The sequence below is a fragment of the Pseudomonas sp. PA-7-1E genome (genome assembly GCF_021605325.1).
In the GTDB taxonomy this organism is placed as follows: Bacteria; Pseudomonadota; Gammaproteobacteria; order Pseudomonadales; family Pseudomonadaceae; genus Aquipseudomonas; species Aquipseudomonas fluorescens_BV.
The window spans coordinates 1-57,671 of record NZ_WKFA01000004.1; the positions used below are offsets into that span (position 1 = coordinate 1).

Consider the following 57,671-nt stretch of genomic DNA (forward strand, 5'->3'; position numbering starts at 1 on the left):
TGCCCAGGTGGTGAAATTGGTAGACACGCCAGCTTCAGGTGCTGGTGATCGCAAGGTCGTGGAAGTTCGAGTCTTCTCCTGGGCACCAAATTCAGATCAAACCCGCGAAAGCGGGTTTTTTCGTTTCAGGCCTCTGATTTTTAACGGAAAAATTGATTTATATTTTTCGAATCAGGGGTTTACAGATCAAAAGCCCCGCCGTATAGTTCGCCCCATCAACAGCGGCAACGTTGTTAGATAATGCCCAGGTGGTGAAATTGGTAGACACGCCAGCTTCAGGTGCTGGTGATCGCAAGGTCGTGGAAGTTCGAGTCTTCTCCTGGGCACCAAATTCAGATCAAACCCGCGAAAGCGGGTTTTTTCGTTTCCGGGGTTTGAAAACTTCCCCAGTGATTTTCCCCTCATCCGCACTTGAGAAGATTTATCGTTTATCCTTGCAATGATTTGTTGCACATAAGCGAGGAACACTTCGGATGATGATCCGTGACAATCGACTCAAGACATCCCTTCTGCGCGGCCTGACCCTCACCCTACTCAGCCTGACCCTGCTCTCGCCCGCCGCCCATTCTGCCGACAAGGTCTCCCTGACCTTATACAACGGCCAACACAAAGAAGTCGGCGATGAACTCGCCAAGGCCTTCGAAGCCAAGACCGGCATCCACGTCAACGTGCGCAAAGGTAGCAGCAACCAGCTGGCCAGCCAGGTCGTCGAAGAAGGTGAGCGCTCCCCTGCAGACGTCATCTACACCGAAGAATCACCGCCCCTGAACAAACTCGGCGAGCAAGGCCTGTTGGCAAAAATTGATGCCAGCACCCTGGACGTGCTGCCCAAGGATTACGTTGGCCGCAACGGCGACTGGATGGGCGTGACTGCACGCACCCGTGTCGTGGCGTTCAACCCAAAACTGATTGCTGAAAAGGACCTGCCCAAATCCGTCCTGGATTTCGCCGGCCCCGAGTGGCAAGGCAAGGTCGGCTTCGTGCCCACCAGCGGCGCCTTCCAGGAACAAGCGGTGGCAATCATCAAGCTGCACGGTCGCGAAGCTGCCGAAGAGTGGCTGACCGGCTTGCGCGCCTTCGGCAAGGTGTACAGCAACAATATGGTCGCCCTCAAGGCCGTGGAAAAAGGCGAAGTAGCCACCGTGCTGGTGAATAACTACTACTGGTTTGCTCTGAAAAAGGAAAAAACCAATCTGGATTCCCAACTGCACTACTTCACCGATGGTGATGCTGGCGGCCTGATCACCGTATCTTCCGCTGCCGCACTCAAATCCAGCAAACATCCCAAAGAAGCTCAGCAACTGCTGGCATTCATGGCCAGTGAAGAAGGCCAGCGCGTGATCACCAACACCTCGGCCGAATACCCGCTGCGCAAGGGCATGGAATCGAACCGCGGCCTCAAGCCATTCAGCGAACTGCAGCCACCAAAGGTCACCCCCGCAGACCTGGGTAACGCCGAAGAAGCCCTGGAACTGGAACGTGACGTTGGCCTGAACTGATGAACCCATCGCTTTCCGTCGCGGGGTTCACCCCCCGTCGCAAACGCCCGTCGATCTGGCTGCTGCTACCTGTGCTGTTGCTGGTTGGCCTGAGCCTGTTGCCGCTCGCCTACGTCGGGCTCAAAGCCTGGCAGGCGGGCTGGACGGAGGCGGTGCATCTACTGTGGCGGCCTTATGTGTTCGGACTGCTGCGCAACACCCTGGCGCTGATGGTCGGCGTGACCCTGACCTGCGGCGTGATCGGCCTGTCCCTGGCCTGGCTGCTGGAACGCAGCAACCTGCCAGGGCGGCGCATCTGGGGTGTGATCCTGTGCCTGCCGTTTGCGGTGCCGGCGTTCGTCAGCAGTTTTACCTGGGTGTCGCTGAGCGCCCAGTTCGAGGGGCTTGGCGGCGCGATCCTGGTGATGAGCCTGTCCAAATACCCGCTGGTATTTCTGCCGGTGGCGGCAACGCTACGCAATCTTGACCCCTCCCTGGAAGAATCGGCCCGCACGCTGGGGCTCAACCGCTGGGGCGTGTTCTTTCGCATCACCTTGCCGCTGCTGTGGCCATCGCTGCTGGCCGGCTCACTATTGATCGCACTGCACATGCTGGTGGAATTCGGCGCGCTGTCGATCATTGGCCTGCAGACCTTCACCACCGCGATCTACCAGCAGTTCGAACTGGAATTCAGCAATGCCAATGCGGCAATGCTCTCGGCAGTGCTGCTGGCGATGTGCCTGACCCTGCTATGGCTGGAACTGCGCGTACGCGGAAAAGGCCGGCACGTGCGCATCGGCCAGGGCGCGGCGCGGCACGCCGAGCAGGTTCGACTGGGCAAGTGGACGCCATTGGGCCAGGTGTATTGCCTGGCGCTAGCGATCATCGGCAGCGGCATCCCACTGGGAATGCTCGGGTATTGGTTGGCAGTCGGTTCGTCGGCAGCGTTTCCGATGGCCGAGATCGGTGAGGCGCTGCTGTCTTCCCTGGCGCTCTCGCTGGGCGGCGCCGCACTGTGCCTGGTACTGGCAGTACCGGTTGGTTTGCTGGTGGTGCGCTACAAAGGCCAACTGGCGCTATGGGCCGAACGCTTGCCGTACTTACTGCATGCCCTGCCCGGCCTGGTGATTGCGTTGACCCTGGTGTATTTCGCCCTGCATTACGTGCCAGCGCTGTACCAGACCTCGGCATTGCTGCTGATTGCTTATGCGCTGCTGTTTTTGCCATTGGCGCAGGCGCCGATTCGTACAGCGCTGAACAAGGCGGCGCCACAGTTGGAAGAGGCTGCGCGCACGTTAGGCGCATCGTCCTTCAGTGCGTTTTGCCGGGTGACGCTGCCAATTATCTTTCCGGCGCTGGGGGCGGCGTTTGCCTTGGTGTTCCTGGATGCGATGAAGGAATTGACGGCGACATTGCTGTTGAGCCCGACCGGGCTGAATACCTTGGCGACGGCCGTCTGGGCGCATACCTCGAATGTGGAATTTGCGGCGGCGGCGCCGTATGCGGCGTTGTTGATTCTGGTGTCGGGGTTGCCGGTGTATCTACTTACGACGCGGATGTATTTGAGCCGCTGAAACAGCTATCGCAGGCAAGCCAGCTCCCACAGTTGACCGCGCTCCAACTTTGGAATGCAGTTGAATGTGGGAGCTGGCTTGCCTGCGATGAGGCCCGTCCAGACAACCTCACGCCCTGAACTGCCCCAAGCTCGCCTTCAACTGCGCCGCCAACCCATCCAGCACCTTCCCACTGGCCGTCGTCTCCACCACCGCTTGCGCCGCACGCTCGGCCTGGGCATGGATCACCTCCACGCGCCCACGCACCGCATGCGCGCCCAGGGCTTGATGCTCGGCCGCGCGCGTCGCCAGGCCTATCGCCGCATGCACCTGCTCCACAGAAGCCTGCACCGTCTGCTGCAAGCGCACGCTGTCGCGCAGCACCAGCAAGCCCTCATTGGCCTGGCGCCCCGCCTTGCCGATGGTTTCCACCGCCTCACGCGCGCCCTGCTGCAATGCCACGATATGCGCCTGGATATCGCCGGTGGAGCTTTGAGTCTTGCTCGCCAGCGCACGCACTTCATCGGCCACCACCGCAAAGCCGCGCCCAGTCTCGCCAGCCCGTGCCGCCTCGATGGCCGCGTTGAGAGCGAGCAGGTTGGTTTGCTCGGCGATGCCGTGAATCACGGTGAGCACGACCTCGATTTGCTCGCTTTGCTGCGCCAGCCGTTCGATCACCTGGGAACCGGCCTGCACCTGCCCCGCCAACGCCTCGATCAAGCTACCGACTTCAGCCGAGGTTCGTGAGTTTTCATCCGTGGCCTGGCGAATATCCACCACCTGCTGCAAGGCCGCCTGCATAGCGTGGCTTTCGGCCTGGGCCTCGTCGGCCATTTGCGACAAAGCGCGCAAACTCTCGGCCACTTCATCACGCTGCAAGCCCGCCGCCGCATCGGCGCCAGCATTGCGCAATGTCATGGCACCGATTTCCACACCGGTACGCTGGGCCACGTCGCCCGCCTCGCGCACGATGGGCTGCAACTTATCCACAAAGCGATTGACCGCCGAGGCCATATCGCCGATTTCATCCTTGCTATTGATCTGCACGCGCTTGGTGAGGTCGCCCTCGCCGGCCGCCAGATCATCCATCGCGGCAATCAGCAACTTCAGGCGATTGACCACGCGTCGCCCCAGCACAATGGCGATCAACAGCAATACCCCAAGCCCCACCAGTGCCAGGCCCATGCCGATACGCCAACGCAGGGTGCCCGCCGCGTCTTGCACGGCGGCGGCGGTGTTGGCCGTCATTTGCGTGGCAGTGGCTTGTGCCGATTGCAGCCGGGCGCCCATGGCGTTGGCGCTGTCAGCGGCGGCTCCCTTGAGGCTATCACCCACCAGTTGATCACCGCTGGCGATCAGCGCGGCAAAGCGCTTATCCAAGGCTTGCAGGTCGGCCTCAACCGCAGCGGTCGACACGCCCATGCGCACCTTGCCGATTTCCACACCGTTGGGGCTGATGGAGGCTTCAACGTAGTACACGGAAGGGTCAGTCTTGGCCGCGTCCAGTACCTTATCCAGAGCACGCTCACCCGCGCCTTTTGCCAGCAACGCCTGGTTGATCGGGTTCTCACGGTTCAGATAACGCGTCAGGTGCTCGCCTGCGGCGTCGTCATACACCACGAACAGCACATTGGGGTTGCGCTGGGCCCGGCGGGCAAACTCTGAAAGGGTCGGCACGTCACTGTCCCACATGGCACGGGGCGCGACCGAGGCCAGCAGTTGCGCCATGTCATTGGCGGAGTCCTGCAGGTCTTTTTCCAGCGTCGCACGCAACTGCTTTTGCTCTTCCTGCAAGCGCGTGGAAAGCCCAGTTGTCAGTCGCTGGCGCGTGCTGGCGGACAGGCTGTCCAGGCTGGACGTGACTTCCTTGCCAGCTTGGGCCAGTTCGCCAGACAACTTCTGGCTATCAATGCCCAGGCGATTGCCCAAATCGGCTTCCAGCGCCGTCACCGTGCTCCGCGTCAGCGCGACGGCCACCAGCACTTGCACCAAAAGAGCGATACCAAGGGTAACGAACACCGGCCGCAACAGACGGCTTTGTAACAACGAGAGAACGGCAGACACTGGAAATCCCTCCACCACGGGTGCCACTAATTTGATAGCACCTCGAAAGAGGGAAACACAGCAAGGGTCGTGCCGCTTGCCAGGCAGAAACGACAAAGGGCTCCCGAAGGAGCCCTTTGCTTTTCACATCAACAGCTTATTACGCGAACGGGTGACGCAGAACGATGGTCTCGTTGCGGTCCGGGCCCGTCGAAATAATGTCGATCGGTGCACCGATCAGCTCTTCCACACGCTTGATGTAGGCGCGGGCGTTGGCTGGCAGCTCTTCCAGGGTCTTGGCGCCCACGGTCGATTCGGTCCAGCCTGGCACTTCTTCGTACACAGGCTGCAGGCCCACGTAGCTGTCAGCGTCAGTCGGGGCAACATCGTTGCCTTGGGCGTCTTTGTAGCCGACGCAGATGTTGATGGCTTCCAGACCGTCGAGTACGTCCAGCTTGGTCAGGCAGATGCCCGAGATGCTGTTCACATCGATAGCGCGACGCAGGATAACGGCATCGAACCAGCCGCAACGACGAGCACGGCCAGTGGTGGCGCCGAATTCGTGGCCTTGCTTGGCCAGGTGCGCGCCGACGTCGTCGAACAGCTCAGTCGGGAACGGGCCCGAACCTACACGGGTGGTGTAAGCCTTGGTGATGCCCAGGATGTAGTCCAGGAACATCGGGCCAACGCCCGAGCCGGTGGCAACGCCGCCAGCAGTAGTGTTGGAGCTGGTCACGTACGGGTAGGTACCGTGGTCGATGTCCAGCAACGAACCCTGGGCACCTTCGAACATGATGTCCTTGCCAGCGCGACGCAGGTCGTGCAGCTCGGCCGTCACGTCCAGCATCAGCGGCTTGAGCAGCTCAGCGTATTCCTTGCACTCGGCCAGGGTCTTTTCAAACTCGATGGCTGGCTCTTTGTAGTAACCGACCAGCATGAAGTTGTGGTAATCCACAAGTTCACGCAGCTTGTCTTCAAAGCGCGGCATGTTGAGCAGGTCGCCCACACGCAGGCCACGACGTGCAACCTTGTCTTCGTAGGCCGGGCCGATGCCGCGACCGGTGGTGCCGATCTTCAGCTCGCCACGCGCCTTTTCACGGGCCTGGTCCAGCGCAACGTGGAAGGACAGGATCAGCGGGCAGGACGGGCTGATACGCAGGCGCTCGCGCACCGGTACGCCTTTTTCTTCCAGCTTGGTGATCTCGCGCAGCAGGGCGTCAGGCGCAACCACCACGCCGTTGCCGATCAGGCACTGCACGCCTTCGCGCAGAACACCCGACGGGATCAGGTGCAAGACGGTTTTTTCGCCATCGATGACCAGGGTGTGGCCAGCGTTGTGGCCACCTTGGTAGCGCACTACGGCGGCAGCATGTTCGGTCAGCAGATCAACGATCTTGCCTTTGCCCTCATCACCCCATTGGGTGCCCAGGACTACGACATTCTTACCCATAACACTTGTCCTCATTCGCGCAAACTTGGTGCCGGCGATGGCCGGCAGGAAAACTCAAGAAGCCAGTGGCGATACTTGCCAAAGCCCGTTCTGCTGAATCAATTGCCGGTCGCAGTCCGCTTCACGGGCGGCGGCCAATGGCTGCCCAGGCAAGGCCTGGACTACACGCTGACCCTCACGGCGTAACTGGCAAACCTGCTGCCAGAGCGCTGCGTCCGTACTGTCGGGCATCCAGATGCCACCAGACGGCAGCTCGACCTCAGCACGCCCCAGGGTCACCAGGGTTTTCAAATCGGTGGAAAAACCAGTGGCCGGACGCGCACGACCGAAGTCGGCGCCGATATCGTCATAGCGACCACCTTGGGCGATGGCCTGGCCAACACCCGGGACGAATACCGCGAACACCACACCGGTGTGGTAGTGGTAGCCGCGCAATTCACCCAGATCAAAATACAGCGGCAGCTCCGGGAACCGTGCCGACAGGCGCTCGGCAATTGCCAGCACATCGTCCAGTGCTGCCAATACCGGTGCCGGCGCATTGGCCAGGCGCTCACGCGCAGCCACCAGCACTTCACGGCCGCCGCACAGGTCTACCAGCGCCCGCAGCATGCCAGCCAGCTCAGCAGGCACACCCTCGGTGAGAGCGATCACTTCATCGATCGCCTTGCGCTGCAGGGCATCGAACAACTGTTGCTCCACTTCACCGGACAACCCGGCAGCACGCGCCAGGCCACGGTAGATACCGACGTGGCCCAGGTCCATGTGCACGTCCGGCACATCCGCCAGTTGCAGCATGGCCAGCATCAGGCTGATCACTTCCACATCGCTGCTCGGGCTGGCGTCGCCGTACAACTCGGCGCCCAACTGGATCGGGCTACGGGAAGACGACAACGCGCGCGGCTGGGCATGCAGTACGCTGCCGGCGTAGCACAGACGGCTCGGGCCTTCACGACGCAGGGTGTGCGCATCGATGCGCGCCACTTGTGGCGTGATGTCGGCACGGAACCCCATTTGCCGGCCCGATTGCGGGTCGATGACCTTGAAGGTGCGCAGATCCAGGTCCTGGCCCGCGCCGGTCAGCAGGGATTCCAGGTACTCGATATGGGGAGTCACGACAAACTCGTAACCCCAGCTCTGGAACAGATCCAACACCTGGCGACGCGCTACTTCAATGCGCGCAGCTTCTGGTGGCAGTACTTCTTCGATGCCATCTGGCAGCAGCCAGCGGTCTACCGTTGCCATTACGCCATTCCCCTTTGATCCGGGCGGCCAGCCCTCGGCCGAGCCTTGAGTGAAGCAGAAAATACCCGCCCCTTGCATAAACCACGCGCAAGAGCGACGTGACGAACGGCCTGCAAACGGCCTCGTCGGGCACTTTCCTCGAAAAACCTGTCACGCCTGCCGAATCAAACATGCAGACGCAAAAAAGCCGGGAATTTCCCGGCTGCCGCATCATACACCCGTTTTCTGAAAGGATCACCCCGCCAGGCATTTTAGCCGCCCGACGGAGTGCGCCTTACAGAATCACGGGCTGGTTACTTGGACTTTTCCAGGTAGCGGAAGAAGTCGCTGCTTGGGTCCAACACCAGTACGTCGGTTTTGTTCGCGAAGCTTTCACGGTAAGCGCGCAGGCTACGGTAGAACGCGTAGAACTCCTGGTCCTGGCCGTAGGCCTTGGCGTAGATCGCCGCGGCTTGAGCATCGCCGTCACCACGAGCCTCTTCAGACTCACGATAAGCTTCTGCCAGCAGTACACGACGCTGACGGTCGGCATCGGCACGGATACCTTCAGCCAACTCGTTACCCTTGGCGCGGTGCTCACGCGCTTCACGCTCACGCTCGGTGCTCATACGCTCGAACACGCTGCGGTTCACTTCCTTGGGCAGGTCAATGGCCTTGACGCGAACGTCGACCACTTCAATACCCAGCTCTTTTTCCGCCATGGTGTTCAGCGAACGGGTGATGTCAGCCATCAGCGCATCACGTTCACCGGATACCACCTCGTGCAGGGTGCGCTTACCAAACTGGTCACGCAGGCCCGATTCCAGACGACGGGACAAACGCTCGTCGGCAATCTGCTTGAGGCCGGAAGTCGCGGTGTAGAAGCGCTCGGCATCCTTGACGCGCCACTTGGCGTAGGCGTCAACCATCACGGCTTTCTTTTCCAGGGTCAGGAAGCGCTGTGTCGGTGCATCCAGGGTCATCAGGCGGGCGTCGAACTTGCGCACCTGGTTGACGTAGGGGACTTTCACATGCAGGCCCGGCTGGACATCCGCCTGGACCACGCGACCGAATTGCAGCAGCACCGCACGCTCGGTCTGAGCGACGATGTAGAAGCAGTTCCAGGCAGCGATGACCACGACGACGCCCACAATCAGGGCGGTCAGCGATTTATTGCTCATCAACGGCTCTCCCTGGTACGTGTTTGCTGTTGCAGCAAGTCAGCGGCCGCACGGGCGCTCGCTTCGTTGGCAGCGGCATTCGAACCGGTGGACGGTGCACTGGCGCCGCTACGACCACCTTCGATCATCTTGTCCAGCGGCAGGTACAGCAGGTTGTTCTGCCCACCTTTGCTGCCGGTCACGAGAACCTTGCTGGTGTTGCTGAAGACTTCCTGCATGGTGTCCAGGTACAGACGCTCGCGGGTCACTTCAGGAGCCTTGCGGTACTCGGCGACCAGCTTGGTGAAACGATCTGCCTCACCCTTGGCGCGGGAGACCACCTCATCGCGGTAACCGTTGGCATCTTCAAGGATGCGCTGGGCCTGACCACGGGCTTCCGGCACAACGCCGTTGGCATAGGTTTCAGCCTGGTTGCGCGAACGCTGCTCGTCTTCACGTGCACGGATCACGTCGTCAAAGGCTTCCTGCACTTCACGCGGTGCCGCTGCGCTCTGTACGTTCACCTGGGTAACGGTGATACCGGTGCGGTAAGTGTCGAGGAAGCGTTGCAGACGCTCCTTGATTTCGCTGGCCATCAACTCACGACCTTCGGTGAGCACCTGGTCCATGGCGGTGGAACCCACCACGTGGCGCAGGGCACTTTCGGTTGCGTGTTGCAGGCTGATTTCCGGCTGATCAACGTTCAGCACGAAGTCTTGCAGGTTGCTGATCTTGTACTGCACGGTCAGCGGCACTTCGACGATGTTCTCGTCTTCGGTCAGCATCTGGCCCTGCTTGGTGTACGCACGCTCACGCGTCACGTTCTCCATGTACTTCTTGTCGATCGGCGGGAAATAGATGTTCAGGCCTGGCCCGACAGTCTCGTAGTACTTGCCGAAGCGCAGCACCACGGCTTGCTCCTGCTCGTCCACCACGTAGACCGCGCTGTACAGCCATACGGCAGCGAGCACGACAAGACCCAGGCCCAGCAGGCCATAGCCACCGCCCTTGCTTGTGCGACCGCCGTCGTCACCACCACGTTTTTTTCCACCACCGAACAACCCATTCAGGCTTTCCTGCAGCTTTCGGAAGGCCTCGTCGAGATCCGGTGGCCCCTTGCGGTCGCCATTATTGCGGCGCTTACCACCCCAAGGATCCTGATTATTCGAGTTGCCACCCGGCTCATTCCAAGCCATAGCGCTCTCCATCTGATAAAGCAAAGACGCACCCACGGCGCGCCGACCAATGCTACAGAATGCCTGCTACTGCGGCACAACCGCTTTCTCAGGCTTTTATTGCAAAGTGTGTTGTTCGATGAACTCTGCCGGTACAACACCCTCTCGGCTGACCAGCCGATTGAGTTCCGAGCGTGGCAATCGAACGGCCAGCAAGCTGACACCTTCTTCGTCGTGTTCTTCTTTCTGTACCGCGCCCAACTCGAAAAACTGTGCACGCAGTCGAGCAAAACGCTGCGGCAAGCGCAAGGTGCCGACGAACAAATCGCTGCCGAGCAATTCGGCAATGGCTTGTTCCAGCAACTCCAAGCCACTGCCATCTCGCGCCGACAACCAGACCCGCTGGGGCTTGCCGTTCTCGTCGCGCTGAATCTGTGGCTCAACGCCTTCAAGCAAATCGAGTTTGTTATAGACCTCGAGGATCGGCAAGTCCTGGGCACCAATCTCGCCCAGCACCACCATGACCTGTTCAATCTGCAACATGCGATCCGGTTCGGCCGCATCGATCACGTGCAACAGCAGGTCGGAATTGCTCGACTCTTCGAGCGTAGACCGAAATGCCTCGACGAGCTTGTGGGGCAGGTGACGAATGAAACCCACAGTATCGGCCAGCACAATCGGCCCCAGGTCGTCGATGTCCAGACGCCGCAGGGTCGGGTCGAGGGTGGCGAACAGTTGGTCGGCCGCGTACACATCCGACTTGGTCACGTTATTGAACAACGTGGACTTGCCGGCGTTGGTGTACCCCACCAGGGACACGGTCGGGATATCCGCACGGGAACGGCCACGTCGCGACTGTTCACGCTGGCTGCGCACTTTTTCCAGGCGGCCCTTGATCTGGCGCAGGCGAACCCGCAGCAGACGCCGGTCGGTTTCCAGCTGGGTTTCACCCGGGCCACGCATGCCGATACCGCCACCCTGACGCTCAAGGTGAGTCCAGCCGCGAACCAGGCGCGTGCTCATGTGGTCAAGCTGGGCCAGTTCAACCTGGAGCTTACCTTCATGGGTGCGGGCGCGTTGGGCGAAAATATCGAGAATCAGACCGGTACGGTCGATCACGCGACACTCGAAAACACGTTCGAGGTTACGTTCCTGACTGGGCGTGAGGGTGTGATTGAAGATCACCAGATCGGCTTCTTCGGCATGAACCAGGTCGCGCAGTTCCTCGACCTTGCCGCTGCCAATCAGGTATTTGGCGGTTGGCCGATGACGCGGCACGTTAAAAAACGCAACGGTCTCGGCGCCGGCCGAATTTGCCAACTCCTGAAACTCCTGCGGATCTTCGCGCGCCTCAGGGTCCTGTCCATCCAAGTGAACGAGGATTACTCGCTCACCACCACCGTGGCGCTCAAAGAACAAAGGAGACTCCTATCAGGCGTTACCTGGCTCAGCGTCACCCTGTTCATCACCTGCTGCGCTAGGCAGACGGATTGGACGAACTGGAACGACTGTCGAGATAGCGTGCTTGTAAACCATCTGGCTGACGGTGTTTTTCAGCAGGATAACGAATTGGTCGAACGACTCGATCGTACCTTGCAGCTTGATGCCGTTGACCAGATAGATGGAAACCCCAACTTTCTCTTTACGTAAAGTATTCAAGTAAGGGTCTTGTAGCGAATGCCCTTTTGACATGTGCCGCACTCCTTTAAGGATCAATAATAAAAAATCGGAAAATAGATAGCTTATGGCCGTCACACCCCCAAGGATAGACGGCAATTGCAAGGACTCAGCTCAATATGGAGACCGTTCCCAAGTATTTCAAGGCGCGTGACAGATTGTCGCTGTCCAGGCTGTCCAACCAGTGCAAATCGCTCCAGCTGCGCAGCCAGGTGAACTGGCGCTTCGCCAATTGGCGCGTGGCAATGATGCCGCGCTCCTGCATTTCGGCGGACGTCAGCTTGCCATCCAGATGATCCCAGACTTGGCGGTAGCCTACAGCACGTATCGAAGGCAGCCCTGCATGCAGGTCGCCTCTTGAACGCAATGCTACGACCTCGTCCACAAACCCCTGTTCCAACATTATTGTGAATCTTTGTGCAATTCGTTCATGCAACACCTGGCGGTTTGCCGGAGCGATGGCCAGATTCGCCACAGTATAGGGCAATTGTGACTGTCCAGATGCGCCTGCATCAGTACTTTGCGCAGTTTGTTTCAGGCGATGTTCAGTCATGGTCTGGCCACTGACGCGCCAGACTTCCAGGGCGCGTGTGAGCCGCTGGGGGTCATTGGGGTGAATACGTTCCGCAGACACCGGGTCTACCGCCGCCAACTGGTCGTGAAGGGCCTGCCAGCCAAGGCGCGCAGCCTCATCTTCAAGTTCGGCGCGCACCTGGGCATCGGCAGGCGGCATATCGGCCAAGCCTTCCTGCAACGCCTTGTAATAGAGCATGGTGCCGCCCACCAGCAGCGGGATATTGCCGCGCGCGGTGATCTCGGCCATGGCCGCCAGGGCGTCGGTGCGAAAGTCCGCCGCCGAATAGCTCTGCGCGGGGTCGATGATGTCGATCAACTTGTGCGGATATTGGGCCAACAGCGCCTTCGACGGCTTGGCCGTACCGATATCCATGTCCCGGTAAACCAGGGCAGAGTCGACGCTGATCAACTCACAGGGCAGCACCTTGGTCAGCTCGATGGCCAGGTCGGTCTTGCCGGCGGCCGTGGGGCCCATCAGGAAAATGGCGGGGGGCAAGGCACTCATCAGCGGCCGCGCAAGAACAGTTTGTCCAAATCATCCAGGCCCATCTGGGTCCAGGTCGGTCGGCCATGGTTGCATTGGCCGCTGCGCTCGGTGTTTTCCATGTCGCGCAGCAGGCCGTTCATTTCCGGCAGGGCCAGGCGGCGGTTGGCGCGGATGGCGCCGTGGCAGGCCATGGTGCCGAGCAATTCGTTGATATGCGCCTGGATACGGTCACTGGTGCCGTACTCCATCAGGTCTGCCAGTACGTCGGCCACCAGGCGGTTGGCCTCGGCCTGCTTGAGCAGCGCGGGAATCTGGCGGATCGCCAGGGTTTCCGGGCCCAGGCGTTGCAGTTCGAAGCCCAGCTTCTGGAACACACTGTGATGTTCTTCTGCGCAGTCGGCTTCACGCTGGCTCACCGCCAGGGATTCGGGCACCAGCAGCGGCTGGCCGCTGAGGCCTTCGCTGGCCATGGCGATCTTCAGGCGCTCGTACATGATCCGTTCATGGGCAGCGTGCATGTCCACCAGCACCAGGCCATGGGCGTTTTCGGCGAGGATATAAATGCCTTTGAGCTGCGCCAGGGCATAGCCCAGCGGCGGAATATCACCGCCGCCTTCGGGCAACGCCACAGCAGCACCCGGCTCGGCACCCGGCAACGGCGCGAAAAACTCACGGTACGCCGCCTGGGCTTCGGCCACCGGCGCCGTCGATTGCGGGCGCGGTGTGTATTGGTACTGATAACCCGCACCGGCACCCGAATTCGGCGCCGTGTAGGCTGGCTGCGCCTGCGGCGATTGCAGCAGGTTGGCCGCCAGGCTCATTTCACCTTGCGGCCCGAACTCACCGGCCTCGGGACCGCTCGGGCGCACCACCGCGGTGACGATCGGCGCCGACAATTGATCATCCGGGCGCACATCACCCAGGGCACGGTGCAGCGTGCCATACAGGAAGTCATGCACCATGCGCCCGTCACGGAAGCGCACCTCATGCTTGGTCGGGTGCACATTGACGTCGACCACCGAAGGGTCAACCTCAAAGAACAGTACAAAGGTCGGGTGTCGCCCGTTGAACAGCACATCGCGATAAGCCTGGCGTACCGCATGGGCCACCAGTTTGTCGCGGACCGCCCGGCCGTTCACAAAAAAATACTGTAAGTCGGCCTGGCTGCGGGAGAACGTCGGCAACCCGACCCAGCCCCACAACCTCAAGCCATTGCGCTCGATCTCAATCGGCAGCGCCTGTTCCAGGAACCCGCTGCCACACACCGCTGCCACCCGCCGAGCACGCGCGGCGTCGTCGTTGGCTTCGTGCAGGCTGAGGATGGTCTTGCCATTGTGGCGCAGGTGAAAGGCCACATCGAAACGCGCCAAGGCCAGGCGCTTGATGACTTCTTGCAGGTGATCGAATTCGGTTTTTTCGGCCTTGAGGAACTTGCGCCGCGCCGGGGTATTGAAGAACAGGTCGCGCACTTCCACCGAGGTGCCCACCGGATGCGCCGCAGGCTGGACCCGAGGCGCCATGTCGCGGCCTTCGGTTTCCACCTGCCAGGCCTGCTCGGCGCTGCGGGTGCGGGAGGTCAGGGTCAGGCGGGCCACGGAGCTGATGGAGGCCAGGGCCTCACCACGAAAGCCCAGGCTCATGACCCGCTCCAGGTCTTCCAGGTCGCGGATCTTGCTGGTGGCGTGACGGGCCAGGGCCAGGGGCAGGTCATCCGAAGAGATGCCACTGCCATCGTCACGTACCCGCAGCAGCTTGACGCCGCCCTGCTCCACATCGACATCAATGCGTTTGGCGCCGGAGTCGATGCTGTTTTCCAGCAACTCCTTGATTACCGACGCCGGGCGCTCAACCACCTCACCCGCAGCGATCTGGTTGGCAAGGCGCGGGCTGAGCAATTCAATGCGCGAGCCGCTGTTCAAGGTGGATTCGCTCATCACTGCGCCGCCAATGAGGTGCCGGGGATGGTCAACACCTGGCCGATCTTCAACTCGTCGGTTTTCAGGTTATTGGCGCTGCGCAAGGCTGCAGGCGTGACCTGGAAACGGACCGCCAGCATGGCAACGGTATCACCGGGTTGCACACGATGGTCACGCGGGCCCTGGGCGATTTTGCCGGAGTCACGCAGCCAGGCGATGTAGGTGCCCGGCGGCGGGTTCTGCTGGAAGAACTGGCGCACGCCGGCGCTGATCGAGCGCGCCAGCGCTTGCTGGTGGCTGGCGCTGGCCAGTTTCGACGCTTCGTTGGCGTTGGAGATAAACCCGGTTTCCACCAGGATCGACGGGATATCCGGCGATTTCAACACCATGAACCCGGCTTGTTCTACGCGCTGCTTGTGCAGCGAGGTCACGCGGCCGATATTGCTCAGGACTTTCTGGCCCACGTTGAGGCTGGAGGTCAGCGAGGCGGTCATCGACAGGTCGAGCAGTACGCCTGCGAGCATCTTGTCCTTGTCATCAAGGGACACGTTGCCGGCCCCGCCGATCAAGTCGGAACGGTTTTCACTGTCGGCCAGCCAGCGCGCAGTCTCGGAGGTAGCGCCGCGATCCGACAGGGCAAATACCGAGGCGCCAAAGGCAGCGGTTGAAGGCGCGGCGTCGGCGTGAATGGACACGAACAGGTCAGCGCCCTTCTTACGGGCAATTTCGGTACGGCCACGCAACGGAATGAAGTAGTCACCGGTACGGGTCAGCTCGGCGCGGTAGCCTTTCATGCCATTGACCTGGCGTTGCAGCTCACGAGCGATGGCCAGTACCACGTCCTTCTCGTGCTGGCCCCGTGAGCCGGAAGCCCCCGGGTCTTCGCCACCGTGGCCGGCGTCGATCACCACGATAATGTCGCGCTTGCCTGCCGGTGCAGGCGGCGGCGGTGGCAGCTTGACCTGGGGTTGCGAAGGGTTGACCGGCACCGCAGGCACCGTCGCCACGCTTGGCGTTGGCGCAGGCGGCGGTGCGGCGTCGGCGGGGTTGTCGAACAGGTCGACCACCAGGCGGTTGCCGTACTGGGCGTTGGGGGCCAGGGAGAAGCTTTTGGGGGTCACGGCCTTTTTCAGGTCAATGACCACACGCAGGTCGGTCGGCGTACGCTGGGCAGAGCGCATGGCGGTGATGGGCGTGTTGGCGGTGGAGACTTTCAGCGGCGCGGCCAGGCTGGCACCGTTGATATCGATCACCAGGCGATCAGGCGCCGTCAAGGTAAAGACGCTGTGCTGGACCGGGCCAGACAGGTCGAACACCAGTCGCGTGTTATCCGGCGCTCGCCACAGGCGAACACTTTTCACCTGTGAAGCAGCCAGAGCATTGACAGTCATTGCCGCAAGCAACACCCCCACGACAGCAACCAACGCGCGAAAGCGCATACCTAACCCCACCAATTATTTGAATTCCAATGCCAGAGCAGCACACCACGACTCAGCGCGTGGGCTCTGGGGCAACAACTTCAGCTGACGTCCGTGCTCATGCGGCGTAATGGTAATGGTCAGGTCCGGCTTTGGCAAAAAGCCTGTGCCTTTATTTGGCCACTCGATCAGGCACAGCGCATCATCGTCGAAGTAATCACGGATGCCCATGAACTCCAACTCTTCCGGATCGACCAGGCGATAGAGGTCGAAGTGGAAAGCACGCACGTCGCCGATCTCGTAGGGCTCGACCAACGTGAAGGTCGGGCTTTTTACCGCGCCGGTATGGCCAAGGCCGCGAATAATCCCTCGGGACAGTGTGGTTTTGCCTGCGCCCAAATCACCCTCGAGAAAGATCAACCCGGCCCCTTGCGTGACCTGTGAAATACGCTGGCCCAACGCGACCATGGCCTCTTCATCTGCCAGGAAAAGAATTACTTCAGGCACGGCGACTGCTCCTCCAGCAATTGACGAATGGCGGGGATCAGGTCGCTGGCAGCCAAGCCGCGACCAAAACTGCCCTGGAGGTATCCGGCGGTCGCGTGCAACCACACGGCCAGGCAGCTCGCTTCGTACGCGAGCATCCCCTGAGCCAATAGTGCCCCGACCAGGCCGGCCAAGACATCACCGAGCCCCGCCGCCGCCATTGCCGGGTGGCCTTGATCACAACGGGCAAGCCGTCCATCCGGGCTGGCAATCAAACTGCCAGCACCCTTGAGGATAGCCACTGCATTGAATTTCTGACTCAACGCGCGCGCCACCTTAAGGCGATCTGCCTGAACCTCGGCTGTCGATAGCCCCAACAAACGCGCAGCTTCGCCCGGATGCGGGGTAATCACACAGTTGGCCGGCAGCTCGACGCTGCCAGTGGCCAGTTGATTGAGCGCGTCGGCATCCCACACCTGCGGCAGGCTGGCATTGGCCGCGACCGACAACAGGCTCTTGCCCCAGGCGGCATCGCCCAGGCCTGGGCCAATGACGATCACCGAGATTTTTTCCAGCAGGCCCATCAACTGGTTGGCCGAGCTCACGCCGACGGCCATGACCTCCGGCAGCCGAGCCAGAGCGGCCGGCACGTGTTCCGGCCGCGTCGCCAGCGAGACCATGCCGGCGCCGCTGCGCAGGGCACTTTCGCTGCTCAGCAACGCTGCGCCGCCAAAGCCACGGTCACCACCGATGACCAACAGGTGGCCGAACTGGCCCTTATGGGCGTCCGGGGAACGCGCAGCCAGTTGCGGCAAATGGCCGGGCAACAACAGCTGAACGTCGGTAATTGGGTGTTTTGTCTGAGGCATGCGTCTTCAAGCTCCGATGTCTGGCAGAATTATACGCATCTAACCTGTGGTTTCCCGTGTCTCATGCCTGCTATTACCTCCGATCTGCCCGCCCTAGCCCAATCGATCAAAGACTGGGGTCGCGAGCTGGGCTTTCAACAAGTGGGCATCAGCGGCCTCGACCTGGCTGAGCATGAACAGCACCTGCAACGCTGGCTCGACGCGGGTTACCACGGCGAGATGGAGTACATGGGCGCCCACGGCAGCAAACGCTCCCACCCGGACGAGCTGGTGCCCGGCACCTTGCGCGTGGTTTCACTGCGCATGGACTACCTGCCTGGCGACACCCAGATGGCGCAATTGCTGGCCCAACCAGAAAAAGCCTACATCTCGCGCTACGCCCTGGGCCGCGATTACCACAAGCTGATCCGCAAGCGCGTGCAGCAACTGGCCGACCGCATCCAGGCGCAGATCGGGCCGTTCGGCTTTCGCGCCTTCGTCGACAGCGCGCCCGTCCTGGAAAAAGCCATTGCCGAGCAAGCGGGCCTGGGCTGGATCGGTAAAAACACCCTGGTTCTCAACCGCAAGGCCGGCAGTTATTTCTTCCTGAGCGAACTGTTTGTCGATCTACCGTTGCCGGTAGACCCACCCCACACCACCGAGCACTGCGGCCGCTGCACGGCGTGTCTGGACATCTGCCCCACCAACGCCTTCGTCGGCCCTTACGTGCTGGACGCGCGACGCTGCATTTCGTACCTGACCATCGAACTCAAGAGCGCTATCCCCGAAGACCTGCGCCCACTGATTGGTAACCGGGTATTTGGCTGCGATGACTGTCAGATCGTTTGCCCGTGGAATCGTTTCGCTCGACCTACCGCCGAAAGCGATTTCAAGCCACGGCACAATCTGGATAACGCTGAACTGGCCGAATTGTTTATGTGGGACGAGGATAAATTCCTCAGCAGCACCGAGGGCTCACCCCTGCGCCGCGCCGGTTACGAGCGCTGGTTACGCAACCTGGCGGTGGGCCTGGGTAATGCGCCGTCGAGCATTCCGGTACTGGAAGCCTTGAAGGCGCGGCGGGACTACCCGTCGGAGTTGGTACGCGAACACGTGGAATGGGCGCTGGAGCAACACGCTGCGCGCTAGTGCACATCGTCGTTGTAGACGAACTTGGGCATCTCCCAGTGAAACCGGATCGCCAGCAGGCGTAACAGGAAGCCACTGAACAGCGTCAGCAGAATCGCTTGCTCGCTGGGCAGCTTCAGGTACAGGCACAGCAAGTAGAACCAGGCAGCCAGGAACGACACGCTGGCATACAGCTCGCGGCGGAAGATCAGCGGGATGTCGTTACAGAAGATATCCCGCAGGATGCCGCCGAATACCCCGGTGATGACCCCGCTGACCGACGCCACCAACATGCCGTGGCCCATTTCCAGGGCGGTCATGCAGCCGATCAGGGTGAAGGCCACCAACCCCACCGCATCCAGCGCCAGGAACAGCGAGCGCAGGTGGCGCATCAGCGGTGCGATAAAGATCGTCACCAGCGCCGCGACAGAGGTCAGCACCAAGTATTCCGGGTGTTTGACCCAGGTCAGCGGGTAGTGGCCGAGCAACACATCGCGCACCGAACCGCCGCCCAGGGCTGTCACGCAAGCGATCAGCACCACGCCAAACCAGTCCATGCCACGCCGACCCGCGGACAGGGCGCCAGTCATGGCTTCGGCGGTGATGGCGACGAGGTAGAGCATCAGCAACATGATGGCGATCCTGACAGAGAGGCCGGCAGTCTAATCATTTGCCGAGGGCACCAAAAGGGGGCGCTTGGCGATAAACCGCGTCGCCTGTATCGCAGGCAAGCCAGCTCCCACACTTTGAATTTGCGAATGCAGTCAAATGTGGGAGCTGGCTTGCCTGCGATGGCGCACTCACTGGCGCCGCAGAATCAAGCCTTGATGAAATGCTTGCGGTAATGCTGCAACTCGGCAATCGACTCACGAATATCGTCCAGCGCCAGGTGCGTGCTGCCTTTATGGAAGCTGTCTTTGACTTCCGGCGCCCAACGCGCAGCCAGTTCCTTCAAGGTCGACACGTCCAGGTTGCGGTAGTGGAAGTAACTTTCCAGCCCCTTCATGTGCGTATAAAGGAAGCGACGATCCTGGCAGATGCTATTGCCGCAGATTGGCGACTTGCCCTTGGGCACCCATTTTTCCAGGAAGGCGATAGTTTCGGCCTCGGCTTCGGCCATGCTGATGCGGCTGTCGCGCACGCGCTGGGTCAGCCCGGAGTTACCGTGGGTGCGGGTGTTCCACTCGTCCATGGTGGCGAGTACGGCGTCGCTGTGGTGGATGGCGATCACCGGGCCTTCGGCCAAGGTGTTGAGGTTGCTGTCGGTGACAATGGTCGCCATCTCGATGATGACGTCGGTGTCGGGGTTCAGACCGGTCATTTCCAGATCGATCCAAATCAGGTTCTGTGGGTTTTGCATGGCTTGATTCTCTTGGCACCTTGGCGTAGCCGGGCAGTTTAGCAGGCGGGGGCGTGCTAGACTCGCGGCCGTTTTACCCAACTTTTGCATTATCGACACGGAACACCAATGGCCAAACGCCAGCTCAACCGTCGCCAAAACTGGCGCATCGAAAAGATTCAAGGTGAACGCGCCGCCCGCGCCGCCAAACGTGAATCCTCAGCCGTGGAAGCGCTCGAGGGCGGCGACCTGGGCCCCGAACAAACGGGCCTGGTGATCGCGCACTTTGGTGTGCAGGTCGAAGTCGAGGCGCTCGAAGGCGAACTCGCAGGCCAGGTGTTCCGTTGCCACCTGCGCGCCAACCTGCCCGCGCTGGTCACCGGCGACAAGGTGGTGTGGCGTGCCGGCAACCAGGGCATCGGCGTCATCGTCGCCCAGTTGCCGCGCAGCACCGAACTGCGCCGCCCCGACAGCCGTGGGCAGCTCAAGCCGGTGGCGGCCAACGTCGACATGATCGTGATCGTGTTCGCGCCACTGCCCGAGCCCCATGCCAACCTGATCGACCGTTACCTGGTCGCGGCTGAGCATGCTGGCATCCGCCCGTTGCTGCTGCTGAACAAATTCGACCTGATCGACGAGCAGAACGCCCCGGCGCTCAACGCATTGCTGGCGGTCTACCGCACCCTGGGCTACCCGGTGCTGGAAGTGTCGGCTCACCACGGCAACGGCATGGAACAGCTGCAACAGCAGTTGGACGGGCGGATCAGCGTGTTCGTCGGCCAGTCTGGCGTGGGCAAGTCGTCGCTGGTCAACAGCCTGTTGCCGGAAGTCGAAACCCGCGTGGGCCCGCTGTCGGAGCTGTCCGGCCAGGGCACCCACACCACCACCACCGCACGGCTGTTCCACTTCCCGGGCGGCGGCGAGTTGATCGACTCGCCGGGTATCCGTGAATTTGGCTTGGGCCACGTCAGCCGTAGCGATGTGGAAGCCGGCTTTATTGAGTTCAACGACCTGATCGGCACCTGCCGCTTCCGCGACTGCAAACACGACCGCGAGCCGGGCTGTGCGCTGCTCAAGGCACTGGAAGATGGGCGCGTGCAGCAGCAGCGGATGAACAGCTATCGGTCGATTATTGCGAGCTTGCCCGAGAGCAGCTACTAAGCAGCCCCCCACCTCTGTAGGAGCGAGCTTGCTCGCGAAGACCTCAAGCGCAACGCGGGCATCCTGGATACACGCGTTATCGTTGACGTTTTTCGCGAGCAAGCTCGCTCCTACAATGCAGCATCGGTATCGGTGGCCGTTACCGCAGGAATGGATATGTACATCGGCAAATCGCCATCGCAGGCAAGCCAGCTCCCACATTTGGATTGAGGGCGTCAGGTAGATAGGCGCCGGCTGTCAGGCCGTCACGGGAGCAAGCTCCCTCGCCACAGGCCCAGCGTCGCCCCAAAATTGTGTAGATATCTATGACAGCGCAGATACAACAAGGCCGCGATTATCGCGGCCTCGTTGTATCTGGAGCTTACGGCTTCGGCGCAGGCGTCGTAGGATCCTTGACGCCCCCATCATCAAACAGGTTCAGCTTCTGGCGCAGCTCATGGGCTGGCAGCGGTTCCTGCTCCGGCGGTAGCGCGTTGGGGTCGGCCGGCACTTCGCCTGGCGCACCGTCGCCCTGGGTCGGTGCCGGTGGCGGGGGGTGATCGCCTTCAATCGCACGCTGGGCTTTTTTGGTCAGCACCACGATGTCGATACGGCGGTTGACCGGGTTGAACGGGTCTTTGGGATCAAACAGTTGCGAGGAGGCAAAACCCACTACCCGCGCCACTTGCGGGTCCGGGTAGCTGCCGGCCACCAGCGCACGCCGGGCAGCATTGGCGCGGTTGGCCGAGAGTTCCCAGTTGCCGAAATCACCCTGGCCCGCGTAGGGCTTGGCGTCGGTATGCCCGCTGATGCTGATTTTGTTCGGCACCGCCTTGATGGTGTCAGCCATGGCCAGCAGGATGTCTTCAAAGTACGGCTTCAACCGCGCACTGCCAGAGTCGAACATCGGCCGGTTGGCCGCATCGGTAATCTGGATGCGCAGCCCCTCGGGGGTGATCTCGAAGGAAATCTGGTCCTTGAACTTCAGCAACTGTGGGTTTTCTTCAACCTTGTTCTGCAATTCCTGCAGCAACAGTTCCAGTCGCTCCTGTTCGACCTGCTCGGCCATGGATTCGACAGTGTCGCGCTCAATCGGGATTTTTTCCTGAGGCGATTCAGTTTGCACTTCCGGGTTGATGGTGCGCTCGGGCGCCAGTTCCGGCGAGCCGCCCAGGTCAATGACAAACGGCGTACCGCTTTCCGAAAAGCCAATCGGGTCCTTGAAGTAGCCGGCGATGGCGATTTTCTGTTCTGGCGTAGCGGTGGACATCAGCCACAACACCAGGAAGAACGCCATCATCGCCGTGGCAAAGTCGGCGAAGGCGATTTTCCAGGCACCGCCATGGTGCCCCGCAGCGAAGCGCTTGACGCGCTTGATGATGATCGGCTGGTTGTTTTCCATGGCTTAGCGACCGCGAACCGCTTGTTCCAGCTCGGAGAAACTTGGGCGGTGTTTCGGGTACAACACCTTGCGCCCGAACTCCACGGCCAACGACGGCGGCATGCCCGACGCCGATGCCACCAGGCACGCCTTGATCGCTTCGTAGAGGTTGATCTCTTCCTTGGCATCGTGGGCCAGGGAGGTGGCGAGCGGGCCGAAGAAACCATAGGCGGCGAGAATACCGAAGAAGGTGCCCACCAGCGCCGCACCTACGTGCATGCCGATGGCCGCCTGATCGCCCTCTCCCAGGGACGCCATGGTCACCACGATCCCCAGTACCGCCGCGACAATACCAAAACCGGGCATGCCGTCGGCAATGCCGGTCACGGCGTGGGAAGGATGCTCCAGCTCTTCCTTGAGGCTGAACAACTCCATGTCGAACAGGCCTTCCAGCTCGTGAGGCGCCATGTTGCCGGAGGACATGATGCGCAGGTAATCACAGATATACGCGGTCATGCGCTCGTCTTTAAGCACGGCCGGGTACTTGGCAAAAATCGGGCTGGCCGCAGCGTCTTCGATATCGCCTTCGATCGCCATCATGCCTTCACGGCGGCTTTTGTTGAGGATCTCGTAGATCAGCCCCAGCACTTCCAGATAAAACGTGTGGGAGAAGCGCGAACTGAACATGCCCAGGGACTTCTTGACCACGTGCATGGTCATATAGCCTGGGTTGGCCTGCAAAAATGCGCCGAACGCGGCACCGCCGATAATCAGCACTTCGAAAGGCTGGATCAGTGCGGCGATTTTACCGTGGGAGAGGACGTACCCTCCGAGCACACTTGCGATGACGACAATGATGCCGATAATTTTAGCCATAGGAGAGGGGTACTTGCGCCGTCGGGTTCATGGACATATGGGGTGCAGCAGAAAACTCTTGTTCTACTTATCGGCAAAACTGCGCCAGACTATAGCCCGTTAAGGCGAAAAGCCAATTCGGCCCGTTCCGGGCGTGTTGAACGCAAGTGATGATCGCGCCCCAATCATGGCAATTGAAACGACAGTCCCAACAAACCGCCCCACTACCCTCGCCGCTTGGATCAAGTGCCTGGACGACGTGCTGCTGCCCGTGCCCCAGGCCAGCCATGAACGCGTGTGCAAAGCCATTCGCGATAGCCGCAGTTCATTGCGAGATATTGCTGAGTTGATGCAAAACAGTCCGGCCCTGGTGCTGAGTGTGATGCGCGAAGCCAACAGCCACGCCCACGGCAGCCTGACCGAACCTGCAGAAAACCTTGAAGTCGCACTTAACCGTCTGGGCCTCAAACGTGCCGAAGAGTTGTTGGCGCGCCTGCCTTCGGTACCCGCCCGGGAAATCCCCGTGGCCTTGCGTCAGCTGTTGCTGATCAGCCAGCACGCATCCCAGCAAGCCAACGGTTTGTTCGGCAGTCGCCTGGCGCGGCTGTGGCAGGACATCCACTGGGGCAGCCTGCTGTTTCTGTCGCCGCTGTGGCCGATGGCCGTCGCCTACCCCAAGCTCCTGGAGGAGTGGGAGTTGCGGGTGATCCATAAAGGCCAATCGGCGCGCCAGGTCGAGCAACAGCTGTTCGGCGTGCGTTTGCTTGACCTGTGCCTGGGCTTGACCGAAGCCTGGCACCTGCCGATCTGGGTTTCACAGGGCTACAAGTTGCTGTTGGCCGAGCAACGCCTGCTGGTCAAGGCGCTGCACATTGCCCGTCAAGACGATGCCCTGCGCCACCAGCAATTGCTCGATGCCGAGCCCAACCTGCGACGCTGGCTGAACCAGCCGGCCAACACCGTGTTGCTGGCCAACGGCCTGGCGATGTCGGCCCAGGAATCCTGGACCTGCCCGCACACTGAGCGCTGGCAATACCTGACGGCGCTGTACCTGCAAACGCCGTTGAGCGATGTGCAACAGCAAGCCCACCAACAAGCGGTGACCAGTGCTCGTACCACCTTGATGCCCGACCTCTGGCACCCGGCGCTGTCGCTGATCTGGCCGTGGCACGTACAGAAAGTCCATCGCGGCTTGCTGCCTGCACCACCGCCCACTGCCGAAGCCTTGGCCGTGTGGCGCACGCGTTGCACCGAGTTGCTGGTGGAGCCGAGCCGCTTTGCCAACGCCATGCACCTGACCACTTGCGCCAAGGAAGCCCTGGTCGCCAGTGGCATGCAGCGGGTACTGATATTCATGGCAGATCGCGCCTTGAGCACCTTGCGTGTACACCAGGCCGATGGCCTGCCCAAGGACGCGGCTCACCTGAGCCTGGATGTGGTCAACAGCACGTTACTGCAACGCCTGCTGGAAAAGTCCGCCCAGGTACGCCTGAACCCCGACAACCATGCGCAGTTTTCCGCATTGCTGCCACCAATCCTGCGTCGTCTATTTATTGGCGAGCACTTGCTGTTGCGCTCACTGAGCTGCAACGGTCGCGTGGTCATGCTGATCGTGGCGGACCAAGGCGGCGGGCCGTTCTCGGAAACCACCGTGCAGGCGTTCGGCAAAACCGCCCAATGCATCGAGAAAGCCCTGCACAGCTTTACCAACCGCAGCGCCTGATGCTTGCGCTACAATCACCGGCCTTTATCGCCAACATTTGTGCCCAGGAGACCTCACATGCCTGACTTCTCTGGCTTGCCGCTGGTGATCGAATCCGCCGACCTGTTGGGTCGCCTCGATTCCAAGCACTTGATACTGGTAGACCTCACCAGTGTCGCCCGCTACGCCGAAGGGCATATCCCCGGCGCGCACTTCGTTGACCCCAAGCGCACCCAACTGGGACAGCCACCGGCACCCGGCCTGCTACCAAGCAAGGCCGACCTGGAAAAACTGTTCGGCGAACTGGGCCACACCCCGGACGCCACCTATGTGGTCTATGACGACGAAGGCGGCGGTTGGGCCGGGCGTTTTATCTGGATGCTCGACGTGATCGGCCACCAGAAATATCACTACCTCGACGGTGGCCTGCTGGCTTGGCTGGAGGAAGGGCACCCGCTTTCCACCGATGCGCCCCCAGCAGCCGGCGGCCCGGTCAGCCTTACGCTGCACGACGGCCCCACAGCCACCCGCGAATACCTGCAAAGCCGCCTCGGCGCGGCCGACCTGGGGATCTGGGACGCTCGTGGCCCGCTGGAGTATTCCGGCGAGAAAGTGCTCGCAGCCAAGGGCGGCCACATTCCCGGCGCGGTGAACTTCGAATGGACCGCCGGCATGGACAAGGCGCGCAGCCTGCGTATCCGCCGTGACATGCCGCAAATCCTCGAAGACCTCGGGCTGACCAAAGACAAAGAAATCATCACCCACTGCCAGACTCACCACCGCTCTGGCTTCACCTACCTGGTGGCCAAGGCGCTCGGTTATCCGCGAGTCAAAGGTTATGCCGGTTCCTGGGGCGAATGGGGCAACCACCCCGACACCCCCGTTGAGATTTAAGGTTTAAGGACAGTTATGAAAAAGCAGTTGTTTATCCTCAGCCAGTACTTGCTGCCGCACCACTTGCTGTCGCGCCTGGCCGGCTGTATCGCCGAGTGCCGCGTGCGCTGGTTCAAGAACGCCTTCACTGCCTGGTTCGCCAAGCGCTACCAAGTGGACATGTCCCAGGCCCTGGTGGAAGACCTGACCGCCTACGAGCACTTCAACGCCTTCTTCACCCGCGCGCTGAAAGACGGCGCCCGTCCGTTAGCTCCAACCCCAGGCGCAGTGCTGAGCCCTGCCGATGGCGCGGTCAGCCAGCTAGGCCCGATCGAACATGGTCGTATCTTCCAGGCCAAGGGCCACAGCTTCAGCGTGCTGGAACTGCTCGGTGGCGATGCGGCAATGGCTGCGCCGTTCATGGGCGGGGACTTCGCGACTATTTACCTGTCGCCCAAGGACTACCACCGGGTGCACATGCCACTGGCCGGTACCCTGCGCGAGATGGTGTATGTGCCAGGGCGGATTTTCTCGGTCAACCAGACCACCGCCGAAAACGTGCCGGAGCTGTTCGCCCGTAACGAGCGCGTTGTCTGCTTGTTCGACACCGAACGCGGCCCGATGGCCGTGGTGTTGGTAGGTGCGATGATCGTTGCGTCGATTGAAACCGTGTGGGCCGGTTTGGTAACGCCGCCGAAACGCGAGCTGAAAACCTTCCGCTACGACGAAGCGGCCCGCGCGCCGATTCATCTGGAGAAAGGTGCGGAGCTGGGTCGCTTCAAACTGGGATCGACCGCCATCGTGTTGTTCGGCCCGGACCAGGTGAAGTGGGCTGAAGAACTGGCAGCGGGTACGCCGGTGCAGATGGGCCAGGGCATCGCCGCTGCTAAAGCCTGATATTGCAGTTGATCGCTCCCACGCTCCGCGTGGGAATGCAGCCCGAGGCGCTCTGCGCCCAAAGCGTGACGCAGAGCGTCACTGGAGGCGCTCCCACGCGGAGCGTGGGAACGATCAGTGACAGTGAGATCGGCTTATAGCTGACCGTCTCGGTCACGCAGGCCCAGCAGATACAACACGCCATCCAACCCCAAGGTCGAAATCGCCTGCTTGGCTGACTGCTTGACCAACGGTTTGGCGCGAAAGGCCACGCCCAACCCGGCAATCGCCAGCATCGGCAAGTCATTGGCGCCGTCGCCGACCGCAATGGTCTGCTCCAGGCGCAAGCCTTCCTTATGGGCCAATTCCTTGAGCAGGTCGGCCTTGCGCTGGGCGTCGACAATCGGCTCCACCGCGACGCCAGTCACTTTGCCATCCACCACTTCCAGCTCGTTGGCGAATACATAGTCAATGCCCAGCTTGGCCTGCAACTGCTTGGCAAAGTAAGTGAAGCCGCCGGACAGGATGGCGGTCTTGTAGCCCAGCCGCTTGAGTTCGGCGAACAGGGTTTCGGCGCCTTCAGTCAGGCGCAGCGACGCGCCGATCGAATCCAGCACGCCAACGTCCAAGCCTTTGAGCAGCGCCAGACGCTCCTTGAAGCTGGCACGAAAATCCAGCTCGCCGGCCATCGCGCGCTCGGTAATCTCCGAGACTTGCTCGCCCACACCGGCCGCCTTGGCCAGCTCGTCGATGACTTCGGCTTCGATCAAGGTGGAGTCCATGTCGAACACCGCCAAGCGGCGGTTGCGACGGAACAGGGAGTCTTCCTGGAAGGCGATATCGACATTCAGTTCCTGGGCCACGCTCAGGAAATCAGCGCGTAGCGCTTGCGCATCAGCCGGTTCACCGCGCACGGAGAACTCGATGCAGCCCTTGCCTTTGTCAGCCGGAGTGTCCAAGGGCATGCGACCCGACAGACGGTCGATATGGTCGATATTCAATCCGTATTGCGCGGTGATCGAACTGACGCGCTGCAACTGCTCAGCCGTTACCTTGCGGGTCAACAGGGTGACGATATGGCGCTTTTTACCCTGGCCTTCGACCCAGTGCTGGTAGTCAGCTTCGGACACCGGGGTGAAACGTACCTGTTGATCGAGCTTATACGCCGTAAACAGGATGTCCTTGAGTACCGAGGAGGCCTGTTCGGTGCTGGGGATCTCCACCAGGATGCCGAACGACAAGGTGTCGTGGATCACCGCCTGGCCGATGTCGAGAATGTTCACACCACCCTGGGCCAGGACGCCGGTAATGGCTGCGGTGAGACCCGGCCGGTCTTCACCCGTGATGTTGATCAGGACAATTTCGCGCAAAGCGCACCCCCAGGCTGGAAAAAAACCGCATTCTACCCACTTTCAGTGACCATCGGGCACAGCCAGCGCTTTGCCGGCCATGGGCCTGTCGCTATACTGCGCGTCAACTTCACGGACCAAGAGCCGAGCGCAAGTGAACCGGCCCACGCCAGTAAAAACCGATAACTTCTTCCTGCTGATCTTCCGGGCACTGCGCCATCGCCGTGTACCGATTGCATTGCGCATCGCCAGCCATAACGTGATCCTGGTCGCTCTGGCCCTGGTGATCTACGCCTGCGTGATGGGTTTGCAGTTCAAGCAGGCCATGCACGAGCAAGCTGACGCCCTGGGCGCGAGCCTGACAACCCAGACTGCCACTTCGGCGACTGAGTTGCTGGTATCCAACGACATCCTCAGCCTCAACGTGTTGCTCAACAACCTGACCAAGAACCCGCTCGTGGCCCACGCCGCTATCTATAGCGTGGACAACCGGATCATGGCCGAGGCCGGGCAACGCCCGAAAAACGGTCTGCTCGGTGAGGCCGAAGGCCTGTATCAGAGTAATATTACGTTCCAGGACGTGAAGGCCGGCCAACTGCGTATCAGCCTTGATATGCAACAGTTCCAGCAGCCGATGACCATCAGCCTGCAAAGCATGGGCATTCTGAGCGCGATCCTACTGGCCTTGGCCCTGGCCTTGAGCCTGCGCCTGGGCCGGCATATCTCCACGCCGTTGATGCAACTGCGCATCTGGCTGCGGGATATCGACGAACACACCCCGGCCATTGATCGCCAGGACGAAATCGGCGACCTCGCGCGCCAGCTCCACGCCAGCTTTGCCCCGGAGCCAAAAGCGCCTGAAGTCGAGCCCGAGCCTGAGTACGACGACGCCGAGGACTACGCCGACGAGCCTGAGTTTGAAGTGCGCGACCTGCGCGACCCAGGCTTCGACGAAAGCGCCCCGGTGGCCGGCCTCAAGCCTGCGCCGCGCCATGTGATCAAGGCCGAGGAAGACGAACTGGACGACGAAGACCCGTTCGCCGACCTGCGCGACACCTCGGCAGCCGCCCCAGTCGCTGCGCCCAAACCCGTTGCGGTCAAGAACGCCGAGCCACAGCACAGTGCCGTACTCGCCGTGCAACTGGGCGCCCAGGAGCAACTGCGCCGCCTGCCCCGTGCCCGCCTGACCGAACTGCTCGAACGCTACCGCGACTGCCTCGACCAGGCCGCTTCGCTCTACCAGAGCGAACTGCACACCCTGAACGATGGCAGCACGCTGATGCTGTTCCACAGTGAAGACAGCGGCGAGGACTACCTGACCAATGCCATCTGCTGCGGCGAGCTGTTGCGCGCCCTGGGCCATGCCCTGCAGATCGAAGTGGCCGACAGCGGCATTACCCTGCAACTGCAGTTGGGTCTAACCGTGGGTGACGATCTGTTTGGCATTAGCCAGATCGACCTGCTACTCACCGAAATCGCCCAGGATGCCCTGGCCTTGTCCCAGCACAGCCGTAACCTGCTGTTGGTGGAGCGCAAGATCAGTGAGGACACGTTGATCCGCCAACGCGCACGTATCCGCCCGATTGCCAGCCCTGAAGGGGCCAGCTGTGTGGAGCGCTTGATGGAGCCGTATCCATCGATGCTGGAGCGGCAATTGGCGCGGATGCATGAGACCCGCAACAAGGGTCGACTCCAAGACTAATGCATTGATGATCACAAGCCCGCAGAGAACGAACACCTGCGGGCTTTCGAGTACTATTTGATTTTCTTGCTATCCACGACATTAATGGTTCGGCGTGGAATCCAGCCTGACCTGACCTGGTCCAAAAGCTGATACCCACTCATTTTAAAGTTGGACCCGACGGGTAGCGGCCTTTCTATCTGGACAGACCATTGTCCAAAACCATCGACAACCGCGTACCCAAGTGGAATTCCGGGCCTGTTCTCCTGATTCAACTCAACCACGGCCCCCACAACGCCACTGCCTTTTACAAGAGGCTGGCGGCCAACGGTCTGGTTTTCGGCAGGGGTTTCGATAACCGGAGCATCGGGAACCTGCACTACCTGGAAGGTCCTATTCGCCAACCAGCGGGCGATTTTACCGTCAAGCTGCTGATAGCCCGTCATGACAAAGGAGTTTGTGACCGGCAGAGGCTGATCAACCTGCACCGACCAGCGTCCATAGCCATCGACAGTGGTGGTCGCCAAGGCGTTATACGGGTCACCCGATTTGAGCAACACGACGGTCGCGCCCGCAATACCACTACCTGACACAACTGGCCGTCGTCCTGTTTTCACACCTTGTGCAGGGGTTTCGATAATCGCCAGATCGGGAGCATCGACAACCTGGATAGTTCTATTGGCCAACCAACCGGATCTTTTCCCCTCAATCGACTGATATCCAGTCATGGTAAAGGCGGGTGGGCTTATCGGCAGCAGATTATCAACCTGCGTGGTCCATCGCCCATAACCATCGACGGTAGTAGTGGCTAAAATATTTTCAGGTTTGTACGACTGCATCAACACAACAGTAGCACCTGCTACACCCGTACCGGTCACAAAAGGCCGGCGGCCCGTTCTGACGCTTTGGGCCGGCGTTTGGATAATCGCCGGGTCAGGTACATCAACAACCTTGAGTGTCCTGTTCGCCAGCCAACCCGAACGTTTTCCATCAAGGGTTTGATAGCCGGTCATGGTAAAGTCCGGTGGACTTATCGGTAGAGGGCGCTCTATGCGCACTGACCAGCGGCCATAGCCATCGACCCTAGTAGTGGCCAGCGGATTGTAAGGGTCGTAGGATTTAAGCAACACCACAGTAGCACCAGGGACACCGGTACCTGACACTTGCGGCAGGCGGCCAACTTCGACATTTTGGGCGGGGGTCTCGATTATTGCCGCAGGCACGCTCAGTTCAGCCACCTTGAAGCTGCGATTGCCAGATAACACCGAGGTTCTTCCCCCAAAAGTTTGTCGAGCGGTATAGGAATAACTGCCAACATCATGCACTGACAGCGAGTACACCGACCAGTTGCCGTTGCCATCGGCAATGGCAGTGCCCTCGACTTCCGCGGGCTTGGAAGCATTTACTATTTCAATACGTGCGCCAGGCCAGGCAGTGCCGGCAAACACTGGCTGTTTACCGGTGCTGGCCCCCTCGAGGGGGACCGCAATGACGGGAGCGGGGACCGTGGTTGTACAGTAAGGAAAACCCGCCCCATCAAGCGCGACCGCGACTATCGCCTCGTCCGGCCCGGCGCTGCACACAAGCACTTTAACCTTGCGGGAAGAGTCCTCAAATGTCTGCCCCGCAAGTAGCGTAGGATCGTTGGTTCTTGGCGTCTCTGGCGTGGCATCAATCTGCACATTCTGCACGCCTTGCTCCCTCGCATAACGCATCCACACGCCATTGACCCGGTTGTCATTCTCCGGAAAGTTATCAAAGACCGTAGGTTTCCTGTATTCCAGCGACAACAACGGGTAGTAGGCCCCACCGGGCGAATGGGTTTCAGGGATCTTGATCAGGTACAGCTGCGGGCCTTCGCGTCCCAACACCTTCAAACTGTAAAGGCCGGTGCGCGTGATAGTCGTCGCCTGGCCATCATCCAGCCAGCCGGCATAGCGGCGGCTGACCGCAGGATAAAGCGTGCCACCACCTGACACTGAGTCACCAGTGTCTCCATACTCAACGTAAGTGCAATCAACAGGCGCACTCACAGACGCGCCATTGCGGGGGCAGCCTATGAGGCTTCCCCCATGACGAAAGCCTAAATTATGACCAAGCTCGTGCTTGTAAACATGCGGTGAGCCTGCCTTGCCAAACACTCCAACATGCCTACCGGGGGTAAAGGCCAAGGCGCCACCGCCACAATTAACGATGTTAATTTCATAGTCGAAATCATCGGGATTAAGGCCATTCTTTTCGGCAGTCTTGCGACCCTCCGCGATAGACGTGGACATAGAGCATCCCTCAGGCTTCGGTCCAGACGTCGCCTCCACTACCCGCCCCTCCAACTTCAGCTTTCCACCGGACGCAGCCAGAATATAAGAGCGTAATGAATCAGGATCAGTAGACAGCGTATGCAACTCCACCTGATCCCTGTCCAACACACGCTCTCCCTGCCAATGGGTTACCGTGACCAACATCCTCTTGGTGCCCGTCACAGGGCGGATTATCTGACTCAAGCTTGACAGTTCACCTTCGGCTGGCGGAAGTTCATCATTTTCAAGGCCGCCAAATTCACGATTAACTTCATGGCTACAGCCCATGAGAGCAATACTTAATGCACTACAAAAAAACCAAGCGAGGAAGATCGATATTTTTTTCATGAGCTCAGTACCTTAAGAGATAGGACTGAAATCACACTAGAGACCTTATGCACAGCTGGATACTGTCAGAATTAACAGGTACGCAGAATTAGGCGCTGGCGTTTTACAGCAGGCATGAAAAAGCCCGCGGGCTTGGCGGGCTTTTTCAAAAATAAATTTCAGATCAGAACCTGAACACTTCCAGATCCGTACGAATCGGCGTGGCCATCGGCATCTTCGGCTTTTCCGGGGCCGCAGGCTTGGCCTGGGCGGGGGCCTGTTTACGCGGCTGCGCTTCGGCAATCGGCGGCTGGTTGGCCAGTGGTTTGAGCGCCACCGACAACTGCTGTGCCAAGTGCTGCAACAGCACACCCTGGGCCTGGACCTGGGACGCAGTGGTGCCGGCGTGTTCTTCCTGCAGGTGCACAATGCGGTTGTCCCGCACCTGCCCGCGACGGTCGATCAGGCGCCACTGTGCATCCAGGATCGCCGGTTGCGACTTGCCGGAATCCAGCCGCGTAATGGTCAGCAACACCTGTACATCCGGGGTGAACCCGGAGGGTCCCGGCGCCAGGACTACTCGCTGGCTGTCTAACTGGCCGGCGACCTGACGCAACATCAACTGGTTGATATCCGACGACAGGCTACCGGCCCAACGACCATCTGTGGAACCTTGCAGGCTGCCGTCGTTCTGACGTTGAAGCAGGGTTTCGCGTTGCAGGTAATCGGCAACGACTACCGGCCCCAGCAATACTGCCATGCCAGCGGTTTGGGCTGGCTGAGCCGGACTTCCGCTGTCCAGCTGGTACAGCGACACCGGTTGATGTGTGCTGCAACCCGCCAACCCCAAAAGGCCAGCGAGCATCAAAAATAGAGGAAGGCGTGGAGCAGTCATCATCCCATCCAAGTGGCTGCCACAAGGCGAACCACAATGTAATACTAAAAATAACCTGAACACGCTCGGCCACGCCGGCGCTGGAAAGGCCATATCATCCGTGAATATGCGCCATGACTCCAGCGCGAAAGCATCGATCTACGCGTTAAATCGTAGATCGAGGCCTCTAGTACCGCTTAAACCGGCGTTTCGACCAGCAAGGCATCCACTCGCTGGAAGCCTCGTGGCAGTTTGTTACCTCGCCGGCCACGCTCACCCTTGTAGTGTTCAAGGTCGTCAGGGCGCAATGACAACGTGCGCTTGCCGGCCTGGAGCACCAGGGTAGAGCCTTCCGGGACCACGGCGATGTCAGTCACATACTCCTCGCGACTGGCCACCCGGTCACCGGGAATCCCGATGATCTTGTTGCCTTTACCCTTGCCCAACTGCGGCAAGTCGCTGATCTTGAACACCAGCAAGCGCCCTTCGGTGGTCACCGACGCCAGCCAGTTGCTTTCACGATCCTCCACCGGCCTCGGCAGAATCACCTTGGCGTTGTTCGGTAGGCTCAACAGCGCCTTGCCCGCCTTATTCTTGGCCTGCAGGTCTTCACCCTTGACCACGAAACCGTAACCGGCGTCGGAGGCGATGACATACAGCGAATCATCGTCCGGCAACAGCACGCACTCGAAATTCGCCCCCGGCGGCGGCGTGAGGCGCCCGGTCAACGGCTCGCCCTGCCCCCGTGCAGACGGCAGGGTGTGGGCCGGCACCGAATAACTGCGCCCGGTCGAGTCGATAAACACCGCAAACTGATTGGAACGCCCGGCGGCAGCGGTCTTGAAGCCATCACCGGCTTTGTACGAAAGGCCGGTGGCGTCAATATCATGCCCTTTGGCGGAGCGAACCCAACCCTTTTCCGACAGAACGACGGTAATTTTCTCGTTGGGCAACAGCTCGGTTTCGGTCAGGGCCTTGGCTTCAGCGCGCTCGACGATAGGCGAGCGACGGTCATCGCCATAGGTTTCGGCGTCTTTGATCAGTTCGCTACGCACCAGCTTCTTGAGCTTGGCTTCGCTGCCCAGCAGGGCTTGCAGCTTGGCTTGCTCCTTGAGCAGTGCATCCTGCTCGTCGCGCAGTTTCATTTCTTCCAGGCGTGCCAACTGGCGCAAGCGGGTGTCGAGGATGTAGTCCGCCTGGATCTCGCTCAGCTCGAAACGCGCGATCAGCTCGGCCTTCGGATGCTCGGCGGTACGGATGATATGGATCACTTCATCCAGGTTGAGGTAGGCGATCAGCAAACCGTCCAACAGATGCAAGCGGCGCTCGACCTTGTCGAGGCGGAATTGCAGGCGGCGGCGCACGGTTTGTACACGGAACTCCAGCCATTCCACCAGCAGATTGCGCAGGTTCTTCAACTGCGGCTTGCCGTCCAGGCCGATGATATTGACGTTGACCCGATAGCTGGACTCCAGGTCGGTGCTCGCAAACAAATGCTGCATCAACACTTCATGATCCACCCGGCTATTGGTCGGGATGATCACGATGCGGCACGGGTTCTCATGGTCGGACTCGTCACGCAGGTCGGCCACTTGCGGCAATTTAGACGGTTTGGCCTGCATCAACGCGGCGATCTGCTCCAGCACCTTGGCACCCGATACCTGGTGCGGCAGTGCGGTCACAATAATGTCGCCGTCCTCAATGTGGTACACGGCACGCATACGCACCGAGCCCTTGCCCGTTTCGTACATCTTCAGCAGGTCGGCGCGGGGCGTGATGATCTCTGCTTCGGTCGGGTAATCCGGGCCCTGGATATGCTCGCAGAGCTGCTCGACCGTAGCCTTGGGCTCATCGAGCAAGCGCACACAGGCGGTGGCGACTTCGCGCAGGTTGTGCGGCGGCACGTCGGTGGCCATGCCGACCGCAATACCGGTGGTGCCATTGAGCAGGATATTCGGCAAACGCGCCGGCAACACCAGGGGTTCGTCGAGGGTGCCGTCAAAGTTCGGCCCCCAGTCGGCAGTGCCCTGGCCCAGCTCGCTGAGCAGCACTTCGGAATAACGCGACAGCCGCGCCTCGGTGTAACGCATGGCGGCGAAGGATTTGGGGTCATCCGGTGCCCCCCAGTTACCCTGGCCGTCCACCAGGGTATAGCGGTAGCTGAACGGCTGGGCCATCAGCACCATGGCTTCATAGCACGCCGAGTCGCCGTGGGGGTGGAATTTACCCAGCACGTCACCGACGGTACGCGCCGACTTCTTGTGCTTGGAATCGGCGTCCAGGCCCAACTCACTCATGGCGTAGATGATGCGCCGTTGCACGGGCTTCAGGCCGTCGCCGATATGCGGCAAGGCACGGTCCATGATCACGTACATGGAGTAGTTGAGGTAGGCATTTTCGGTGAATTCAGCCAGCGACCGGCGTTCTACGCCATCTAAGCTGTCTGCGAGGATGTCACTCATGCGGGCCTCATCATGGGGTAAGGCGCAGCGGAACTGCCGCTGCGCTGATTCAATTCAAAAAAATCTCGACTCATGGCTGGGCACTCCAGCCGCCATCCGGAGCGGCAAAACGATAGACCATCGGACGTTTTTCACCATCGTCACGCGGGCCGAAATTGTTATCGATCCCGACCCAGGCACCGTCGGCATCCACCAACAGGGCCTCAGCCAGGCCATACGACTGTGGGTAACGTCGCTGTGGCGTCAGGGTTTCGTCGGCAAACGACCAGCACAGCTCAACCTTGGCCGTGAGCGGGTCGCGCCGGCAGATCTGGAACGCATTGCGCTCCAGGGTAAACAGCTTGCCGTTGAACAGCGACAAGTCGGCAAAGTCCTTGGACACGGCCTTGGCGTTGGGGAACTGCGCCGGCTGCACTTCCTGGCCGGCCTCGCTCAACAATACACAACGGCCATCACAATCCCATACGCTCTGCCCACGCTTGATCGAGACCAGGCCACGGCGTTCACGCTCGGCAGCCAGCCAGATCTGATTGCCTTCAGGGTTTACCGCCAAGCCTTCGAACAAGGCATTAAAGTGCAACAACATGCCACTGGCCCTGGCTTCACGCACCATGCCCGGCGCGATTTTCAACCACTCCGGCGCGCCCATCGCGGGCACCTGCAACACCGCGGCATGGGCTTCGCTGACAATGTAACGGTTGCCTGCGGTATCACAGCTGATGCCTTCAAAGCCCAGGTCACCACCACGTATGAACGAAGCGGCCTTGGTGCGCGAACGCAAGCCCCAAGGCAGGCCGGACTCGGGCACGGGCGGCACGTCGATCTTCAGCGCTTGCGCGCTCCACGTCGGCGCACGGGTATCCAGGCGGTAAATCTGGTCGTCATCGCGGTCCGAAACCGTCCACAGCTCGTTGCCACACAACGCCAGGCCCGACAGGTTCCCACCGCGCATGCCGTCAACCGGGTGTTCCGAGACCAGCTTGAGCTCTGCCACGCTGGCTGCGGCCACCTGGGTGACCGCCAGCCCGCTCAACATCAGGATCGCCAGGGCGAAGCCTGTGCGCATCAGCCCAGAACCTCGGCCAGGTTACCTTTGGATTCAAGCCAGGTCTTGCGGTCGCCTGCGCGTTTCTTAGCCAGCAGCATGTCCATCATTTCCGAGGTAGCGGCGAAGTCTTCCAGGGTCAACTGCACCAGGCGCCGGGTGTTCGGGTCCATGGTGGTTTCGCGCAGTTGCGGCGGGTTCATCTCACCCAGGCCCTTAAATCGCGTGACCTGAGGCTTGCCGCGTTTCTTCTCGGCCACCAGGCGGTCGAGGATGCCATCGCGCTCGGCTTCGTCCAGAGCGTAGAAAATCTCCTTGCCCAGGTCGATGCGGTACAGCGGCGGCATGGCGACGTAGACGTGACCGGCATCCACTAATGGGCGGAAGTGCTGCACAAACAACGCGCACAGCAAGGTAGCGATGTGCAGGCCGTCGGAGTCGGCGTCGGCGAGAATACAGATCTTGCCATAGCGCAGCTGGCTCATGTCCGCTGCACCCGGGTCGACCCCGATGGCCACGGCGATGTTGTGCACTTCCTGGCTGGCCAGCACTTCGCTGCCGTCGACTTCCCAGGTGTTGAGGATCTTGCCGCGCAACGGCAGGATCGCCTGGAACTCCTTGTCCCGCGCTTGCTTGGCGGAACCGCCGGCGGAGTCACCTTCCACCAGGAACAGCTCGGAACGCATCGGGTCTTGCCCGGCGCAATCGGCCAGTTTGCCCGGCAGTGCCGGGCCCTGGGTGATGCGCTTGCGCTCGACCTTTTTGCTCGCCTTCAAGCGCCGGCCGGCGTTGTTGATCGCCAGCTCCGCCAGGGCCAGGCCCAGCTCGGGATGCTCGTTGAGCCACAGGCTGAAGGCGTCCTTGACCACGCCAGAGACAAACGCCGCTGCCTCGCGGGACGACAGGCGCTCCTTGGTCTGCCCGGAGAATTGCGGTTCCTGCATCTTCATCGACAGCACGAACGCGATGCGCTCCCACACGTCTTCCGGCGCCAGTTTGACGCCGCGCGGCAACAGGCTGCGGTATTCGCAGAACTCACGCATGGCATCCAGCAAGCCTTGGCGCAAACCGTTGACGTGGGTGCCGCCCTGGGCCGTGGGGATCAGGTTGACGTAGCTTTCCTGCACGCTGTCGCCACCTTCGGGCAACCACAGCAGCGCCCAGTCCACCGCTTCTTTATTACCCGACAGGCTGCCGCAGAACGGCTCGTTGGGCAGGCGTTCGAAGTCGCTGACCGAGTCTTCCAGGTAGGAACGCAGGCCGTCTTCGTAGTGCCACTCGACCTTCTCGCCGGTGCCTTTGTCTTCAAAGCTGACCAGCAGCCCCGGGCACAGCACGGCCTTGGCCTTGAGCACGTGCTTGAGGCGGCTGATGGAGAATTTGGGCGAATCGAAATACTTGGGGTCCGGCGCAAAGTACACGCTGGTGCCGGTGTTGCGCTTGCCAACGGTGCCGATCACTTCCAGGTCGGTGGCTTTGTAGCCATCGGCGAAAGTCATCTGGTACTCGTTGCCATCGCGCTTGACCTTGACCCGCACCAGGGTCGACAGCGCGTTGACCACGGAAATACCCACACCGTGCAAACCGCCGGAGAACTGGTAGTTCTTGTTGGAGAACTTGCCGCCGGCATGGAGCTTGGTAAGGATCAGCTCGACGCCCGGCACACCCTCTTCGGGGTGAATGTCCACCGGCATGCCACGACCATCGTCGGACACTTCCAGGGAATGGTCGGCGTGAAGGATGACTTGCACCGACTTGGCGTGCCCGGCCAAGGCTTCGTCGACGCTGTTGTCGATGACTTCCTGGGCAAGGTGGTTCGGCCGACTGGTGTCGGTATACATGCCGGGGCGTTTGCGCACCGGGTCGAGGCCCGAGAGGACTTCGATGGCGTCGGCGTTATAAGAGCTAGCGCTGGGAGTGGCCATGGGGTCTCGTCGTGAGTCGTTCGATTAAAAAGTGACCTGCGATTTTTTACAGTGACGAAAAATCGAAGGATTGAAACTGATCTGCGCCAATGCCGGCAAAACACAACAGTGCCGGCAATTGCTGGGCGAACCCCTGGTAGCCATGGTCGCCACCGGCCTGGATGCGCAAGGCGCAGGCCCGGTAATACTGTTGGGCCAGGCGATAATCCAGGGTTTCGTCCCCGGTCTGCAACCACACCTGATAACGCGCGGCATCCTGGGGCGCCGGTACTTCCAGCTCGGCCAGGGCCGTGACGTGGTCCTGTGTCAACTCCCAGGTCTCATCGGTGTAGAGGTTCTTCTGGGTGCCCAGGTAACCGTCGAACATCCGATGGGGACTGACCGCCGGGTTGACCAGCAACGCCTTGAGACCATGGCGTTCTGCAAGATGGGTTGCATAGTAGCCGCCGAGTGAGCTGCCGACCAGCAGTGGCCGGCCCAGTTGCGCAATCGCTTGCTCCAATTGAAGAATCGCCTGACGAGGGTGGTGATGCAACGCCGGTACACGTAGCTGGTCGGACAGGCCGAGGGTGCCCATCACAGTGGTCAACTGGCTGGCCTTGTTGGAAGCCGGCGCACTGTTGAAACCGTGGATATACAGGATCGAAGCGGACATGCCGGGCTCTCCGTGCTGGGGCCAAAGAGGCGCAGTTTACAGGTAATGCAGGCAGAAGCGGACCAATGTGGGAGCTGGCTTGCCTGCGATGGCGGCGATTCAGTCAACGAGTCAGCGCCAGGTACACCGCCATCGCAGGCAAGCCAGCTCCCACCCTTTGATCAGTGTTTGCAGGTCTTAATAGCCGTTGCTGCCGTAATCGACGGTGAATGCGAAGCCCACCAAACGCTCCACCCCCGTCTCCAACCGTCCGTCGCCATGCAAACGCAACCAGCGATAACCCGGCGCCTGCTCGCTGACCTGGAAATCCTCACTTCCCGGCGCGAACTGGATACAGGTGGACGGCGAAGCCAGCAACCGCACACCGTTGCGCTCGCCGTCGATTTCCTGATGCACATGGCCCCAAAGCAATGCCTTGGTCTGCGGGAAGCGCTCAAGCACGGCAAACAGCGCCTCGGGGTTGCGCAGGCCGATAGGCTCCATCCACGCACAACCGATGGGCACCGGATGATGGTGGAAACAAACCAGGTGATGGCGGTCCGGCGCTTCGCTCAAGGCCTGCGCCAGCCGTTGCAGTTGCTCGTCTTGCAAGTAGCCCGGCACCGAACCGGGTACCGCCGAATCCAGCAGGGTGATACGCCAGTTGCCGATATCCACCACCGGTTCGAGCAAATCACTGTGCATGGCAGCCTGGGCCATGACCTGCGGTTCGTCGTGGTTGCCGGGAATCCAGCGCGCCGGGGCGCCAAGGGGAGCGGTCAAATCGCGAAACTGCTGATAGGACGCCAGCGTGCCGTCCTGAGACAAGTCGCCGGTCGCCAGTATCAGGTCGATGGCCGGCTGTTGCGCACGCACCAGCTCGACCACCCGCTGCAGGCTTTCACGGGTATTCATGCCCAGCAACGTGGCGTCAGCGTCGGCGAACAGGTGGCTGTCGGACAACTGCACCAGCAACACGGCATCAGGATTCACGGCGGATACGCTCGGCAAGGCGCTCTCCCTGGCAACTACAGGAATGGACATTTGGCGCGATTATGCTGGGGCAGGACACAAAGAGGAAACCCAAGGAAGCAGGCACAGTTCACATCTACCGCACCACTTCAAACTCATGGCCCAAGGCCAGGCAGTGGCTGAGCCATTCGCCGAGGAACACATTGAGCTGTGCTTTCTCATCGGGCTGGTGCATGAACACATTCGGGTAAGGATAGATGCTGCGAAAGCGTCGTGCGTGCTCGGCACTGATCACTTCGGCCATACGCGCGTCGTGGTACACCTGTACTTCCAGTTGCGGCACCGGCAACCACGGCAGGCTGTGCTCCTGGCGCACCCGCAGGGTGGTGGTGTACGGGCAGGTCAGAATGACTTCCAGGGTCAGCACACCGAGCATCTGATCGCCATGGGTGACAGCAATGCGCCGCGCCTGCGGGGCGTGGCGCATGTCCGGGAGCAGGCGCATCAGCCGCGCATAGTTGGCCTCGCAGGCCGCTTGCAGCCCGATCAGGTCAACTCGATAACGTTCCCGTGCCTTTACTGCCATAACCCCCTCACTTCCGCGCGATTAAGCGCAAGCCATTGCAGGGCGATAATGCTGGCTGCGTTGGAAATCTTGCCATCGCGCACCGCCTGCAAGGCATCTTCGAATGCCCAGACGGTTACGCGGATGTCTTCTGCTTCTTCTTCCAATCCATGGACGCCACCCGCGCCCGAGCTGTCGCATCGGCCCAGGTACAGGTGGACAAATTCAGTACTGCCGCCAGGCGACGGGAAATACTTGGTGATCGGCCACAGCGCGGAGAATGTCAGCCCAGCTTCCTCCTCGGCCTCGCGGTGTGCAACCTCCTCGGGTTGCTCATCCTTGTCAATCAGGCCGGCGACCATCTCCACCAGCCAGGGGTTGTCGGCGCGGCCCATGGCGCCGACGCGGAACTGTTCGATCAACACCACCTCATCGCGCAGCGGGTCGTAGGGCAGCACGCACACGGCGTCATGACGCACGAACACCTCGCGGTTGATCACCCGGCTCATGCCGCCGTCGAATTTTTCGTGGCGCAGTTGCACGCGATCGAGCTTGTAGAAGCCTTTATAGGCATTGTCACGCTGAACAATCTCGATCTTGTTCGGCGTCGACTTCGCGATGTCCGTCATGGTGTCCCTCGTTAAGCTCGTGCAATGGGCGCCATCCTAACGCGCCGACGTCCGTTGATGCAGCCCCTTTGCGGTTGCCGGGAGAGGCGGCGAGCGTCAAACTCGCTGCAATCAGTTTAGTGGCGAACTGGCGGCCACGTTGGCAGTCCAAGCGCTACTCTTTTCGCTTTCCATCGATTTACGAAGGACACACATGTCGCTTTTAAAAATCGCCTCCGTGGCCTGTATTGCCTTGACCCTGGGTGCTTGCCAGAGCCTGTTCCAACCGGCCTATCTCAAGCCGCTGGACGTTACCACCGACAAATCGGAGCAGATCAAGCCCGGCTGTGACAGCCCGGCCTGCCCGCTGGTGAACATCGACACCGTGCATTTCCCCACCGAGCCACAACTCGACAGCCTGGTGGAACAGCGTTTGCTGCAAATGACCCGCACCACGCCTGGCGCCAGCGTCCCGGCGAGCCTGAACGCCTACCGGAACACCTTCCTGCGTGAGTCGCCGGACCGTCATGGCATGTACTTGCAAGCCAAGGTACGTGACCAGCATGACGGACTGGTGATCGTTGAAGTGTCCAGTTACCTGGACACCGGCGTCGCCCACGGCGAGCCAGGCCGCGGGTTTATCAACTATTCACGGATTCTGCATAAGGAACTGACCCTGGCCGACATGCTGTTGCCCGGCCAGGAGCAGGCCTTCTGGAATACCGCTAAAGTTGCCCACAACAGCTGGTTGATCAGCACCAAGATGGATCGCGATCCGGAGTTCGTGAAGAGCTGGCCGTTCCAGAAAACCCCGAACGTGGCCCTGACCAGCGGCGGCGTGGTGCTCAAGTACAACGTCAGCACCATCGCCCCTTACGCACAGGGGCTGATCGAAATCACCCTGCCCTATACGCGCCTAACCGGCGTGATCAAGCCTGAGCTGGTGCCGGCACGCCGCTGATCGGTTGTTATTGCAGGGAGAGATTGGGTGTTTGTCAGATCGCTATCGCGGGCAAGCCCGACTCCCACAGGGGACCGGCTGTGAACACAAAATCTGTGTCCACTTAGGCCAACTGTGGGAGCCGGGCTTGCCCGCGATGACGGCGGTGCAGGCACCGCCGCCTATGGATCAGACCTTTTTGTAGAGCTGGCTACCTTCCTGTTTGAACCGCTCAGCCTGCTCGGCCAAGCCCTTGGCCACGTCCACATCCACCGCATCGATGCGCTGGTTGGCCGCGTACTCACGCACCTCATGGGTGACCTTCATCGAGCAGAATTTAGGCCCACACATGGAGCAGAAATGCGCGACCTTGGCCGATTCCTTGGGCAACGTCTCGTCGTGGAATGCCCGTGCGGTGTCCGGGTCCAGGCCGAGGTTGAACTGGTCTTCCCAGCGGAATTCGAAGCGCGCCTTGCTCAGGGCGTTATCGCGAATCTGCGCGCCAGGGTGGCCTTTGGCAAGGTCGGCCGCGTGGGCCGCAATCTTGTAGGTGATGATCCCGGTCTTCACGTCATCCTTGTTCGGCAGCCCCAAGTGCTCCTTGGGCGTGACGTAGCAGAGCATGGCGCAACCGAACCAGCCGATCATCGCCGCACCGATACCCGAGGTGATGTGGTCGTAGCCCGGCGCAATATCAGTGGTCAGCGGGCCGAGGGTGTAGAACGGCGCCTCGTCGCAGCACTCCAGCTGCTTGTCCATGTTCTCTTTGATCAGTTGCATCGGCACATGGCCGGGGCCTTCGATCATGGTTTGTACGTCGTGCTTCCAGGCGATCTTGGTCAGCTCGCCCAGAGTCTCCAGTTCACCGAATTGCGCAGCGTCGTTGGCATCGGCCACCGACCCCGGGCGCAGGCCATCCCCCAGGGAGAAGCTGACGTCATAGGCCTTCATGATTTCGCAGATCTCTTCGAAGTGCGTGTAGGCGAAGTTTTCCTTGTGATGGGCCAAGCACCACTTGGCCATGATCGCGCCGCCACGGCTGACAATGCCGGTGACGCGATTGGCGGTCAGCGGCACGTAGCGCAGCAGTACGCCGGCGTGAATGGTGAAGTAGTCCACGCCTTGCTCGGCCTGTTCGATCAGGGTGTCGCGGAACAGCTCCCAGGTCAGGTCTTCGGCAACGCCGTCGACTTTTTCCAGGGCCTGATAGATAGGCACGGTGCCGATCGGCACGGGCGAATTACGGATAATCCACTCGCGGGTTTCATGGATATGCTTGCCAGTGGACAGGTCCATGATGTTGTCCGAGCCCCAGCGAATGCCCCAGGTCATCTTCGCCACTTCTTCTTCAATGGACGAACCCAGGGCGCTGTTGCCGATGTTGCCGTTGATCTTCACCAGGAAGTTACGGCCGATAATCATCGGTTCCAGCTCGGTGTGGTTGATGTTGGCCGGGATGATTGCGCGGCCGCGAGCGATTTCTTCGCGCACGAACTCGGGCGTGATGATTTTCGGAATACTGGCGCCGAAGCTGTGCCCGGCATGTTGTTGCTTGAGCAGGCCGCTGGCGCGAGCTTCCTCAAGCTTCATGTTTTCGCGGATGGTCACGTATTCCATTTCTGGCGTGATGATGCCTTTGCGCGCGTAGTGCATCTGGCTGACGTTGGCGCCGGCCTTGGCCCGACGCGGGTTTTGCAGGTGGGCAAAGCGCAGGTAGGCCAGGTCGGGGTTATCCAGACGTTCCTGGCCGTAGCGTGAACTCAAGCAGGCCAGCCGCTCGGTGTCACCACGCTCTTCGATCCACGGCGAGCGCACATCGGCCAAGCCTTTGCGCACGTCGATGATGACATTGGGGTCGGTATAGGGGCCGGAGGTATCGTAGACCACTACAGGGGCGTTGATTTCGCCACCAAACTCAGTGGGGGTCACATCCAGGCTGATTTCACGCATCGGCACGCGAATATCCGGGCGGGAGCCCTGCACGTAGATTTTTTGCGAGCGGGTAAATGGCTGCACGGAGCCGGAGTCGACCTTGGCCGATTCACTCAGGTGCACGGTATTTTTTAGTTTTGTACTCATCACAGGCTCTCCAACTTATCCAGGCGGTGGATTTTTGTCGGAGCGAACCTGTGACGGACGGACGCACTGGAACCAGTGCTGTGCTTGGCGCACGAGGGCTGTTCGATTGTCGAACAACATCCCGGACGAAGCACAAGAGGACTCGCCGGGTGACGAGAAATCTTGTTCCCTACGCAGGCGCTAACCTGATCAGGTTCAACGGGATCCGGTATTTACCGATCTCAGCCTTCCAACAAGGCACCCCGACAAGAACGCGGCCAGTCTAGACCATGGCGTGGGCAAATTGCCAATAGCGGTGCATTCAGCGTGATGAATGGCGTGATCGTGGGATTGTTGTGTGACGGTACGGCCACTACACTCGGGCACGGCCTCAAGGCTTGACGCCAGGCATGGCCAGCCTTAGCCTTGGGCGCTGAATTATCACCGTAATATTCTTACTAGGGATCGCCTCATGCTGCGCAAACTCTCACTGGCTGTTGCCGTGTCTTGTGCGACCAACGGACTGGTCTGGGCAGCTGAAGCGCCCTTGTCCGCCAATACCGACCTGGTCAGCGTCTATCAGGAAGCGGCGAACAACAACGCCGACCTGGCCGCTGCCCGTGCGCAGTACGGCGCGCAAAAAGAAGTAGTGCCCCAGGCCCGCGCAGGTTTGCTGCCGAATCTGTCGGCCGGCGCCGACAGCAATAACGTACGTACCCAGATCGACCAACCGGCCGCCACGGCCAACCGTGACGCCCACTCCTGGCGGGCCACCCTGAGCCAGCCGCTGTTCCGTGCCGACCGCTGGTTCCAGCTGCAAGCCGCCCAAGCCGTTAACGAGCAAGCCTCGCTGCAACTGTCGGCCTCCGAGCAGAACCTGATTTTGCAAAGTGCCGAGAGCTACTTCGCCGTGCTGCGCGCCCAGGACAACCTGGCGTCGACCAAGGCCGAAGAAAATGCCTTCAAGCGCCAGCTCGACCAGTCCAACGAACGCTTCGATGTGGGCCTGTCGGACAAGACCGATGTGCTGCAATCCCAGGCCAGCTACGACACTGCCCGGGCCAACCGCATCCTGGCCCAGCGTCAGGTGGACGACGCTTTCGAAGCGCTGATCACCCTGACCAACCGCCAATACAACTCGATTCAGGGTATCGTCCACACGCTGCCGGTGCTGCCGCCGGCACCGAACGACGCCAAGGCCTGGGTCGAAACTGCCGGGCGCCAGAACCTTAACCTGCTCGCCAGCAATTACGCGGTAACCGCCGCTGAAGAAACCCTTCGGCAGCGCAAAGCCGGCCACTTGCCGACGCTCGATGCGGTTGCGCAATACGAAAAAGGCGACAACGACGCCCTGGGTTTCAGCAACCCGAATCAGTTGCCTATCCCGTACGGCGGCGATGTGTCGCAACGCACCGTCGGCCTGCGCTTGAACATCCCCATCTACAGCGGCGGCCTCACCAGTTCGCAAGTGCGCGAATCTTATTCGCGCCTCGACCAGACCGAACAACAGCGCGAAGGCCTGCGCCGCCAGGTAGTGGAAAACACCCGCAACCTGCACCGTGCAGTCAACGCCGATGTGGAGCAGGTACAGGCACGCCGTCAGTCGATCATCTCCAACCAGAGCGCGGTGGAAGCCACGGAAATCGGCTATCAGGTGGGTACGCGCAACATCGTCGACGTGCTGGACTCACAGCGCCAGCTGTACGCGTCAGTGCGCAACTACAACAACAGCCGCTACGACTACATCCTCGATAACCTGCGCTTGAAGCAGGCGGCAGGCACGCTCAACCCGGGGGATTTGCAGGATCTGGCGCGCTATCTCAAGGCCGACTACAACCCGGACAAAGACTTCCTGCCGCCGGACCTGGCCAAAGCCGCTGCCGAACAGCTCAAGGCCCGCCCCGGCTATTAAGCGCACCGCCGAACCCATGTGGGAGCTGGCTTGCCTGCGATGCAGACACCTCGGTATATCTGGTACACCGAGGTGATGCTATCGCAGGCAAGCCAGCTCCCACATTGGGTTGGTGTGGTCAGTGTTTGATCAGTTTGTCCAAGCCATCCAGTAAACGCTTTAACGCGCCCTGGTTGGCCTGCATCACCTTGAGCCCAGCCTGCGCCATCTTGCGTGCGTCCTGGGGCAACTCAAACAACTGTCGCACCGCTTCGGCCAGCCCATCGGCATCGTCCACCTCTCGCAAAGCCCCGGCGTCGCGCATCATCGCGGTGATGTCGAGGAAGTTGAAGACATGCGGGCCCATGATCACCGGTTTACCCAGCGCCGCCGGTTCCAGCGGGTTGTGCCCGCCGGTCGGTACCAGGCTGCCGCCGACAAATGCGCTGTCGGCCAGGGCGTAAAGAAACAGCAATTCGCCCATGGTGTCGCCAAGCAGCACCGCGGTTTGCTCGGTGACCGGCTCACCGCTGGAGCGACGCACGGTGGCAAACCCTTGCTGCACGCAGCGCTCAAACGTCGGGCCAAAGCGCTCCTGATGACGAGGCACCAGAATCAGCAGTGCATTGGGATAGTTCGCCAGCAACTGGCGATGAGCTGCCAGCACCACGTCGTCTTCACCTTCGTGGGTACTGGCGGCGATCCAGACCGGACGCTCGCTGGCGCCCCATTGTTCACGCAGGGCGGCGGCGCGGGCCGTCAACTGAGAGTCGATGCTCAGGTCGAACTTGATCGAGCCGGTCACTTCCACGGTTTCAGGCCGTGCGCCCAGGCCGCGAAAACGTTCGGCCTCTGTCTCGGTCTGTACCGCGAACAAGCTCATTTCTGCCAGCATCGGCGCCGTCAGCTTGGCAAATCGCGCATACCCCTTGGCCGAACGCGCCGACAGCCGCGCATTGGCCAGCGCCACCGGGATACCGCGCTGGGCGCAGGCATGGATATGGTTGGGCCACAGCTCGGTTTCCATGATCACCGCCAGCGTAGGCTGCACGCGGTCGAGAAAACGCTTGGCGGCGCAGGGCAAGTCGTACGGCAAATAGCAGTGCTGGATGCGCGGTTCGTTGGCAAATAGCGCCTGGATACGCTCGGAACCTGTGGGTGTCATGCAGGTGACAGTCATCGGCAGCTGTGGATAACGCTCCAATAAGCCGCGAATCATCGGGGCGGCGGCAATGCTTTCGCCGACCGACACCGCGTGCACCCAGATCCCGCCGGGCCGCATCACCGGCAAGCCATAGGAAAACCGCTCGCCCACCCGCTTGGCATAGGCCGGCGCTTTGCGCGCACGCAACCACAAGCGTAAAGCCACCAACGGCAGCGCCAGGTAAAACAGACAGCTGTAGAGAGTTCTATTCATGGCGGCGGAGTTTATCGGCTTTTTCAGTCGATCGCCTGCAAGCACTCGGCAAAACGTTTGGCCAAGAAGCGAGCGGCGGGCCCCAGGTGCTCGTCGCGGCGCCACACCAGTTCCACCACCAGGGCGGGCGGGGTCCATTCGCTGGCCAATTCGACCATCTGTTGCTGATAGGTCGGGTATTGCACGATATGCCGAGGCAGCCAGGCCCAGCCCAGGCCACTCATCAGCCATTCGGCCAATACGTAGAAGCTGTCGGCACGCCATACCAAGGGGCTGGCCGCCTCGCTGCCGGGGTAGACGCTGGTCTGGGTCGACATCAGCAACTGCCGAAACTGGGCTAGGTGTTGGCACGTCACGTACTGCTCCTTGGCCAACGGGTGATTGACTCCGCACACCGTGACCATTTCCACACTGCCCACCACCCTTCGCTCCAGGGCTTCGGGAATCTGGTCGTGATAGAACAACAGCCCCAGGTCCGCCTTGCGCTCCACCAGCTTGCGCGCCACATCGCCCTGAGCCGCGCTGGACAACTGCACCTCCAAAAGCGGGTAGTGCACCGCCAGCGCCTCCAGGCTGTCGAGCACAGGCTGGAACAACATCGCCTCATCCTGAGCCAGGCGCAGGCAGGCTTCCTCGCCGCGGGTCAACGACAACGCCCGGCCCGTGAGGCGCTCACACTGGCGCAGCACCTCACGCGCTTCCTCCAGCAACACACTGCCGGCCTCGGTCAGGCGCGGTTGCCGGCCGCTGCTACGGTCGAACAGGACAACGCCCAAGTCAGCCTCCAGCAGGGCAATGCCACTGCTGACCGCCGATTGCGCCTTGCGCTGCCCACGGGCCACGGCAGAAAACGAACGCTGCTCGGCGACGCTGACAAACAGCCGCATCTGCTCCAGATCCCATTGCACGCTCATGGCTCAACCCATCTCAATTCCAGATAGGTAATGACTTTACCCCATCTGGCGAACCTCTAGAATGCCGACCTTATCAAATGCGCATCACGTCGAGGATTGCCCCATGAATGCCGCCTACTACTACTTGGCCATCGCCATCTGCTCGGAAGTGATCGCCACCGTTTCCATGAAAGCCATCAAAGGCTGGAGCACCCCTATCCCGTTGCTGCTGGTGATCGTCGGTTACGGCGTGGCGTTCTGGATGCTGACCCTAGTGGTACGCACCGTGCCGGTCGGCGTGGCATACGCGGTATGGGCCGGGATGGGCATCGTGATGGTCAGCATCGCGGCGTTGTTCATCTATGGGCAGAAGCTGGATGTACCGGCGATGCTGGGGATGGGCCTGATTGTGCTGGGCGTGGTGGTGATTCAGCTGTTCTCCAAAACCGCCGGGCACTGACCGCCACTCAACAGCCTGTATACTGCGCCTCTTGTCTTGAACACTGAGGTCGCCGATGCCATCCGTTATTTCCACCGACGTTCTGATTGTCGGCGCCGGGGTTGCCGGCCTCTGGCTCAATGCGCGCCTGCGCGGCCAGGGGTTTTCCACGGTACTGGTGGAAAGCGCCACCCTGGGCGGCGGGCAAAGCCTGAAGTCCCAGGGGATCATTCACGGCGGTGCGAAATACGCCCTGCATGGCGCCCTCACCGGCGCCTCCGAAGCCATTGCCGATATGCCGCGCCGCTGGCGTGAAGCCCTGGCCGGCAGCGGCGAGCTGGACCTGTCCGGTGTGCGCGTGCTGTCCCAGGCGCATTACTTGTGGTCGCCCGGCACGATTGCCGGCAACCTCACCAGCTTTTTCGCCAGCAAGGCCGTGCGTGGCCGCGTCGATCAGGTCAAGGGCGACGAACTGCCCCTGGCGCTGCAGGACCGTCGCTTCAAAGGCAAGGTCTATCGCCTGGCCGAGCTGGTGGTGGACGTGCCCAGCCTGATCAACCGCCTGGCGCAATTGGCCGGTGACGGTCTGCTTGCTGGTCAGCACATCGAACCGTTGCTAGAGGGTGGCACCCTGGTGGGCTTGAAGGTCGATGGCCGTGAAATCCGCGCCCAACGCATAGTCCTGAGCGCTGGCGGCGGCACGGCAGACTTGCTCGCCGCCCTGGGCCATAGCCAGCCGGCCATGCAAAAACGCCCGCTGCACATGATCATCGCCAAAGGCCCCGGCCTCAAGCCGCTGTACGCCCACTGCCTGGGCGGCGGCACCAAGCCGCGGATCACCGTAACCACCCACCCGGCCGCCGACGGCAACTGGGTGTGGTACATGGGCGGCGATATCGCCGAGGCTGACGGTGTGGCGCGTACGCCGCAAGAACAGATCGCCACCGCGCAAAAAGAGCTGGCGCAACTGCTGCCCTGGATCGACATGAGCCAGACTCAGTGGGCCACCCTGCGGGTGGATCGCGCCGAGCCGCTGCAATCGGGGCTGAGCCGTCCCGATAACGCGTTCCTTGCCGAAGACGGCCGTCTGCTGGTGGGCTGGCCCACCAAACTGGCCCTGGCGCCGGACTTCGCCGACCGCGTACTCCACGCCCTGGAGCGCGACGGCATACGCCCCAGCGCCAGCGCCCCTCTGCCCGAACTGCCAACCCCGGCAATCGGCCAACCCGCCTGGGAGCAACTGTTGCCATGAGCCTGCCAACCCTGCACGACCTGCATCGCCCCCTGGGCAGCACCGGCCTGCTGGTGTCGCCCCTGGGCCTGGGCACCGTCAAGTTGGGCCGCGACCAAGGGGTGAAATACCCCAACGGCTTTCAGATCCCTGGCGACGACGAGGCCCGCATGCTGTTGCGCCAGGCCCGCGAGCTGGGCATCAACCTGATCGACACCGCACCGGCCTATGGCATGAGCGAAGAGCGCCTGGGGCCGCTGCTGCGTGACCAGCGCAAGGACTGGGTCATCGTCAGCAAGGTTGGCGAAGAGTTTGCCAATGGCGTCTCCCATCACGATTTCAGCGCGGCCCATACGCGGATGTCGATCGAACGCAGTCTGAAACGACTTGAAACGGATTTTATCGACCTGGTGCTGGTGCACTCCGACGGCAACGACTTGCATATCCTCAATGATTGCGAGGTTTACCAGACCCTGGAGCAGTTGAAGAAAGACGGCAAGATTCGCGGTTTCGGCTTCTCCGGCAAAACCGTCGAGGGCGGCGTGAAAGCGCTGGAACAGGGCGACTGCGCGATGGTCACCTACAACCTCAACGAACAGGCTGAGAAGGCCGTGATCGACTATGCGGCCGCCCACGGCAAGGGCATCCTGGTGAAAAAGGCGCTGGCCAGCGGCCACGTATGCCTGGAACCGGGAATGGATCCAATTCAGGCCAGTTTCACCTTGTTGTTCGCGCAAACGGGCGTCGCCAGTGCTATTGTCGGGACCATTAATCCGCTGCACCTGGCCCATAACGTAGCAACTGCTGCCCGGGTCATTCGTCAACTCTGATGCCGCCCACGCGGCCGACCCCGTCGCAAGAAGGAGCCGACATGCCGCGTACGCTCATAAGAAAGAACCCCAGCAACTTCAAGACACTGCCGCTGCACGTCGAAGCCACCCCCGAAGGCCTGAGCTACCAGAGCGTCGGCATGCCGCTCAACTTCGCCCAGACCCTGCAACGGCGCAAGCCGGTCGAGGTACCAGATGCCGAACGCTTCGCCCTGGAACTGGCGAACCTCGGCGTCTCGGTACGCCTGACCCTGCACTGGCAAAACAAGGACTACTGGGTGCTGGTGCGCCAACGCCGCCAGGACCGTGGCGACGTGGTGCTCAAGCTGATCTCCGGCTACGTCCCGGCCCATGAACTGAACCTGCCGCTGCACACCGCCATCCAGGAAATTGCCGAAGAGTGCCTGCTCGAAACACCCGAAGGCTGGCTCGGCGGGCGCTTCAACGACACCTGGCTGCCAGCGCCCTACTCCGCCGCTTTGCATTACCGCGAGGCCCTGCCGTTTCGCCTGAGCCCTTTGTCTGGGGCCGCACGCCCGGTGCGCTGCGCCACCATGCAACTGATCGAGCGCCCACGGGCCTACGTGCACCTGCCGACCGCCTCGCTGCAATTGATTTATGACCTGCGCCTGGAAGTGCCGAAGGAAGCCAAGTCCCTCAGCTTGTTTCATGTGGATGAGCGTTTGGAGGGTGACCAACTGGTGGCGCGCCTGGACCGTCAGCGCCCGGACCTGTACTTGATGCCGCTCAAAGATGGCGAGCCACTGGCAGAGTTGTACACGGTCAAGAAAGACCAACTGTACCCGGCCAGCACGCGCGGCCTCTATCTGGCGGAAAGTTTTGCCCAGCAAGAGGGATGGCTGGTGCGCGATGAGCGGATTCGCTGGAAGGATTGGCTCAGGCAGCAGGGCCTGGCAGAACCGGAAAAAGACTCCAAGCTCAAGCGCTTGACCGGCAAGGCACGGCAGATGCTGCGCAAGATCGTGCCGAAGAAAAGCTAGGGGCGAGCAGGCTCGCCCCACGGGGTATCACTCGTTGTTGCGGATCTTCTCGACAATCGCAGTGGTGGAGCTGTTTTCAACCAACCCCAGCACTTTGACCGTGCCGCCGTAGGCGCTGACGATGTCCGCACCGACTACCTGATCGACAGTGTAGTCACCACCCTTGACCAGCACGTCGGGCTTGACCTGGGCCAACAGGTTTTCCGGGGTGCCTTCGGAGAAGCTGATCACCCAGTCCACCGCGCCCAGGCCCGCGAGTACCGCCATGCGCCGGTCAACACTGTTGATCGGGCGGCCAGGACCTTTCAAGCGGCTGACCGAAGCGTCATCGTTGACCGCAACGATCAAGCGATCGCCTTGGGCGCTTGCCTGCTCCAGGTACGTCACATGCCCGGCGTGCAGGATGTCAAAGCAGCCGTTGGTGAACACAATGCTTTCGTTGTGAGCTCGAGCATCGTCAATTGCCAGCAGCAACTGCTCCAGGCCCAGCACACCGCGCTCCGAGCCTTCGGAACGCTGGATCGCACGGCGCAACTCAGGTGCGCTGATGGCTGCAGTACCCAGCTTGCCCACCACAATGCCCGCGGCCAGGTTAGCCAAGGCCACGGCGTGGGGCAGTTCCTCGCCAGCCGCGATAGACGCAGCCAGAGTAGAGATTACCGTGTCACCGGCGCCCGTAACGTCAAACACTTCACGGGCACGCGCCGGCAGGTGCATCGCCGGGTGACCCGGACGCAACAGGGTCATGCCGTGCTCGCCACGGGTCACCAGCAAGGCGCCCAAGTCGAGATCGGCCATCAGCGCCGCGCCCTTGCTCACCAGTTCGTGCTCATCAGCGCAACCGCCGACGATGGTTTCGAACTCACTGAGGTTGGGCGTGAGCAGGCTGGCGCCTCGGTAAACCGAGAAGTCCTTGCCCTTGGGATCGGCCAACACCGGAATGTTGCGAGCCTTGGCGGCCTGGATCAACACCTGGTGATTCTGCAAGGCGCCTTTGCCGTAGTCGGACAACACCAGCACCTTGATACCGTCGAGCAGCGCGTCGACCTGGTCGCCGAGGGCCAGGGCATCGGTGGCGAAGGGTTCTTCGAAATCGATACGCAGCAACTGCTGGTGACGGCTCATGACCCGCAGCTTGACGATCGTCGGCTGATGAGCGATGCGCTGGAACAACGCATGCACGCCGGCACCCTGCAGGCTGTTGGCCAGACTTTCGGCCGCTTCGTCGTCGCCGGTCACCCCCACCAGGGAGGCCGGGGCGCCGAGGGCGGCAATATTGAGCGCGACGTTGGCAGCGCCACCTGGGCGGTCTTCGATTTGCTCGACCTTGACGACCGGTACCGGAGCCTCAGGGGAAATCCGTGAGGTACCACCATGCCAGTAACGGTCGAGCATGACATCGCCGACCACCAAGACAGCGGCTTGATTGAATCGCGGCATGGACAACTTCATGGAGCAACCCACATACAAAATGAACAGGGGCGCGATATTAGCACAGGGTTTGCGATGGCTTGCGACCACCGCAGGGCAAATGTGGGAGGGGATTTGCTCTCTGTAGGAGCGAGCTTGCTCGCGAAAAACTCACAGACGCCGCGTTTATTCAGGAAGCGCGGTTTATCGTTGAGGTTTTTCGCGAGCGAGCTCGCTCCTACATTTCCTTTACACCGTGATGCCGGTTGGATCAGGTGATATCAGCCTGCACCGGTGCATCCAGACCCATGGCATGCAGGCGGGCGTAGTAACCGTTCTGCGCCAACAACTCGCCATGGGTACCACGCTCGACAATCCGCCCGTCGTCCATCACCAGGATCAGGTCAGCCTTCTCGATGGTGGACAAACGGTGCGCGATCACCAGGGTCGTGCGGCCTTGCATGACCTTATCGAGTGCCGCCTGGATATGCCGCTCGGACTCGGTATCGAGGGCCGAGGTGGCCTCGTCGAGGATCAGCAACGGCGCGTTCTTGAGCAATGCACGGGCAATCGCCAAGCGCTGGCGCTGGCCGCCGGACAACAGCACACCGTTCTCACCCACCTGGGTATCGAAGCCCTTGGGCAACTGATCGATGAAGTCCTTCGCATTGGCATCCGCTGCCGCCGCTTCCACATCGGCACGAGGTGCACCGGCCAGGTCGCCGTAGGCGATGTTGTTGGTCACAGTGTCGCTGAACAGGGTCACATGCTGGGTGACCTGGGCAATGTGTTTGCGCAGGTTGAGCAACTTGTAGTCTTCAATCTCGATGCCATCGAGCAGGATTTCACCGCTTTCATGATGGTAAAAGCGCGGGATCAGGCTGGCCAGGGTCGACTTGCCACTGCCCGAGCGCCCCACCAGCGCAATCATCTGCCCAGGCTCGGCGGTGAAGCTGATGTCCTTGAGCACATGGCGATCGTTGCCAGGGTAGGTGAAGTTCAGGTGACGAACTTCCAGGCGACCGCTGACCTTGTCGCGTTCGAGAGTGCCGTGGTCGACCTCCACGTCTTCGTCCAGCTGTTCGAAGATACTTTCGGCGCCCGCCACACCTTTCTGAATAGTCGAGCTGACCTCCGAGAGCTGGCGGATCGGCTTGGGCAACAAGCCCGCCAGAGTGATGTAGGCCACCATGTCACCCGCCGAGGCGTCGCCACGCAGGTACAGCACCAGGAACATCAGCACGGCCATGGCGGAGTAGATCACCAATTGCAGCGCCGGGGTGTAGATCGCCCCGGTGCGGGTCATGCGCAGTTGCTTGTTGGTGTTGCTCTGGCTGGCCTTGAAAAAGCGCTTCTGTTCGTAGATTTCACCGCCGAAGCTGCGCACCACGCGGTAGCCCTGGATGGTCTCCGAGGCCACATGGGTCACGTCGCCCATGGCCACCTGGATCTTCTTGCTCTGCTTACGGAATTTCTTGCTGGCGGTACTGACCATCACGGCAATCAACGGCAGGATCGCGATCATTACCAACGTGAGGCGCCAGTTCATGTACAGCAAGGAGGCGAACAGGAAGATCACCGTCATGCCTTCGCGGATCACCACCTTGATAGCATCGGTCGCGGCCCCCGTGACCATGGTCACGTTGAAGGTGATGCGGGAAATCAGATGCCCGGAGTTGTGATTATCGAAGTAGCGGTTGGGCAGCGTCAGCAGGTTGTTGAACAGTTGCACCCGCAAGTCGTGGACCAGACCCAGGGAGACCTTGGCCAACAGGTAGTTGCCCAGGAACGAGCCAAGGCCCTGCCAGGCCGCGATCAGGATGATCAGCAGCGGCACTGCCTGCAGCAATTGCAGGTCGCGCAAAAAGGGCACGGTCGGGAATAGCACAGCTTCCGGATTGGAGAGACCGTCGACAAAGTACTTGAGGATGTAACCCAGCATCGGTTGGGTCGACGCGAAAATCAGAAATCCAAGGATACTCAACGCGAACAAGCCCATATAGGGCTTAACGTAACTGAGCAGGCGGAAGTATATTTTCAAGCTCGAAGGGCTTGCGCTCGGACTGGAGTCGGTCATATCACGCGGCGTTTTGAAAAAGGAGGCTGACTTTAGCACAGCTTCTCTGTTGTACTTGCACCCGGCGTAAGCCGCGGCCCGGTTGGATCCTACCGGCGACATTACTTAGCCACTAGCTTAAGATGGTCGGCTTTCTATTTCTGGAATGGCTTTACTGTATGCACTCCAAGCGCCTTACCTATGGCTCAAATCGCGTTTTCGACTTCCTGGTCCTATGGATTTTGCCTGTTGGCTTGCTGCTGCTCCTGAGTGCACTGTTTTTTGTCGGCAATCGCAATGTACTGCACCGCATTGTCTACATCCTGTTCAGCGTACCGACCTTGTTTCTGTTGTGCATGCGCCCTCGGGAATTCAAGGACCTGCTGCGCGAGCCCCTGGCAATCGCGTTCCTGGCGTTCTCCGCCTGGGCGTTGACCAGTCTGCTCTGGAGCCCGGCGCCCAGTTCCGATACTGACCTGTTCAAGCGACCATTGAATACCTTCATGCTGTTTGGCGGCTGCGGTCTGCTGCTGCATTACCGCAACGAATTGTTCAAGCCGATCTTCTTCAGCGCTGCGGTGATTGCGCTGGTGGTCAGCCTGGGTAACCTGGTGGCGTTCGCCAAGGGTTATTCGCCCGGCATGCGCATGATCGGCGGCCTGGGCGCCCTGGACAACCCACTGCTCAGCTCGCATCTGTTTGGCTTTTTCACGGTGTACTGGCTGTATGTCTGCATGACTACCCAGCGTCTCAAGGTGCTGTGGTTCAGCGTTCCGGCCCTGGCGGTCATGACCGCCGCGGTTTTGGCAACCGGTTCACGTACTGCATTAGTAGCGTTGACGCTGGCCATCCTATGGTTGAGCTTTGTCAGCCGTAACCGCCGCGCAGCGATGCTTTTCGCCGGTATGGTGCTGGGTGCAGCCGGGCTCTTGTTGTTTTTCCCCGAAATGATCACTGGACGCGGCAGCTCGTTCCGACTCGAACTGTGGACCATGACATTACAGCTCATCGCCGAACACCCCTGGATTGGGCATAGCTACGATTCCGAGCTATACCTGACCGTATCCGATGGCTACCAACTGCGCGAACCCCACAGCTTCGCCCTCGGGGTGCTTTATTACGTCGGCATCATCGGCTTTATCCCCTGGGCCTTCATGCTCGGTTGGGCTCTATACAAAAGTCTGCAGCAACGCGCCCAGCCGCTGTTCATCCTGGCTTCGTCACTGCTGGCCTACGGCATCGGTGCGGGCCTGACCGAAGGCGGCGGCATTCTGTCGCGCCCTAAGGAGCACTGGTTCCTGCTGTGGATTCCGTTGGCAATTATCACCGGCCTGAGCATCGCCCAGCGCCATCGCAGCCTGCTGCGCATGCCGGTGCAGAACCTCAAGCCCGCAGCGTTTGAACAACTTTGCAGCAACGCCCACGTGATTGAGGCCGATGGCCTGGGTCCCAAAGTCCTGCGCCTGGAGGACGGCAGTTTCCTCAAGCTGTTCCGCCCACGCCGCTGGTACACCTCCGGCAGCTTCAACCCGTACTCCGAGCGCTTTGCCAGCAACAGCGAGCAACTGCGCACCCTGGGCATTCCTACCCCGCACATCCTCGGGCTCTACCGCCTGAGCGACGCCAGCAGCGCGGTGCGCTACACGCCGTTGCCCGGCCTGACGTTGCGCCAAGCGCTGCAAAGCCTGGACAGCAGCCTGCGTGAATCACTGGTTGAGCGCTTTGGACGGTTCATGGCGCAACTGCACGAGCGCGGCGTGTACTTCCGTTCGCTGCACTTGGGTAACGTGTTGTTGATGGACGACGGTGAGTTCGCCCTGATCGACGTGGCTGACCTGCGCATCTACCCGTCTTCACTGCGTTACGCCTTGCGCCAACGTAACCTGCGCCACATGCAACGTTATCCTCAGGATCGCAACTGGCTGTTCGAAACGCACTTCGAACAATTGGTCAAAGGTTACGCCTTGGAGGCGAGCCCAGCGGC

General features: G+C 60.9%; 46 protein-coding genes, 2 tRNA genes and 1 riboswitch (1 of these 49 running past the window's edge). Of the genes, 17 read left to right on the forward strand and 31 right to left on the reverse strand.

The features are described 5' to 3' along the window. The first annotated feature begins 1 nt into the window (after position 1). From GIW79_RS03675 to GIW79_RS03690, 4 genes are all read left to right on the forward strand, one after another. A tRNA-Leu gene (locus tag GIW79_RS03675) sits at positions 2-88 on the forward strand. Positions 89-242: 154 nt separating this feature from the next. After that, positions 243-329, forward strand: a tRNA-Leu gene (locus tag GIW79_RS03680). Between the two features lie 144 nt (positions 330-473). Further along, positions 474-1,499 carry an extracellular solute-binding protein gene (locus GIW79_RS03685; protein ID WP_198790505.1) on the forward strand — a complete coding sequence of 342 codons (1,026 nt, stop codon included), beginning with the start codon at positions 474-476 and terminating at the stop codon, positions 1,497-1,499. Continuing rightward, positions 1,499-3,052 (forward strand): ABC transporter permease, encoded by a 1,554-nt coding sequence (locus GIW79_RS03690; RefSeq protein WP_054896268.1) that lies wholly within the window; start codon positions 1,499-1,501, stop codon positions 3,050-3,052. Before GIW79_RS03685 ends, GIW79_RS03690 begins: the two co-directional genes overlap by 1 nt. A gap of 108 nt (positions 3,053-3,160) precedes the next feature. Here the strand turns inward: GIW79_RS03690 and GIW79_RS03695 are convergent, their stop codons facing one another. The 12 genes from GIW79_RS03695 to GIW79_RS03750 form a co-directional block, all read right to left on the reverse strand. Beyond that, positions 3,161-5,095, reverse strand: coding sequence for a methyl-accepting chemotaxis protein (locus tag GIW79_RS03695; protein ID WP_236452550.1), 1,935 nt, complete (start codon positions 5,093-5,095; stop codon positions 3,161-3,163). A gap of 139 nt (positions 5,096-5,234) precedes the next feature. After that, positions 5,235-6,524, reverse strand: a complete 1,290-nt coding sequence (locus GIW79_RS03700; RefSeq protein WP_014716669.1) for an adenylosuccinate synthase — start codon at positions 6,522-6,524, stop codon at positions 5,235-5,237. Between the two features lie 54 nt (positions 6,525-6,578). After that, positions 6,579-7,766 carry an ATP phosphoribosyltransferase regulatory subunit gene (locus GIW79_RS03705; RefSeq protein ID WP_003188066.1) on the reverse strand — a complete coding sequence of 396 codons (1,188 nt, stop codon included), beginning with the start codon at positions 7,764-7,766 and terminating at the stop codon, positions 6,579-6,581. A 293-nt stretch (positions 7,767-8,059) separates the two neighbouring features. Continuing rightward, positions 8,060-8,926, reverse strand: coding sequence for a protease modulator HflC (hflC, locus tag GIW79_RS03710; protein ID WP_003188064.1), 867 nt, complete (start codon positions 8,924-8,926; stop codon positions 8,060-8,062). Continuing rightward, the gene (hflK, locus tag GIW79_RS03715) at positions 8,926-10,101 is read right to left on the reverse strand and encodes an FtsH protease activity modulator HflK (protein ID WP_003188062.1); all 1,176 of its coding nucleotides are present in this window, start codon (positions 10,099-10,101) and stop codon (positions 8,926-8,928) included. The genes hflC and hflK overlap by 1 nt, the downstream gene beginning before the upstream one ends. A 96-nt stretch (positions 10,102-10,197) precedes the next feature. Continuing rightward, complete coding sequence (hflX, locus tag GIW79_RS03720) at positions 10,198-11,499, reverse strand: ribosome rescue GTPase HflX (RefSeq protein ID WP_003188061.1); 1,302 nt, start codon at positions 11,497-11,499, stop codon at positions 10,198-10,200. A 12-nt stretch (positions 11,500-11,511) separates the two neighbouring features. Beyond that, positions 11,512-11,772, reverse strand: a complete 261-nt coding sequence (gene hfq, locus GIW79_RS03725) for an RNA chaperone Hfq (protein ID WP_003188059.1) — start codon at positions 11,770-11,772, stop codon at positions 11,512-11,514. Between the two features lie 94 nt (positions 11,773-11,866). Further along, complete coding sequence (gene miaA / locus GIW79_RS03730; RefSeq protein WP_034125648.1) at positions 11,867-12,838, reverse strand: tRNA (adenosine(37)-N6)-dimethylallyltransferase MiaA; 972 nt, start codon at positions 12,836-12,838, stop codon at positions 11,867-11,869. After that, positions 12,838-14,754 (reverse strand): DNA mismatch repair endonuclease MutL, encoded by a 1,917-nt coding sequence (gene mutL, locus GIW79_RS03735; protein ID WP_069868915.1) that lies wholly within the window; start codon positions 14,752-14,754, stop codon positions 12,838-12,840. Before mutL ends, miaA begins: the two co-directional genes overlap by 1 nt. Then, positions 14,754-16,175: an N-acetylmuramoyl-L-alanine amidase gene (locus GIW79_RS03740; protein ID WP_003188054.1), complete on the reverse strand. Its 1,422-nt coding sequence runs from the start codon at positions 16,173-16,175 to the stop codon at positions 14,754-14,756. Before GIW79_RS03740 ends, mutL begins: the two co-directional genes overlap by 1 nt. A 15-nt stretch (positions 16,176-16,190) precedes the next feature. Then, positions 16,191-16,661 carry a tRNA (adenosine(37)-N6)-threonylcarbamoyltransferase complex ATPase subunit type 1 TsaE gene (gene tsaE / locus GIW79_RS03745; protein ID WP_014716665.1) on the reverse strand — a complete coding sequence of 157 codons (471 nt, stop codon included), beginning with the start codon at positions 16,659-16,661 and terminating at the stop codon, positions 16,191-16,193. Continuing rightward, on the reverse strand, positions 16,649-17,509 hold the full coding sequence (locus GIW79_RS03750; protein ID WP_236452552.1) for an NAD(P)H-hydrate dehydratase: 861 nt from the start codon (positions 17,507-17,509) through the stop codon (positions 16,649-16,651). Before GIW79_RS03750 ends, tsaE begins: the two co-directional genes overlap by 13 nt. Positions 17,510-17,572: 63 nt before the next feature. Here GIW79_RS03750 and queG point away from each other — a divergent pair, with 63 nt between their 5' ends. Beyond that, complete coding sequence (queG, locus tag GIW79_RS03755; RefSeq protein ID WP_122301615.1) at positions 17,573-18,637, forward strand: tRNA epoxyqueuosine(34) reductase QueG; 1,065 nt, start codon at positions 17,573-17,575, stop codon at positions 18,635-18,637. Here queG and GIW79_RS03760 read toward each other — a convergent pair. Beyond that, positions 18,634-19,251 carry a trimeric intracellular cation channel family protein gene (locus GIW79_RS03760; RefSeq protein WP_169918769.1) on the reverse strand — a complete coding sequence of 206 codons (618 nt, stop codon included), beginning with the start codon at positions 19,249-19,251 and terminating at the stop codon, positions 18,634-18,636. The genes queG and GIW79_RS03760 overlap by 4 nt on opposite strands. Positions 19,252-19,433: 182 nt before the next feature. Next, the gene (orn, locus tag GIW79_RS03765) at positions 19,434-19,976 is read right to left on the reverse strand and encodes an oligoribonuclease (RefSeq protein ID WP_003171343.1); all 543 of its coding nucleotides are present in this window, start codon (positions 19,974-19,976) and stop codon (positions 19,434-19,436) included. Between the two features lie 108 nt (positions 19,977-20,084). Between orn and rsgA the strand changes: the two genes are divergently transcribed. Next, complete coding sequence (rsgA, locus tag GIW79_RS03770; RefSeq protein ID WP_003188044.1) at positions 20,085-21,116, forward strand: small ribosomal subunit biogenesis GTPase RsgA; 1,032 nt, start codon at positions 20,085-20,087, stop codon at positions 21,114-21,116. 361 nt (positions 21,117-21,477) lie between these two features. Here rsgA and motB read toward each other — a convergent pair whose 3' ends face one another. Together motB and motA are read right to left on the reverse strand one after the other, a co-directional pair. Beyond that, entirely contained in the window at positions 21,478-22,497 is a 1,020-nt protein-coding gene (gene motB / locus GIW79_RS03775) for a flagellar motor protein MotB (RefSeq protein ID WP_236452553.1), read from the reverse strand. Positions 22,498-22,500: 3 nt separating this feature from the next. Further along, positions 22,501-23,352: a flagellar motor stator protein MotA gene (gene motA, locus GIW79_RS03780; RefSeq protein WP_003188041.1), complete on the reverse strand. Its 852-nt coding sequence runs from the start codon at positions 23,350-23,352 to the stop codon at positions 22,501-22,503. A gap of 166 nt (positions 23,353-23,518) precedes the next feature. On the opposite strand from motA, the gene GIW79_RS03785 reads away from it, so the two are divergent. Genes GIW79_RS03785 through asd form a run of 3 tightly spaced genes read left to right on the forward strand, consistent with a single transcriptional unit; the run spans position 23,519 to position 26,803 of the window. Next, the gene (locus tag GIW79_RS03785; RefSeq protein ID WP_054918861.1) at positions 23,519-25,054 is read left to right on the forward strand and encodes an HDOD domain-containing protein; all 1,536 of its coding nucleotides are present in this window, start codon (positions 23,519-23,521) and stop codon (positions 25,052-25,054) included. 57 nt (positions 25,055-25,111) lie between these two features. Continuing rightward, positions 25,112-25,927 carry a rhodanese-like domain-containing protein gene (locus GIW79_RS03790; RefSeq protein WP_054918863.1) on the forward strand — a complete coding sequence of 272 codons (816 nt, stop codon included), beginning with the start codon at positions 25,112-25,114 and terminating at the stop codon, positions 25,925-25,927. Positions 25,928-25,942: 15 nt separating this feature from the next. Further along, on the forward strand, positions 25,943-26,803 hold the full coding sequence (gene asd, locus GIW79_RS03795; RefSeq protein ID WP_236452559.1) for an archaetidylserine decarboxylase: 861 nt from the start codon (positions 25,943-25,945) through the stop codon (positions 26,801-26,803). Between the two features lie 134 nt (positions 26,804-26,937). Here asd and serB read toward each other — a convergent pair whose 3' ends face one another. Further along, entirely contained in the window at positions 26,938-28,152 is a 1,215-nt protein-coding gene (gene serB / locus GIW79_RS03800) for a phosphoserine phosphatase SerB (RefSeq protein ID WP_003188034.1), read from the reverse strand. Positions 28,153-28,285: 133 nt separating this feature from the next. Here serB and GIW79_RS03805 point away from each other — a divergent pair, with 133 nt between their 5' ends. Further along, positions 28,286-29,833 (forward strand): histidine kinase, encoded by a 1,548-nt coding sequence (locus GIW79_RS03805; RefSeq protein WP_236452562.1) that lies wholly within the window; start codon positions 28,286-28,288, stop codon positions 29,831-29,833. A 53-nt stretch (positions 29,834-29,886) separates the two neighbouring features. Here the strand turns inward: GIW79_RS03805 and GIW79_RS03810 are convergent, their stop codons facing one another. The 9 genes from GIW79_RS03810 to GIW79_RS03850 form a co-directional block, all read right to left on the reverse strand. Then, entirely contained in the window at positions 29,887-32,457 is a 2,571-nt protein-coding gene (locus tag GIW79_RS03810; protein WP_236452563.1) for a hypothetical protein, read from the reverse strand. Positions 32,458-32,620: 163 nt separating this feature from the next. After that, on the reverse strand, positions 32,621-33,334 hold the full coding sequence (locus GIW79_RS03815; RefSeq protein ID WP_032873461.1) for a PqiC family protein: 714 nt from the start codon (positions 33,332-33,334) through the stop codon (positions 32,621-32,623). A 173-nt stretch (positions 33,335-33,507) separates the two neighbouring features. Next, positions 33,508-35,772 carry a DNA topoisomerase IV subunit A gene (gene parC / locus GIW79_RS03820; RefSeq protein ID WP_020301636.1) on the reverse strand — a complete coding sequence of 755 codons (2,265 nt, stop codon included), beginning with the start codon at positions 35,770-35,772 and terminating at the stop codon, positions 33,508-33,510. A 70-nt stretch (positions 35,773-35,842) separates the two neighbouring features. Next, entirely contained in the window at positions 35,843-36,838 is a 996-nt protein-coding gene (locus GIW79_RS03825) for an esterase-like activity of phytase family protein (protein ID WP_236452565.1), read from the reverse strand. Then, positions 36,838-38,742: a DNA topoisomerase IV subunit B gene (parE, locus tag GIW79_RS03830; RefSeq protein WP_003188026.1), complete on the reverse strand. Its 1,905-nt coding sequence runs from the start codon at positions 38,740-38,742 to the stop codon at positions 36,838-36,840. Before parE ends, GIW79_RS03825 begins: the two co-directional genes overlap by 1 nt. Before the next feature lie 46 nt (positions 38,743-38,788). Beyond that, positions 38,789-39,397 carry a YqiA/YcfP family alpha/beta fold hydrolase gene (locus GIW79_RS03835; RefSeq protein ID WP_014716651.1) on the reverse strand — a complete coding sequence of 203 codons (609 nt, stop codon included), beginning with the start codon at positions 39,395-39,397 and terminating at the stop codon, positions 38,789-38,791. A gap of 177 nt (positions 39,398-39,574) precedes the next feature. Further along, the gene (cpdA, locus tag GIW79_RS03840; RefSeq protein WP_034125637.1) at positions 39,575-40,387 is read right to left on the reverse strand and encodes a 3',5'-cyclic-AMP phosphodiesterase; all 813 of its coding nucleotides are present in this window, start codon (positions 40,385-40,387) and stop codon (positions 39,575-39,577) included. 97 nt (positions 40,388-40,484) lie between these two features. Beyond that, positions 40,485-40,934 carry a DUF1249 domain-containing protein gene (locus tag GIW79_RS03845; protein WP_003188022.1) on the reverse strand — a complete coding sequence of 150 codons (450 nt, stop codon included), beginning with the start codon at positions 40,932-40,934 and terminating at the stop codon, positions 40,485-40,487. Further along, positions 40,925-41,542, reverse strand: a complete 618-nt coding sequence (locus tag GIW79_RS03850) for an NUDIX domain-containing protein (protein WP_034125636.1) — start codon at positions 41,540-41,542, stop codon at positions 40,925-40,927. The genes GIW79_RS03845 and GIW79_RS03850 overlap by 10 nt, the downstream gene beginning before the upstream one ends. A gap of 193 nt (positions 41,543-41,735) precedes the next feature. Between GIW79_RS03850 and GIW79_RS03855 the strand changes: the two genes are divergently transcribed. Then, complete coding sequence (locus GIW79_RS03855) at positions 41,736-42,482, forward strand: RsiV family protein (RefSeq protein ID WP_054896254.1); 747 nt, start codon at positions 41,736-41,738, stop codon at positions 42,480-42,482. A 168-nt stretch (positions 42,483-42,650) separates the two neighbouring features. On the opposite strand, the gene thiC is transcribed toward GIW79_RS03855, so the two are convergent. Continuing rightward, entirely contained in the window at positions 42,651-44,540 is a 1,890-nt protein-coding gene (gene thiC, locus GIW79_RS03860) for a phosphomethylpyrimidine synthase ThiC (RefSeq protein ID WP_236452567.1), read from the reverse strand. A gap of 149 nt (positions 44,541-44,689) precedes the next feature. Then, a riboswitch (TPP riboswitch) is annotated at positions 44,690-44,795 on the reverse strand. Positions 44,796-44,991: 196 nt separating this feature from the next. On the opposite strand from thiC, the gene GIW79_RS03865 reads away from it, so the two are divergent. Beyond that, complete coding sequence (locus tag GIW79_RS03865; RefSeq protein ID WP_236452568.1) at positions 44,992-46,431, forward strand: TolC family outer membrane protein; 1,440 nt, start codon at positions 44,992-44,994, stop codon at positions 46,429-46,431. A gap of 118 nt (positions 46,432-46,549) precedes the next feature. Here the strand turns inward: GIW79_RS03865 and waaA are convergent, their stop codons facing one another. Beyond that, positions 46,550-47,827, reverse strand: a complete 1,278-nt coding sequence (gene waaA, locus GIW79_RS03870; protein WP_057975430.1) for a lipid IV(A) 3-deoxy-D-manno-octulosonic acid transferase — start codon at positions 47,825-47,827, stop codon at positions 46,550-46,552. A 23-nt stretch (positions 47,828-47,850) separates the two neighbouring features. Then, positions 47,851-48,741 (reverse strand): LysR family transcriptional regulator, encoded by an 891-nt coding sequence (locus tag GIW79_RS03875; RefSeq protein WP_054918871.1) that lies wholly within the window; start codon positions 48,739-48,741, stop codon positions 47,851-47,853. Between the two features lie 103 nt (positions 48,742-48,844). Between GIW79_RS03875 and GIW79_RS03880 the strand changes: the two genes are divergently transcribed. The 4 genes from GIW79_RS03880 to GIW79_RS03895 are packed head-to-tail and all read left to right on the forward strand — an operon-like array spanning position 48,845 to position 52,221. Then, entirely contained in the window at positions 48,845-49,180 is a 336-nt protein-coding gene (locus GIW79_RS03880) for a DMT family transporter (protein WP_003188013.1), read from the forward strand. Positions 49,181-49,235: 55 nt separating this feature from the next. Next, positions 49,236-50,411 carry an NAD(P)/FAD-dependent oxidoreductase gene (locus GIW79_RS03885; protein ID WP_057975429.1) on the forward strand — a complete coding sequence of 392 codons (1,176 nt, stop codon included), beginning with the start codon at positions 49,236-49,238 and terminating at the stop codon, positions 50,409-50,411. Further along, positions 50,408-51,220 (forward strand): aldo/keto reductase, encoded by an 813-nt coding sequence (locus GIW79_RS03890; protein ID WP_060767941.1) that lies wholly within the window; start codon positions 50,408-50,410, stop codon positions 51,218-51,220. The genes GIW79_RS03885 and GIW79_RS03890 overlap by 4 nt, the downstream gene beginning before the upstream one ends. Before the next feature lie 41 nt (positions 51,221-51,261). Then, on the forward strand, positions 51,262-52,221 hold the full coding sequence (locus GIW79_RS03895; RefSeq protein WP_003188010.1) for a hypothetical protein: 960 nt from the start codon (positions 51,262-51,264) through the stop codon (positions 52,219-52,221). A gap of 27 nt (positions 52,222-52,248) precedes the next feature. Here the strand turns inward: GIW79_RS03895 and hldE are convergent, their stop codons facing one another. Then, the gene (hldE, locus tag GIW79_RS03900) at positions 52,249-53,673 is read right to left on the reverse strand and encodes a bifunctional D-glycero-beta-D-manno-heptose-7-phosphate kinase/D-glycero-beta-D-manno-heptose 1-phosphate adenylyltransferase HldE (RefSeq protein WP_034125865.1); all 1,425 of its coding nucleotides are present in this window, start codon (positions 53,671-53,673) and stop codon (positions 52,249-52,251) included. A gap of 229 nt (positions 53,674-53,902) precedes the next feature. Then, on the reverse strand, positions 53,903-55,708 hold the full coding sequence (msbA, locus tag GIW79_RS03905; RefSeq protein WP_236452569.1) for a lipid A export permease/ATP-binding protein MsbA: 1,806 nt from the start codon (positions 55,706-55,708) through the stop codon (positions 53,903-53,905). Positions 55,709-55,866: 158 nt separating this feature from the next. On the opposite strand from msbA, the gene GIW79_RS03910 reads away from it, so the two are divergent. Then, positions 55,867-57,671, forward strand: the 5' portion of a protein-coding gene (locus GIW79_RS03910) for an O-antigen ligase family protein (protein ID WP_054918873.1). Its footprint extends 37 nt past the window's final position; only the first 1,805 of its 1,842 coding nucleotides appear in the window; the start codon lies at positions 55,867-55,869; its stop codon lies beyond the right edge, outside the window.

Excerpts from the sequence above, each read along its gene's own strand:
- GIW79_RS03685 (WP_198790505.1), top strand. The coding sequence starts at position 474 with ATGATGATCCGTGACAATCGACTCAAGACATCCCTTCTGCGCGGCCTG.
- GIW79_RS03690 (WP_054896268.1), top strand. The coding sequence starts at position 1,499 with ATGAACCCATCGCTTTCCGTCGCGGGGTTCACCCCCCGTCGCAAACGC.
- GIW79_RS03700 (WP_014716669.1), bottom strand. The coding sequence starts at position 6,524 with ATGGGTAAGAATGTCGTAGTCCTGGGCACCCAATGGGGTGATGAGGGC.
- GIW79_RS03705 (WP_003188066.1), bottom strand. The coding sequence starts at position 7,766 with ATGGCAACGGTAGACCGCTGGCTGCTGCCAGATGGCATCGAAGAAGTA.
- hflC (WP_003188064.1), bottom strand. The coding sequence starts at position 8,926 with ATGAGCAATAAATCGCTGACCGCCCTGATTGTGGGCGTCGTCGTGGTC.
- hflK (WP_003188062.1), bottom strand. The coding sequence starts at position 10,101 with ATGGCTTGGAATGAGCCGGGTGGCAACTCGAATAATCAGGATCCTTGG.
- hfq (WP_003188059.1), bottom strand. The coding sequence starts at position 11,772 with ATGTCAAAAGGGCATTCGCTACAAGACCCTTACTTGAATACTTTACGT.
- miaA (WP_034125648.1), bottom strand. The coding sequence starts at position 12,838 with ATGAGTGCCTTGCCCCCCGCCATTTTCCTGATGGGCCCCACGGCCGCC.
- mutL (WP_069868915.1), bottom strand. The coding sequence starts at position 14,754 with ATGAGCGAATCCACCTTGAACAGCGGCTCGCGCATTGAATTGCTCAGC.
- GIW79_RS03740 (WP_003188054.1), bottom strand. The coding sequence starts at position 16,175 with ATGCGCTTTCGCGCGTTGGTTGCTGTCGTGGGGGTGTTGCTTGCGGCA.
- GIW79_RS03750 (WP_236452552.1), bottom strand. The coding sequence starts at position 17,509 with ATGCCTCAGACAAAACACCCAATTACCGACGTTCAGCTGTTGTTGCCC.
- queG (WP_122301615.1), top strand. The coding sequence starts at position 17,573 with ATGCCTGCTATTACCTCCGATCTGCCCGCCCTAGCCCAATCGATCAAA.
- orn (WP_003171343.1), bottom strand. The coding sequence starts at position 19,976 with ATGCAAAACCCACAGAACCTGATTTGGATCGATCTGGAAATGACCGGT.
- rsgA (WP_003188044.1), top strand. The coding sequence starts at position 20,085 with ATGGCCAAACGCCAGCTCAACCGTCGCCAAAACTGGCGCATCGAAAAG.
- motB (WP_236452553.1), bottom strand. The coding sequence starts at position 22,497 with ATGGAAAACAACCAGCCGATCATCATCAAGCGCGTCAAGCGCTTCGCT.
- motA (WP_003188041.1), bottom strand. The coding sequence starts at position 23,352 with ATGGCTAAAATTATCGGCATCATTGTCGTCATCGCAAGTGTGCTCGGA.
- GIW79_RS03785 (WP_054918861.1), top strand. The coding sequence starts at position 23,519 with ATGGCAATTGAAACGACAGTCCCAACAAACCGCCCCACTACCCTCGCC.
- GIW79_RS03790 (WP_054918863.1), top strand. The coding sequence starts at position 25,112 with ATGCCTGACTTCTCTGGCTTGCCGCTGGTGATCGAATCCGCCGACCTG.
- asd (WP_236452559.1), top strand. The coding sequence starts at position 25,943 with ATGAAAAAGCAGTTGTTTATCCTCAGCCAGTACTTGCTGCCGCACCAC.
- GIW79_RS03810 (WP_236452563.1), bottom strand. The coding sequence starts at position 32,457 with ATGAAAAAAATATCGATCTTCCTCGCTTGGTTTTTTTGTAGTGCATTA.
- GIW79_RS03815 (WP_032873461.1), bottom strand. The coding sequence starts at position 33,334 with ATGATGACTGCTCCACGCCTTCCTCTATTTTTGATGCTCGCTGGCCTT.
- parC (WP_020301636.1), bottom strand. The coding sequence starts at position 35,772 with ATGAGTGACATCCTCGCAGACAGCTTAGATGGCGTAGAACGCCGGTCG.
- GIW79_RS03825 (WP_236452565.1), bottom strand. The coding sequence starts at position 36,838 with ATGCGCACAGGCTTCGCCCTGGCGATCCTGATGTTGAGCGGGCTGGCG.
- parE (WP_003188026.1), bottom strand. The coding sequence starts at position 38,742 with ATGGCCACTCCCAGCGCTAGCTCTTATAACGCCGACGCCATCGAAGTC.
- GIW79_RS03835 (WP_014716651.1), bottom strand. The coding sequence starts at position 39,397 with ATGTCCGCTTCGATCCTGTATATCCACGGTTTCAACAGTGCGCCGGCT.
- GIW79_RS03845 (WP_003188022.1), bottom strand. The coding sequence starts at position 40,934 with ATGGCAGTAAAGGCACGGGAACGTTATCGAGTTGACCTGATCGGGCTG.
- GIW79_RS03850 (WP_034125636.1), bottom strand. The coding sequence starts at position 41,542 with ATGACGGACATCGCGAAGTCGACGCCGAACAAGATCGAGATTGTTCAG.
- GIW79_RS03855 (WP_054896254.1), top strand. The coding sequence starts at position 41,736 with ATGTCGCTTTTAAAAATCGCCTCCGTGGCCTGTATTGCCTTGACCCTG.
- thiC (WP_236452567.1), bottom strand. The coding sequence starts at position 44,540 with ATGAGTACAAAACTAAAAAATACCGTGCACCTGAGTGAATCGGCCAAG.
- GIW79_RS03865 (WP_236452568.1), top strand. The coding sequence starts at position 44,992 with ATGCTGCGCAAACTCTCACTGGCTGTTGCCGTGTCTTGTGCGACCAAC.
- waaA (WP_057975430.1), bottom strand. The coding sequence starts at position 47,827 with ATGAATAGAACTCTCTACAGCTGTCTGTTTTACCTGGCGCTGCCGTTG.
- GIW79_RS03875 (WP_054918871.1), bottom strand. The coding sequence starts at position 48,741 with ATGAGCGTGCAATGGGATCTGGAGCAGATGCGGCTGTTTGTCAGCGTC.
- GIW79_RS03880 (WP_003188013.1), top strand. The coding sequence starts at position 48,845 with ATGAATGCCGCCTACTACTACTTGGCCATCGCCATCTGCTCGGAAGTG.
- GIW79_RS03885 (WP_057975429.1), top strand. The coding sequence starts at position 49,236 with ATGCCATCCGTTATTTCCACCGACGTTCTGATTGTCGGCGCCGGGGTT.
- GIW79_RS03890 (WP_060767941.1), top strand. The coding sequence starts at position 50,408 with ATGAGCCTGCCAACCCTGCACGACCTGCATCGCCCCCTGGGCAGCACC.
- GIW79_RS03895 (WP_003188010.1), top strand. The coding sequence starts at position 51,262 with ATGCCGCGTACGCTCATAAGAAAGAACCCCAGCAACTTCAAGACACTG.
- hldE (WP_034125865.1), bottom strand. The coding sequence starts at position 53,673 with ATGAAGTTGTCCATGCCGCGATTCAATCAAGCCGCTGTCTTGGTGGTC.
- msbA (WP_236452569.1), bottom strand. The coding sequence starts at position 55,708 with ATGACCGACTCCAGTCCGAGCGCAAGCCCTTCGAGCTTGAAAATATAC.